Source organism: Microlunatus endophyticus, assembly GCF_014646195.1.
Classification (GTDB): domain Bacteria; phylum Actinomycetota; class Actinomycetes; order Propionibacteriales; family Propionibacteriaceae; genus Microlunatus; species Microlunatus endophyticus.
In genome coordinates this window covers 1-57,325 of record NZ_BMMZ01000008.1, presented here as the reverse complement: position 1 = coordinate 57,325, position 57,325 = coordinate 1, and the positions used below count along the sequence as shown (strand labels likewise).

The following is a 57,325-nucleotide window of genomic DNA, read 5'->3' as shown; positions in this document are numbered from 1 at the left end:
GCCTACCAGTCGGCCAAGTGGGCGGTCGGCGGATTCTCCTCGGTGCTTGCCGCCGAAGTCGCACCGCTCGGCATCAAGGTCACCGTCCTCGAGCCGGGTGGCATGCGCACCGACTGGGCCGGGCCCTCGATGCGGGTGGATGCCATCCGCCCGGAGTATCAACAGACTGTCGGCCAAGCCGCGGCCATGCACAACAGCGCCCAGCTCGCTGCCAACGACACCAACAAGGTCGCCCGGGTCGCCGTCGATCTGATCAAGGAAGACAATCCGCCCCTGCGACTGCTGATAGGTCCGGAGGCGTACGCCTACGCCACCGCGGCGGCGAGGGCCCAGCTCAGTCAGGACGAGCACTGGCGTGAACTCTCCCAGTCAACCGTCGCAGACGACGCGACCCCGGGACAGATCGATCCACTGGGTCGACTCGGACAGTGAGCTCGGACAGTGAGAAATGTCAACCAGGTAAGAGATCTGACGGTTCATCATGGACTTCATGATCAACCAGACAATGATCAACGAGGACTGTGATCAGCGAGGACTGTGATCAACAGCATCCGGCCGGAGTGATCAAGAGCTGGGCAGGGTCTCAGCGGACGGCCCGGACGCGTACCACCTGGGTCGACTCCGCCCTCGGATGCGCCCGGACACTGACCACATCGGCGTACAGCCGACGCTTCGTCAGCAGTTGTCGGGACTGATCGATCTCGTCGGCCGCCGAGCTGCCCTTCAGAGCCAGCAGTTCTCCGGCGGGACGCATCAGCGGCAGACACCAGGTCAACAGCCGGGGGAGTGGCGCGACCGCACGGGCGGTGATCACGTCGTACTGGGCGTCGTGGTCCTCCGCTCGCGCGCGCACCACGGTCACGCGGTCGGTCAGGCCGAGCTCGGTGACTGCCTCGGCGAGGAAGGTGGCCCGTCGCAGGAGCGGCTCCAGGAGCGTGATCTGCAGGTCGGGACGACGGATCGCCAGCGGGATTCCCGGCAGCCCGGCGCCGCTGCCGACATCGACCACCGAGACGCCGTCGGCCACCAGGTCGGCCATGGCCACTGAATTCAGCACGTGCCGATCCCAGATCCGGTCGGCCTCTCGCGGCCCGATCAATCCCCAAGAGGTTCCTCGATCTAGCAATATGTCGACATATTGACTTATTGCCTCGAAGTTGGGGAATACCTCCCGAGCGAGTTCCGCAGTCACGGCGTCGTGCTCACACGCCCGGCAGGATCACGACCCGGCGCTGCGGCTCCTCACCCTCCGACTCACTGGTCAGGCCGGCGCCGGCGACGACGTCGTGGACGATCTTGCGCTCGAACGGATTCATCGGCGCCAGGCGGACCGCCTCGCCGGAGTCCTTGGCCTCTTGGACCGCGTCGGTCGCCAGCTCGGTCAGCGCCTTGCGGCGACGCTCCCGATAGCCGCCAATGTCCAGCATCAGCCGGCTGCGGTTACCGGTCTCGGTGATCACAGCGAGCCGGGTCAGCTCCTGCAGCGCCTCGAGAACCTCGCCGTCCGTGCCGACCAGGACATCGGAGTCGGTCAGCACCGAGACATGGGCCCGGCCGTTCTCGACGAACGTGTCGATGTCACCGTCGAGGTCGGCGATGTCCAGCAGTTCCTCGAGATAGTCAGCGGCGATCTCACCCTCGGTGTCCAACGGGTTGTCCGACTCGTCATCCCCCGCGTCGTCCTCGGAGTCGTCGCCCGCGGAATCAGCGTCGGCACCAGCATCAGCATCGGTGTCAGACTCAGCGCGCTCGCCGCCGGCCGCGACGTCCTCGCCGGTCACGTCGGCCGCGGCTCCTTCGGCCGACTCGCCCTGGCCGCCGTCCCCTCCGTGCTCGAGATCGGTGCGGGTCACTTCGACCGACTCCTCGGCAGAATCCTCGACAACGGTGGTTTCTTGCTGGCCGTCAACCACGGCTTCCTCCTGTCACGGGGCAGGGCGGACCTGCCATCGGGCGCCCGCTCCGCAGGGAGTGTCCGGGCAGCTGAAATCTGGGTCAGTTCTTGCGTTGAGATCGTGGCTGTCGCCGGGGCTGCTGCCGGACCGGCTGTTGGCGTACCGGCGCCTGCCGGACCGGGCCGGACTGGCCGTTGACAGCTCCGTCGGCCGCACCATTGGTGGCCGCTGAGCCATTGGACTGGCGTCCGACAACCGAACCCGAGGTGGCGACGGTCTTGGGCCTGCCGTTGGCGCGCGCATCCTTCTGCGCCGCGACCTCGCGGGGGTCGAGACCCTTGCGCCGCTGGCGCTCCTCCCAGGCCACGTACGCATCGGTGCCGGGGAGCGGATTGTTGCGAATCACGTAGTACTGCTGGCCCATCGTCCACAGCTGCGAGGTCACCCAGTAGAAGAGCACGCCGATCGGGATGTTGACGCCCATGAAGACGAAGATCAGCGGGAAGAGGTACAGCATCATCTTCTGCTGCTGTGCCATCGGGCCTTCCATGGCCTCTTTGGGCATGTTCTTGCGGGTCAGCTGCAGCTGCGTGTAGAACATCGTGGCTGTCATGATCACGATCATCACGGCGGCGACGAGCTGCACGTTGCCCAGCGAGTGCACCGGCCAGAACTTGTCCGCGAGCCGGGCACCGAACACCTCGGACCGGTTCAGCGAGGTCAGCAGACCGGGGTCGCGCTCCAGCCAGTAACCGTGCGCGGTCGGCAGCCCGGTCTTCGGATTGATCTGCGAGGCGCCGATCAACACCCGATAGAGGGCGATGAAGATCGGCGACTGCAGCAGCAGCGGGAGACAGGACGCCATCGGGTTGGCGTTCTCCTCGCGGTAGAGCTTCATCGTCTCCTGGCCGAGGCGCTCCCGGTCATGGCCGTACTTCTTCTGCAGCTCTCGGATCTTCGGCTGGAGCAGCTGCATCTTGCGCGAGGAGTGGATCTGCCGGACGAACAGCGGGATCAGGATGATCCGGATGACCACGGTCAGGCAGATGATCGACAGCGCCCAGTTCCACCCGGACCCGGTGCCCAACAGCGGCGACCAGATGTGGTGGAAGAACACCAGGATGCCCGAGACCGCCCAGTAGAGCGGGGTGAAGATGGTGTTGAAGAAGCTCCCCAGTGCCGACCCGATACTCAACGGGGCCAACAGGGGAAGGAGGGTCTCCATCAGTTCACCATCTCTTTCTCGTGCGCGTGCTGGTGCGCGTGCTGGTGCGCTTGGCCAGGTGCGGCGTCGTGTTCGGGATCGGTGCCCGGCACCGGGTCGTAACCGCCACGCGCCCAGGGGTGGCACCGCAGCAATCGCCGGGTTGCCAGCCAGCTACCTTTGGCCGCGCCATGGGTCTGGACCGCGGTGAGGGCGTACGCCGAACAACTCGGGTAGTAGCGGCAGACATTGCCGTAGAGCGGACTGATGACCAGTCGGTAGGCCTTCAGGAATCCGATCAGCAGGTATTTCATCGCCGTGCGCCTTCCCGGGGCGGGCGAGCAGCCCGGATCGGTCCGTGGGTCAGCATGCGTCCTCCCCGTCCGGGGGTTGCGGAGTCCGGCGTCCGTGGCGCGAGCCTGCCGGTTGGTATCCAGGCTGCCACTGTCGGGCAATTCGAGACCATGCGTAGCCCAGATCGTCCGGCACCCGGTCGGGATCGGTGGCCGCCGCGGGCAGTGCCCGGACGACTACCCGGGCCACCGGCGGCGTACCGTCCAGTCGTTGGGCGACGAGGTGGCGTAGCCGACGCTTCACGCGGTTGCGGACCACCGCCGTACCGACAGCCTTCGACACCAGGAAGCCGACCAGCGGCCCCTGCTGCCCCTCGGGTCCAGCGGTGCCCTCGTCGACGACCGAGTGCAGCACCAGCGTGCGGGTGCCGATCCGGTGGCCGCGTCGTACGGTCTGGGTGAAGTCCGCACCGGACCGCATCCTCACCGACCGCGGCAGCACCGGACATCACCCACTGTCTGATTCGTGATCTCGTCCGGGACGGCGCGACTGGCAGGCGTCAGCCGGCCAGGCGCTCGCGACCCTTGCGCCGGCGGGCGGCCAGGACGGCGCGACCGGCACGGGTGCGCATCCGGTGACGGAAACCATGGGTACGGCTACGGCGCCGGTTGCTCGGCTGGAAAGTGCGCTTGCTCACGGGTTACTCCGACGTTCGGTTGCATCTGTAGGACCGTCGCCCGAGTGCCAGGCGCGGAATCTGGGTCGCGGTCTGCTTCCTCGTCAGGTTCGAGGCGGCAAACTTCTGACCGGTCTACGGTACGCAACGGCACCGTCAGGGTCAAACTGAGGCCCGGGTCGGGCCTTGTCCACGCGACACGCCGGAACAGCCGGAACTTTATCGGCGTTTCTTGCGACTTGGAACCTTCGATTGCTAGGTTCACGGTCTGCCGGTTGTCCTTGCACGTCAGGTCAGAAGCAGGCCCCACAGAGTACGGACCCACCCCTCGTCGCAGATGGGCGGACGTGATTCCGCTGCCCGTGCACAGCCTGTGGACAGATGTGTGGAAACAACTAAAGTGACCGGATGCATCGATCGGTGACGATGGATGCTTCCTCGGATGCTCCGGCATCCGACCTGACCCAAGCCTGACCGTCGCTGCTGGTGGTGTGCCGCACTCTCGCACCTGCAACCGACCCAGGCACCACAGCTACCGGGAAGCCGTAGGCGGAGATCGAGTGACCGAGGAGTCCCAGCATCAGGACGGGGCCGACGACCTGGGCCGACGACCGGACCAACGTCAGGAACAGGCACCTCAGGCCCAGGGCCTTCAACCCGAGGCCCGGGATCTGGCCCACCAGGTGAGCACAGCCTGGAGATGCGTCCGAGAAGAGTTGACTCCCGAGCAACGAATCTGGCTCAACAACAGCAAACCGCTGACGCTGCACGAGCACACCTTGATGGTCGCCGTACCGTCGGAATTCAACCGGGAACGTCTGGAGACCCGGTACCGCGAAGCCATCGAGACGGTGCTGGCCGAATTCTTCGGACAGCCGACCAAGGTGGCGGTGATCGTCGACAAGGCGCTGGCCGAGCAACCGCCGGGGACGACACCGGACCGGGTTCCGGACGTCGGCGTGGACGCTCCGCAGGAGGCGCCCGCCGATCGGCCGCTGGAAGCACCGTTGGACGTGCGGTTGCGTCCCGACGACGACTACGTCGAGCCGGCCTACACCCAGCGCGACTTCCGCAGCAGCGAGTACGGCCCGTCCGTCGACGATCCGCTGAACAGTCCGGTCGAAGGCCTGCTGGACGGAATGCACCGCCCGGACCTGTCCGACCTGACCCCGGCCGCGGGAACCTTCTCCCCGAGCGCGCCGGGCAGCGACCCGTACCGTGACGGAATAGACCGAGAGTCGACCGACCGGAGCCGGCGCGACGACTCGCGGCTCAACCCCAAGTACTCATTCGAGACGTTCGTCATCGGCAGCTCCAACCGATTCGCCCACGCCGCCGCCGTCGCAGTCGCCGAGTCACCGGGCAAGGCGTACAACCCGCTGATGATCTACGGCGACTCCGGGCTGGGCAAGACCCACCTGCTGCACGCTCTCGGCCACTACGTCCGCAACTACTTCAGCCGGGCCCGGGTCCGCTACGTGTCCACCGAAGAGCTGACCAACGACTTCATCAACGCGATCACCGACAACAAGACCCATCAGTTCCGCCGCAAGTACCGCGACGTCGAGGTGCTGCTGGTCGACGACATCCAGTTCCTGGAGGGCAAGGAACAGACCCAGGAAGAGTTCTTCCACACCTTCAACACGCTGCACAACGCCCAGAAGCAGATCGTGATGACCTCCGATCGGCCGCCGAAACTGCTGGACTCGCTGGAAGCCCGGCTGCGCAGCCGGTTCGAGTGGGGGCTGATCACCGACATCCAGCCGCCTGATCTGGAGACCCGGATCGCGATCCTGCGCAAGAAGGCCGCCCAGGAGCGGCTCACCGCCGGGCCGGACGTGCTGGAATTCATCGCCTCCAAGATCCAGACCAACATCCGCGAGCTCGAGGGCGCACTGATCCGGGTGACGGCGTTCGCCAGCCTGAACCGGCAGCAGGTCGACATGGGCCTGGCGGAGGTCGTCCTGAAGGATCTGATTCCGGAGGGCGGCGAGGCGCAGATCACCTCGGGGATGATCATGGGTCAGGTCGCGTCCTATTTCGGTCTGAGCATCGACGACCTGTGCGGCCAGAGCCGTACGCACGTCCTGGTGACTGCGCGCCAGATCGCGATGTACCTGTGCCGTGAGCTGACCGACCTGTCGCTGCCCAAGATCGGCCAGCAGTTCGGCGGCCGCGATCACACCACCGTGATGCACGCCGATCGCAAGATCCGTACCCTGATGGGGGAGCGGCGCAGCGTCTACAACCAGGTCACCGAACTGACGAACCGTATCAAGCAGACTGCCGCAAGAGGCTGAGCTTCTGCCGCTGACCGCGACCTGCGGGCTCGCCCAATGGGATCCTGCCGCAGAAAACCGTTCGCGGGTTCCGGCGCGGATGATCTACCGTCGCCATCATGGTGACGTACTTCATGATCATGGTGCGTCGTGTCCGGGACACGGCAGCGACGGCCGGGATCTCCGGCACAGCAGAGATTCTGGGGATGGCACCGGCTGCGCCGTGAATGGGCGCAGGAACTTGTCATCGACGCGGGAGTACGTCCGGGGCAGCTCGTTGTTGATCTTGGCGCCGGCGACGGTGTGATCACCACCGCCCTGGCCACGGCCGGGGCGCGGGTGCTTGCGGTCGAGCTGCATCCGGGTCGGGTTGATCAACTTCGGCAACGCTTCGCCGCTGTCGAGTCCGTCCGTGTGATCGAGCTCGACCTGCTCGACTTCCGGCTGCCGCAGCGACCGTTCCAGGTCGTCGCGAATCCGCCCTGGTCGCTCGCCAAGTCGATCATCCGGATGCTCACCGAGCCCGGCAGTCGTCTACTGTCCGCCGATCTGATCCTGAGCCGTCGGCTGGTCACCGACGTCGCGCGTCGTGGCGTGCCGGGGCCCGGGCAGGACCGGTTCGGGTGTGAGGTGACCGGACGCATTCCGGCGGCCGCCTTCGAGCCGGCACCCCCGCACCCGGCCGCCGTGCTACGGATCAGCCGACGCTCGCCGCTGCCGGCGACGCGGAGACGTCCGGACCGCCGGTAGAACCAGCCACAGAGGCAGCTATAGGCAGCTGCGCACGCCGTAGGAGACCGGGCACGGGAACGACGCCGGTTTCGGACGCCCACCAAGGCTTGCGGAATCGGCCGAAGACCGCTACGCACAGCTGGGGAGAACGTTGTGGATAACTGTGGACGACACGCGGCCAGGATGTTGACCCGATCGGGACAGAGCCGGGCCACGTGCGCTGCAGGTCCCGAAATCCTCCCCGTGTAGTTCACCGTTCTCCACAGTGGATCCAGCAAGGCCAACTAGCTCGTGACCAGGGGAGATGGCGGTTATCCCCCGGTTCCACAGAAGCTACGACTACTACGAATTCATCTATATTCCAATGACTCGAAATCACCGGGGGTGTGCGCGGTGGACAACGCAGGTTTGCCCTCCAACGATGTAACGGCGAGATAACGACGATTCGCGACTCTTCGTCGTCTGTGGTTTCCTCTCGGGTCTTGTAAGCCTGATTGACCGACCTCCGGCGGTCACGACAACCAAGAAGGCGGCGGCGTAGACGTATGTGGGAGTTCATCAGGAAGCAACCCGGCCAACTCCTGTACAACTCTTACCAACACGCGAGCCTGGTGATCCAGGCCGTCGTGATTGCGACGGTGATCGCCATCGCACTGGCGGTCCTGGTCCTGCGGATTCCGCGGCTGGCCGGCGTGGCCAATGCCATCAGCGCCATCGGGATGACCATCCCGTCGTTCGCCCTGCTCGGTGTGCTGATCCCGCTGATCGGGATCGGCTGGCAGCCGGCGCTCATCGCGGTCTGCTTCTACGCCGTGCTGCCCATCCTGCGCAACGCGATCGTCGGGCTGCAAGGGGTCGAATCCTCCCTGGTCGAGTCAGCCCGCGGGATGGGCATGAGCCAGGCGCGAGTCCTGGCCCGGATCCAGTTGCCGCTCGCTTGGCCGGTCATCCTTGCGGGGATCCGGATCTCCATGCAGATGTCTTTCGGCATCGCGGCGATCTCGGCCTACGTGCTGGGACCGGGGCTCGGTACCTACATCTTCAGCGGACTCAGCAACATCGGCGGAGCCGGCGCCGTCGCCTCCGCCGTCACCGGAACACTCGGCGTCGTGATCATCGCCCTGATCGTCGACGGCCTGCTGGTGCTGCTGTCCCGTGCAACCACCTCGAGAGGGATCCGTGTCTGACACCCTGACCCAGTCCGAGCTGTCCACCGCAGGCGCCGACGGCGTCACCGGAGTCGCCATCGATCTGATCGGCGTCACCAAGAGGTATCCCGGTCAGCGACGGGCGGCCGTCGAGCCGCTCGACCTGCACATCCCTCCGGGGGAGATCGTGATCCTGATCGGCCCGTCCGGCTGCGGCAAGACGACCACTCTCAAGATGATCAACCGGCTGATCGAACCGAGCGCCGGGACGATCATGATCGGCGGCCAGGACGCGACCCGGCGCAACGAGAATCAGCTCCGGCGCGAGATCGGTTACGTCATCCAGGGCGGCAGTCTCTTCCCGCACCTGACGGTGGGCCAGAACATCGCACTGGTGCCCGGTCTGCTGAGCTGGGACAAGAAACGGACCGCCGAGCGCGTGGACGAGTTGCTCGAGCTGGTCGGCCTGGACCCTGCGCGCTACCGGCGCCGGTTCCCGCGCGAGCTATCCGGAGGCCAACAGCAGCGGGTCGGCGTCGCCCGCGGTCTTGCGGCCGACCCGCCGGTGATCTTGATGGACGAGCCCTTCGGGGCCGTCGACCCGATCACCCGGCAACGGCTACAGGACGAGTTGTTGAGCATCCAGGAGGAGTTGCACAAGACGATCGTCTGCGTCACGCACGACATCGACGAGGCGATCAAGCTGGGTGACCGGATCCTGCTGCTGTCCGAGGGCGGCCATGTCGAGCAGTACGACACTCCGGAGAACATCCTCGCCGCCCCGGCCAACGACTTCGTCGCGGACTTCGTCGGCGCCGGTTCGTCGCTGAAGCAGCTGAGCCTGAGCCGGGTCAGCGACGTTGAGCTGAGGAAGCCGACCACCGCGACCGTCGGAGAGCCGGCCGCCGAGGTGCTGGATCGTGCCCAGGCCGCACGCGACGAGGCGGTGATCGTCCTCGACGATCGCCGTCGGCCGCGCGACTGGATCTTCCTGCGGGAACTACGGCACCAGCAGACAGTCGTCGACCCCGGCGATGATCACATCCTCACCGTCGACCGCCGGGCGACGCTCAACGATGCCCTGGACACGATGCTCACCGACAACCATGCCGGTGCGATCGTGACCGGACGCCGCGACGAATACCTCGGCGTGATCGACTTCACCGCGGTCACCGATCACATGATGGCGACGACCAGCCAGGCCCAGGCCGATCGTGATCAACAGCAACAAGATCAACAGCAACAAGATCAACAGCAACAAGATCAACTGGGGCAAGATCAACTGGGGCAAGACCACGAGGCGCCGGACCCGGAGGCTGCCGACTGATGGCTGTCATCGAACAAGCGGCACCGCCGGCCGCCCCGGCGGAACGGACTTCGGTGAAGCGGTCCCGACCGCCGATCGGACTGTTCGGCATCCCGATCTTCGTAGCGATCCTGCTCGCGGTCTGGCTGGTCTGGCGACTGAACGCGGCTATCGACTCGACCGAGATGGTGACCATGAACTGGTCTGCCCTCGGCACCGCCGTCTGGCAGCACCTACAACTGACCGCCGTCGGCACGGTGCTGGTGATGATCATCGCTGTCCCGCTCGGGATCGCGCTGACCCGGCCGGGACTGCGGAGATTCTCCGGTCCGGTGCTCGCCTTCGCCAATGGTGGCCAGGCGGCCCCGTCGATCGGCCTGCTGGTACTGGCTGCGATGTGGCTGGGTTTCGGATTCTGGACCGCGATTCTGGCCCTGGGTGTGTACGCGATCCTGCCGGTGCTGCGCAACACGATCGTCGGACTCGACGGAGTCGACCGGACTCTCGTCGAGGCAGGGCGTGGGATGGGCATGTCAGCCTTCACAGCCCTGGCGCGGATCGAGATCCCGCTGGCCGTGCCGGTGATCCTGGCGGGGATCCGGACCGCCCTGGTGCTGATGGTCGGCACCGCGAGCTTGGCCGTGTTCATCAACGCCGGCGGCCTCGGCATCTACATCACGACCGGGGTGAGCCTGTTCCGCAACGGCGTGCTGCTGACCGGCGCCGTGATGATCTCTTCGATGGCGTTGCTCATCGACTGGGTCGGCCGACTGCTGGAATACGCCGTCCGTCCGAAGGGAATCCGCTGACATGGGGAGGGCTACCACGATCCGAGGGCCGCTGAGCAAGTCGCGACCACTCTTCAAGATCATCGCCGGTGTCGTCGTGACTGCGATCGCGGCATCGCTGGGTGCCTGCGGACTGGGCACCTCCGGCGGCTACATCCCGTCGGCCAAGCTGGCCGGCGAACTGGCCGATGTGCCGCGACTGGACGGAGCCACCATCAGTGTCGGCTCCAAGAACTTCACCGAACAGTTGGTGCTGGCCAAGATGGTCGAGATCCTGTTGCGATCAGCCGGCGCCGATGTCGAGGACTTGACCAACATCCCGGGCAGTGCCAGCGCGCGCCAGGCCCAGCTGGCGGGCCAGGTGGACGTCGAGTGGGAGTACACCGGAACCGCGTGGCTGACCTATATGGGCGAATCCAAGCCGATCCGCGATCCCCATCAGCAGTATGTGGCGGTCCGGGACCGGGATCTCAAGGAGAACAAGCTGGTCTGGACGGACCCGTCGCCGATGAACGACACCTATGGGATGGCGACCACGGCAGCGACGGCCAAGAAGCTCGGGGTGAGCAGTCTGGCCGATCTGAAGAAGCTGCCGGTCAAGGATCGCACCTTCTGTCTGGAGGACGAGTTCGCCAGCCGGAGCGACGGTTTCCAGCCGATGCTGAAGGCGTACGGACTCAAGTACGGCACCGATGTACCGAAGAAGAACGTCAAGATCTTCGACGCCGGCGCGATCTACTCGGCGACGGCCAAGGGCGTCTGCAACTTCGGTGAGGTCTACACCACCGACGGCCGGATCTCGGCGCTGAATCTCTCGGTGCTCTCCGACGACCAGCACTTCTTCCCCACCTACAACGGTTGTGCCGTCTGGCGCGAGGAAGTCGTGCGAAAGTATCCGCAGGTTCGCAGGCTGGTCGATCCGCTGGCCGCCAAGCTGACCGACAAGACCATGACCGATCTCAACTCCCAGGTCGACGTCGACGGCCAGTCGCCGACCCAGGTGGCGCAGGACTGGCTCCGGTCGGAGCACTTCATCAGTTGAGCGGTCCCGTCCTGCCGGGCGGTCCGATCGAGCATCAGGACGTGCCGTCCACATCGGCCCGGCGCAGCCGATGCGCCGGGTCAGTGCTCGCCGGTATGATCGTCGGGCCCGGACTGGGTGTGGCGAGGAGGCAGAGTGAAGATCCGACTTGAGCGTGATGTGCTGGCCGAGGCCGTGCAATGGGCGGCCCGCAGCCTGCCGACCCGGCCGAGCGTGCCGATCCTGGCCGGGCTGCTGGTCACTGCCTCCGAGTCCGGTGTCACCCTGTCCAGCTTCGACTACGAGACCTCGGCGCAGATCAACGTCGCCGCGCAGGTCAGTGACGAAGGCCAGGCGTTGGTCTCGGGCCGGCTGCTGGCCGATATCTCCCGGTCCCTGCCCAACAAGCCGGTTGACCTGGTCTCCGACGAGACCCGAATGGAGATCACCTGCGGCAGCGCGCGGTTCACGCTGCAAGCGCTGCCGGTCGGCGACTATCCGAGCCTGCCCGATATGCCTGAGGCGACCGGCACGGTCCCCAGCGAGGCGTTCGCCCAGGCCGTCGGCCAAGTCGTCGTGGCGGCCGGCCGGGACGAGCTGCTGCCGGTCTTCACCGGCGTGCGGCTGGAGATCGAGGGCGACACGCTGTCGCTGCTGGCCACCGACCGTTACCGGATGGCGCTGAAGGAACTGAACTGGAATCCCGGCAGCCCGCAGATCTCGACTGCGGCGCTGGTCCCGGCCCGGGTGCTGGCCGACACCGCCCGTTCGATGTCCGCCGGCGACGAGATCACCCTCAGCCTGTCCTCGGGCGGTGCCGGCGACGGCATCATCGGTTTCGAGGGCCACGGGGCCGGCGGCGTACGGCAGACCACCACCCGGCTGCTGGACGGCGAATTCCCCAAGGTCCGCCACATCATGAACACCCAGTCCGCCCTGAACGTTCGAGTCAGCACCGCCGAGCTGATCTCGGCCGCCAAGCGGGTTGCGTTGGTCGCCGAACGGAACACGTCGCTGCGGATGCTGATCGGCGACGGCAGCATCACTCTCGAGGCGGCGACGGGTGACCAGGCCCAGGCGTCGGAAGCGATCGAGGCCACCATCGAGCCGGTCGGCGGTGGCGAGCCGGCGCTGGATGCGGCGGGCTTCAACCCGACCTATCTGCTCGATGCGCTCGGCGTGATCGACACCCCGTACGTGAATTTTGCTTTCACCGCACCAGGCAAGCCGTGCCTGCTGACCGGGCTGAACGAGATCGACGGTGACTCGCTCGGCGACTACCGCCACGTCATCATGCTCATGCGTTTGCCGAGTTGAGCTGGGTGCCGCTGCCGCGATCTGGGTGGCGGTCCTGCGTTCGGGGGGACGACCCCCTCGACCCCCGGGCGTGGAGACTCCTCAGTCGGCTGCCGGGGCGATTGCTTCGTACCTCGCAATCGGTTCGCGCTGGGGCGCTCACAAGGGTGCCGCTCCCGAGCCCTTCTCCCGTTGGTCCCGGTCCGCGCCCACGGCCTGGTCGCAAGATCAACGTTTGAGGTTGCGGGTGCGACACGCCGGGATTTAGTGGAGCGGGAGTACCGGAGATCAAAGGTTGAGGTTGCGCGTTCGCGGAATATTCGCCAACGGCGCCCCGCGTTGCTGCGCCTCGTATTTGTAGAGTGTCGCGGGACGTGACGATCTGGAGAGATTGGGGAGCGGAATGCAGCTGGGGATGATCGGTCTGGGCCGGATGGGCGCGAACATCGTCCGCCGACTGATGCGCGACGGCCACGAGTGCGTGGTCTCCGACACCAATCCGGAGTCGGTCAAGGCGCTGGTGGACGAGGGTGCGGTCGGCAGCGACAGCCTGGAGGACTTCGTCGGCAAGCTCAGCAGTCCCAAGGTCGTCTGGGTGATGATCCCGGCCGGCATCACCGGTCGGGTGATCGACCAGCTGGAGCCGCTGCTCTCCGAGGGCGACATCATCATCGACGGCGGCAACTCCAACTACCACGACGATGTCCGTCGGTCCAAGAGCCTGTCGGACAAGGGCATCCATTTCGTCGACGTCGGCACCAGCGGCGGTGTGTACGGGCTGGAGCGCGGCTATTGCCTGATGGTCGGCGGTTCGGACTACGCCTTCCAGACCATCGAGCCGCTCTTGGCGACCATCGCTCCCGGACCGGGGGAGATCGACCGCACCCCGGGCCGCGGCGGCGATCTGGCCCCGGAGGAGAAGGGCTACCTGCACTGCGGACCCTCCGGCGCCGGGCACTTCGTCAAGATGGTGCACAACGGCATCGAGTACGGGATCATGGCCGCCTTCGCCGAGGGCCTGAACATCCTCGACAACGCCGACGCCGGTCTCAAGGAGACCGAGCACTCGGCTGAGGTCGCCCCGTTGGAGGAGCCGGAGTTCTACCAGTTCACCATCGACACCGCCAAGGTCGCCGAGTTGTGGCGCCGCGGTTCGGTGATCTCGTCCTGGCTGCTCGACCTGACCGCCGCCGCCCTACAGGAGAATCCGGAGCTCGGTGGTCTGGCCGGCCGGGTCTCGGACTCCGGCGAAGGCCGCTGGACGGTCAAGGCTGCCGTCGATGTCGGCGTACCCGCTCCGGTGCTGGCCGCCTCGCTCTTCGAGCGGTTCGCCTCCCGTGACAACGACCATTTCGCCAACCAGGTGCTCTCGGCGATGCGCCAGCAGTTCGGCGGCCACCGCGAACTGCCGGCCGGCGATTCCCTCGAGGCCGGCGGCGCGAACGCCGACCGCCCCGCCAAGAAGTAGTGGGCGACAGGACCGTCGTCAGGTGGAGCCGGGGACGGCACGCCGTGAGCGCGTCAGCGCGAACCGGTTGCGAGGTACGAAGCAACCGGTCCGACGGTCGAGTCTGGAGCCGACCACGCCCAGGGGTCGAGGGGGTCGTCCCCCCGCCAAATTAACTAGACTCCACCCATGTTCGTGGACCACCTGCAGCTCGTGGACTTCCGGTCCTACGGCGGGGTGGATGTGCCGCTCGGGCCGGGGGTGACGATCTTCGTCGGCGCCAACGGACAGGGCAAGACGAATCTGGTCGAGGCGGTGGAATACCTGTCCACCTTGGGATCCCACCGGGTCGCCACCGAGGCACCACTGGTCAGAGCCGGCGCCGAACAGGGTTTACTCCGGGCTCGCGTGCAGGCGGGGCTCGATGATCAACGCAGCCTGCAGCTGGAGATCCAGATCACCCCGGGCAAGGCCAACAAGGCCAGGCTGAACCGGTCGCCGCTGCCGCGGGCCCGCGAACTCGTCGGACTGCTGCGTACGGTGGTGTTCTCACCGGAGGACCTGGCGATCGTCAAGGGCGACCCGAGCGAACGCCGCCGTTTCATCGACACCCTGATCATCTCCCGCTGGCCGCGGCTGGCGGGGGTCAAAGCCGACTACGACCGGGTGCTCCGGCAGCGCAACACGCTGCTCAAGTCGCTGGCCGGTCGCAGTGCCGGCGGTCGGCGTACGGAGGTGATCGCGGAGGCCGCCACCACGCTGGACGTCTGGGACTCCCATCTCGCCCAGGCCGGGGCAGCGCTGCTGCGGGCCCGATTGCGTACGCTCTCGGAGCTGCAGCCGCTGGCCGGCAAGGCGTACGTCGAGATCGCCCCGACCAACAACCTGATCGCCGCCGAATACGTCACGTCAATCGAGTACGACGACAGCGAAGGCCTGCCCGAGGAGGACGTGCTCCGCCAGGCGCTGCTGGACAAGCTCACCGAGCGTCGGCCTGACGAACTCCAGCGCGGGATCTCACTGGCAGGCCCGCACCGCGACGACATTCTGTTCACCATCGGTGAGCTGCCGGCCCGCGGCTACGCCAGCCACGGTGAATCGTGGTCGCTGGCCCTGGCTCTGCGGCTGGGCAGCTTCGCGCTGCTGCGTTCCGACGGGATTGAACCGGTCCTGGTGCTCGATGATGTCTTCGCCGAGCTGGATGCGACCCGGCGAGACCGGCTGGCCGGCCAGATCACCGAAGCCGAACAGGTGCTGATCACCGCAGCGGTGGCCGAGGACGTGCCCGAACAACTCGGCGGCCGGCGCTACCGGGTCGCCTCAGGTGAGGTCACCGAGGACGGCGCTGATGGCTGACGCGCAGGATCGGTCCGTCGAGGAGTCCGACAACCGCCGACACGCCGCAGATATTGAGGAATCTGTGACCCCTCGGCGGGAGGAGGAGCACGACCCGACCGGGTTGGGGCTGGCGCGGGCGATCGCGGGTTCGGTGGCCGGCGGCAAGTACCGCCGGCGGCGGTCCAAACAACATCAGCGTCCGGTCGACCCGCAATCGACCGGCGCCCATCCCGACGACCGGGACCCGCAGCTGCTCGGCTCGGCCCTGGACCGGCTGGTCGAGTCCCAGGGCTGGTCCAAGCAGATCAGCGTACGGTTGCTGCTCGGCCGGTGGCCGGTCCTGGTCGGGCCGGTCAATGCCGCGCATAGCACGCCGATCGGCTACCAGGACACCGTGGTCACGGTGCAGGCGGAATCGACGGTCTGGGCGACCTCACTGCGCGCGATGGCGCCGCAACTGGTCGCCAAGCTCAACGAGCTGCTCGGCGACGGCACGGTCACCCGGGTGGAGATCATCGGACCGGACGTCCCGAGCTGGAAGAAGGGACGTCGATCCGTACGCGACGGGCGGGGTCCGCGCGACACCTACGGGTGACCCCGCTCAGGGCTTCTTCCTGGCTCCCGTCGTACGCCGGTCACGGCGGGCCAGCCAGTGCAGCTGAGCAATCCGGGCCGCGCCGAAGATCACCACGATCAGTGCCCCGCCGGCGGCCGAGAACAGCAACAGGACGCCGAGCGGCATATGGCCCTGGGCGCCGAAGTAGCGCACGGTCGTGGTCTCGTTGTTCTGCAGGATGAAGATCAGCAGCAGCACCAAAACGATGATCCCGACCGCGAGTGCGACGAACGCCGCACTGATCCGGGTCTGTTTGCGGACCTCCGGAGCCTTCTTGGCCGGCGTGCCGGGCCTTCCCGTGCTGTCGGTGGGCTTGTCGGGCGCCACCGGTTCGACACCCTGGCCGACGGTCCGACCCTCGGCAGGTTCGAGGTCGGAGCCTGCCGCGCCCGGAGTTTCCTCGGTGGTCGCGGCGTCCTCTGGCTTGTCAGACGTCATGTCTCCTCCGTCCTCCCGAATTGCTTCTACCCAAGTTCAGCAGGGTTGGACCGGTTCTGGCCATCGACGCGCGTGACCGGCGGGGAGTTATCGGCTGGTGTGCGGCGCGGCTGCGCTGTTGGTGCCCAGCTCCATGGTGTCGAAGGTCGGGGCCGGTGGCCGGTTCGTCGTCGGCCGGTCCAGATAGAACAGCGCGGTCGAGGCGATGTCGTCGTGCAGCGGCAGGTAGCGGCCGCCGCTGTGCCAGCCGAGCGCCTGGATCTCGACACTCAGCCGGGTGGCGAAGTGGATCGGGTCCAGGACGTGCCAGCGGTACATGCCGAACCGTTGCTGGGACTCGTACAGGCCGTCTGGTCGCAGGATCTGCGGCAGGCCGAGATAGGGCGTGGAGAATTCGGTGTAGCCCTGGCCCGGGACGTCGAAATTCCAGGCACCGCCGAAGTAGTCCTCGGTGCCGGTGCCGCAGATCGTCGGCCAGCGTCCGTCGGACTGGCGGTCGTCGTCGTCGAGGTAGAACTTGATCTCGCCCTCACCCCACCAGCCGGGGGAGTTGACACCCCAGGCCAGGTACGTGCCGACGTAGTGGCCGGAGCCCTCGATCTCGACCAGCAGGGGATGGTTTTCCCTGTCCGGCAAGGGATTGCTGCGCCGCCACTGGGCGTGTAAGTAGCCCTGGCCCGTGTAATCGCCGCCGACCTCGTAGGTGATCTGGTAGTAGACGGTCGCGTCGGCCGACGACGTGTTCTCCAGCGTCAGCCGGGCGCCGTCGAGGAACGGCATCGGCCAGTAGGAGTTGAAGCCGCCGTTGGGGTTCACGGCGATCGGCTCGGAGTTGACCTGGGCGAACCGGCCCCAGCCGGAGGCGAAGAAGTCCCCGTACGGCACCTCGATGGCCGGCTCGTCGGAGCCGTCCCAGTAGGCGCGCAGGATCAGGGTCCGCCAGTTGGCGTAATGGGTGGTCAGCCAGAGGTGGTTGATCCGACCCGCGCCGTCGATCCGACCGAGTTCGAAGGTCTCACCGCCGCCGATGTTGACGCTCGGGGACACTTTCCAGCCCTGACCGAGATCACGGGCGGGCCGAGCGCCGGTGCCCTCCGTGGCTCGGCCGCCCCCGCCGACCGAGCCGTCGAAATTCTCCGGGCTGATCGATCGGGTCTGCACCTGGCGGAGCGTGGAGAGGCCGGCCAGACCGGTCGACAGGGGTGGGACGGCGGATGAATCGGACATCGTGGTGGTCACCTCAGGACGCTCGGAAAGACTTTCGGAAAGTCGTACGGACAAGCAACGCTGCTCGGCCCGATCCGCAGGTCCGGAGGCCGACAGCGAGAATCTACCGGTGCCGTTCGGCGGACGATCGGGCCGGAGGTGATCGGTCCACCGTTTAGGATCACCAGCGATGACCGCACTGGCCATGCTGTGGACCGACATCCGGATCCTGTTGGTGGACACCACCCGGATCTGGTGGCGGTTGCTGCCCAAGATCCTGACCATCTACGTCCTGGGGTGGTTGGGCTATGAGGTGTGCTTCAAGCTGGCGGAGATCGCCGGCGACCTGACCGCTTGGCTGAGCCTGGTGATCTTCGCGATCGCGTTCGTGAGCCGGTTGGCGGCGCTGGTGCTGATCCTGCGGATGGTCGGCAATGCCCTGGGCGTACGGCACTTGATCCCCAAAGAGGAGCAGGAGGACGACGACCGCGACGCCGGCGTCACCCGCCTACTGGCGCTGACCCTGCTGCCGTTCCTGGGGATCTACACAGCATTCGGGCTGATCCAGGACGCCAGCAGCCAACTGGTGATCGAATCGGACTTCCGCAGCGGTGGAATATGGGGAAACCAGGGGATTCTTGGGCAGATCCGGTTGAACGGTGCTGACGTGCCGGCGAGGCGGTACGTCCTCGTGCTGGCCATCATCGTCGGCACCTACATCCTGCGCCGCGGCCTCGACCTGGTCCACGAACGGACCGGCTTCCGGCCGTTGGGCATCGTCGTCGCCTTCATCGAGGCCTTCTTCGTCCTGGTGACCATCACCTTCGGCTACGACCTGCTGGCCAGGATCCCGTTGTGGTTGAAGGACCGCCAGTTCATGGTCTGGATCTCCGATGTCCGGCATGCGGTCGGCAACCTGATCGCCCTGACCGGTATCAACCCGGACGTGTTCTTCGCCGGAATCGGCTCCTTCATCAGCAACCAGGTCTGGCCGGTGATCACGTCCGGGCTCACCCAGCCGATCTTCTGGCTGGCCATCGCGGCGCTGGTCTACGGCTCCAGCGTGATCTCGGTAGCCGAGCTGTGGCGCCGCGGCCGGCCGCTGGCCAGCCGGGTCCGGCTGGCCCGCCGCGCCCTCGAGCGTGCAGCACGCCAGGAGGCGGCCGGCGGGCAGCAGCACGGTGGAGAACACCACGAGACGACCGGAGCGAGGCTGGTGGCCGAGATCCGGGAGGCGTTCTTCGGCGACATCGACGACAAGTACCTGCCGACACTGCACTCGCTCCGGCTGGTGCTGCGCGCCGGATTCACCTTCCTGGGCGCGTACGTCGTGGTCTACTCCGCCCAGGCCGTTGGAAGCTCGATCTGGAGCTGGGCGCTGAACCAGACCATCGGGGGTCATCCGATGACCTTCTGGATGGTCTTCCTGCCGGCCCAGGACTTCGTCACCTCGTTGCCGTTCGAGCCGTGGCGCCTGTGTCTGTTGGCCGTCGCACTGCGCCGATGCTTGATGATCTTCCGGTTGCGCGCCGAGAGCAGGGGAACCGCGAATCTCGAGGTCGGCGCCGTCGAAGCCGCACGCGAGGTTGCTGCGGCCGATCTGGGATCCCGGGGCACCCCGGTGCCGGAGACGGCGGGTGTCCGATGAGCAGCCCAGGCGTTTCGACCAGCTCAAGCGTTACAAGCAGCCCAGGGGTCGGGGCGCGGCCTCACCGGCTGGCGTCGGTGATCATCGCGCTCGCCTGCGTCGTGGTCGCCGGGATCGGGGTCAATGTCACCCAGAACATCTCCGGTGAAGTCATCCGCACCGGCGACATTCACCAGTCCCTGCGCCTGGACAACGCCATTGTCCGGGTGACCGACGTCCGCACCGGCACGGCGATGGCCGGCCAGACCGACGACGACCGGTACAAGACCGGAGGGATGATCCTGGCCGTGACCCTGCGGGTGGAGGCGCCAGGCACCAAGTACACGGTCGGAGGTGACGACGGCGTCTCGGTGCAGGCTGGCGGGCGGACCTATGCGGCTTTCGGACCGAACACCTCGATCACCGCCGAGGCCGGCTTCGCCAGCACCGGCGACTTGCTCTTCGAGGTCGATCCGAACCACATCGCGGGTGCCTACCTGGAGCTCTATCGCTCCGAATTCATCCACGTGACGCCGCAGAAGGTGCACATCCGGCTCGGCATCACCCAGCAGAATGCGGCGCAGTGGGTGGCCGCGGCGAAGGGCCGTACGCTGCAGGTCGGCTCGGCAAGCTCGGAGCCGCTGGGATGAGTGCATCGACACAACAACGCCCTACGGATCGGGTCGACAAGCTCATCCAGCGCTCGGACCGGCGCCGGTCCTGGCTGATGGCCTCGATGGCCTTCGCCCTCGTGCTGATCTACCTGTTCATCTGGATGACCTACGCGGGCAGCCACACCTACTCACGCTTCCGGCAATTGCCGGCCGGTGACAGCGCGACCGTCAAAGGCGTCACGTTCACGCTGGTCTCGCTGACCCGGACCGGGGTGATCACCGACGGCGACGAGACCCACCAGGCCCAGCCCGGCACCACCTACGTGATCGCGGATCTGCAGATCGTCACCGCCAACAAGGACCCGCTCTGCTCGGTGGAGTTGGTCGCCGACGGCAAGCGTACCTGGGAGTCGAACGCGGAGTTCTTCGATCGGAAGAAGCCGCAGTACTGCGGCGACGACGAGCATCCGGTCACGCCGGGCAAGCCATGGGACTACGAGCAGATCTATCTGATTCCGGCCGCCTTCGCGGACCGCCTCTACGGCATCGGCGTGGAGGATCTCACGTCTCCGGCGCCGACCAAGGTGCTCACCCCAGCGGCCTGATCCGCCGGATCAGTAGTCGTCGGGAGCGATCCGAGTGAGGTGCAGGCGGAGCCGGAACAAGTCGCTGCCACTGGCATCCCAGTAGGAGTCACCAGCTGCGGCCCCGGTCAGATAGCTGTGGGTGCCGTAGGTCACCCGGCGCATCGCGAACACCACCTCGCCGTCCTTGAAGGTCGGCGGGAAGTCGAATTCGACGTCGATCCGCACCGGGGGCAGGCCAGGCGCCACATCCATCGGCCGGTCGAACAGCTGTGGGTCACCGATGATGGCGCTCTCCGCGGTCTGGACCCCGCCGTGGCTGATGCCGTCGGCCAGGAACCAGTCGCTCGAAGGTGACATCGCCTTGTCGCCGTTGTTCCGCACAGTGCCGGTGACGACGACCTTCTGGATCGTCTTGTACTTGCCGTATCCCGTCGCCTGCTGCACGGTGGCGGAGGAGAAGGTCAAGTCGTAGGGACCGTTGGTGAAGGCGTGGCCCCCGGCGATGTCGGTGACGGTGTCGTCGCGCTCGCGGAAGCCGCCGAGGGCGAACACCGCACCGATCAGCACGATCACCGCGAGGATCGGGACCCCGATCGCGAGGACCCGTCGCCGGTTGCGGCCCGGGGTCGGCCCGTCGGGATCCTGGGGTGCAGCCCAGGTCGGGTCGACCGGCGCGTCGTCGAGCCAGACGGACGCGCCTCGCGCTCCGTCGGTCGTACGATCCGGTGCGGTCACGTCGGGGAGTCTAGCGATCGGGTGGCCTACGATGCGGCTCGTGAGCCCGCTCCGCGAATCCGATCCCGCCGCCGACCTTTCGTTGCCCCGGTTCGAGGACGCCGAGGTCGTTGTCCCGGCACCGGGGGAGGGATCCGGAAACTGGGCCGGAGCCCCGAGTGCGGTGCTGCACGACGGCATCTTCTGGCTGGCCTACAGGATGCGGCGGCCGGTCGTCGAGGGCCGCGGAGTCAGCGTGGTCGTCGCCCGCTCGACCGACGGCATACGGTTCTCCGGCGTCTGCGAGGTGGAGCGGGACGCGTACGGGGCCGCATCCTTCGAACGGCCGGCGCTGGTGCCGTTGCCGGACGGCGGCTGGCGGCTCTATCTGAGCTGCGCGACCCCGGATTCCAAGCACTGGTGGATCGAGGCGGTCGACGCGGACCGGATCGAGGGGTTGCCGTCAGGGCGTCGGAGGCTCGTGCTGCCGGGAGACGCAACCGTCGGTGTCAAGGATCCGGTCGTGCTGCGCACCGAACGAGGTTGGCAGCTGTGGTATTGCTGCCACCCGTTGACCGAGGCCGGCCAGGAGGATCGGATGACCACCCGGTACGCGACCAGCGAGGACGGCCTGACCTGGGTCGACCGGGGCGAGGTGCTGGCCGGCACGCCGGGGACCTGGAACGCCCGCGGTGCCCGGATGACAGCGGTGCTGCAACAGGATCCGCTGATCGCGCTCTATGACGGACGCGCCGCATTGGAGCAGAACTGGTTCGAGCAGACCGGCGTGGCCCGGCAGTCTGATGACGGGCTGGCCGCCGTCGGTGACGGACCGGTCGCGACCTCGCCCGAGGGCGACGGCGCATTCCGCTACGTCAGCGTGGTCGACCTGCCGGGCGGCGGTCGGCGCTTCTACTTCGAGGCCGCGCGAGCCGACGGATCGCACGACCTGATGACCAGCCTGGGCTGAGTCCGGAGGCAGCCGGTCGGATCAGCCGGTCGGATCAGCCCTGGGCGACCGGACCGGTGCGCTCGCTGAAGGAACCGCTGCCGATGCTGGACCGCCAGTCCGCATACGAGGTGTTCAGCAGACTCTCCAGCAGCGCGATGTCGTCAGAGAACTCCTGGACCAATTCGGCCCTGATCTCCGGCGCCAACCGCGGCCGCTGGGCGGGCTGACCGTACTGCAGCGCCTTGTGGATCGGACGGGCCGCCTGCCGCCACAACTCGGGGCGGACAAGCGATCCTGCTGCCGACCCGGCGCGGATGGTCCGGCCGAGCACGGTGGCTCGTAGCCCGGGGCGTACGAACGGCCGGGAATTGTCCTGCGGAACGCTGGCGACCACGTCGGTGGCGATCCCGAGGAATTCGCAGACCCGGTTGAGCGTCACCGTCGGCTCCGCCACCAGCTGCTTGTACCGCAGCACCAGGATCCGTTCCAGGCCGACCCGGGCGGACAGGTCCGCGAGTTGCTCGCCGTAGCGCCCGAGCTGCCGGTAGTGCCAGAACGGCGCCCACCCGGCATCGATCCGATGCTTCTCGGAGCGCCAGGCCCTGACAAAATCGGCCTCCGGCTCCAGGCCGTCGACCCACAGGTGCATCCAGTTGGAATAGGCCCGGTCGATCGGGTCGCGGATCACCGCGATGAACTTCGCGGCCGGCAACTCCTCGGCCAGCCGGCGCCGGGCGTGCGGCAGATAGAGGTAGAAGGGTGTGCTCTCCAGCCGCACTGCCTCCGCCGGCGAATCCGCGAAGAGTGCCCGGTAGTCCTCGGCCCGCCAGATCCACTCCTGCTGGCTGTGGGCGTCACCCGGACCTCTGTACGCGGGCGGTGGCGCGTCAGCGCACAGGTAGTACTTGGGCTCCTTGATCGGGGACGCGAAGATCTGCGGATGCCCGGCCAGAGCGCTGTGCAGGGCGCTCGTCCCGGCCTTAGGTGCCCCGATGATGAGCACATCCGGCAGGCATTTCCGAGTATCCATGAAGGGATACTAGGACCAGTGGCTAGCACCCGGGTCGTGATCGGATCAGATCAGAACGCGGCCGCCGCTGGCAGGCGTTCTGTGAACCGATTAGCGCCTGTCGGCAGATCGGCTCTCCAAGCCCCTGGGAGGGTCCGGGTGCGTATGGGTCCACATGTAGGGCCCCACTAGTGGCCCGAAACCGGGCTGGAAGGCCTCTGAGCAGCCGTTCAGCCGCAAGTTCGCCTGTGAACAACCTCCGCTATCGTCCTGGATCGCGGTAGACTGGCCTCTGCGTGTGAGCGCGGTGCGAACCGCGGATGTGCAGCGACGGTGTGACAGGAGAATTGAACCGGTGACCGATACCCCCGACAACAACTTCGGCGAAACCCCTGACAATCAGATTCGTCCGGATGAGCCCCAGGTACCCGATTCTCCCAGCGATCTTTCCGGCGCAGAGCCTGATCCCGCATCTCCCACTTCTCCCGGTCTGCCACCGGTCGGGGACACTTACGACTCCGACTCGATCACCGTCCTCGAGGGTCTCGAGGCGGTCCGCAAGCGGCCGGGTATGTACATCGGCTCGACCGGTGAGCGCGGTCTGCACCATCTGGTCACCGAGATCGTGGACAACGCGGTCGACGAGGCACTGGCCGGCTATTGCGACACGATCCAGGTGACCCTGCTGGCCGACGGCGGTGTTCGGGTCGTCGACAACGGCCGCGGTATCCCGGTCAAGGAGCATCCGACCGAGAAGATCCCGGCGGTGACGGTGATCCTGACCGTGCTGCATGCCGGCGGCAAGTTCGGTGGCGGCGGTTACAAGGTCTCGGGCGGTCTGCACGGCGTTGGCGCCTCGGTGGTGAATGCGCTGTCGAAGCGCTATGAGGTGGACATCAAGCGCGACGGCTACCGGTGGACCCAGGCCTTCGAGATGGGTGTGCCGACCGGACCGCTGGAGCGGCACGAAGAGACCTCCGAGACCGGCACCACGACCACCTTCTGGGCCAGCGACGAGATCTTCGAGACGACGGTCTATTCGTACGAGACGTTGGCCACCCGGCTGCGGGAGATGGCCTTCCTCAACAAGGGCTTGTCGATCTCGATCAAGGACGAGCGGGAGGACCGGCCGGACGAGGACGGCAGCCACCACGAGGACACCTTCAAGTACGACGAGGGTCTGAAGGATTACGTCAAGTACCTGACAGGTACCAAGACGGCGATCTCGCCCGTGATCGACATCGAGTCGGAGCGGGAGACCATCGGCCTGGAGTTGGCGATGCAGTGGAACAGCTCCTTCGCCGAGTCCGTCCACACCTTCGCCAATACGATCAACACGCACGAGGGCGGCACCCACGAGGAGGGTCTGCGCGCGGCGCTGACCTACACCGTCAACAAGTGGGGCGAGCAGTGGGGCATGATCAAGAAGCGCGAGGATCGGTTGTCCGGCGACGACATCCGTGAAGGCCTCACCGCGATCATCTCGATCAAGCTCACCGACCCCCAGTTCGAGGGCCAGACCAAGACCAAACTGGGCAACACCGAGGCGAAATCCTTTGTGCAGCAGGCTGTCAATGACAAGTTGAGCGACTGGTTCGAGGAGAATCCGACCGAGGGCAAGGACATCATCCGCAAGGGCATCGCCGCGTCGGTGGCCAGGATCGCCGCTCGCAAGGCGCGTGACGCTGCCCGTGATCGCAAGGGCCTCCTGGGTCGCTCGGGGCTGCCGGGCAAGTTGTCCGACTGCTCGTCGACGAATCCGACCGAGTGCGAGGTCTTCATCGTCGAGGGCGACTCGGCCGGTGGTTCGGCCAAGGGCGGCCGGGATCCGCGGATCCAGGCGATCCTGCCGATCCGCGGCAAGATCCTCAACGTCGAGAAGGCGCGGATCGACAAGATCATGCAGAACAACGAGGTCCAGGCGATCATCTCCGCTCTGGGCACCGGCGTGCACGACGACTTCGACATCGAGAAGCTGCGCTACCACAAGATCGTGATGATGGCCGACGCGGATGTCGACGGTGCCCACATCCGCACCTTGTTGCTGACGCTGATGTTCCGCTTCATGCGGCCGTTGATCGAGGCCGGCCACGTGTTCCTGGCGCAGCCGCCGTTGTACCGACTGAAGTGGACCAATTCGGCCCACGAACTCGCCTACAGCGACGCCGAGCGTGATGCCCTGCTGCGGGCGGGATCCGAAGCAGGCAAGAAGTTGCCGCGGGAAGCGCCGATCCAGCGCTACAAGGGCCTGGGTGAGATGGACGCCGGAGATCTGTGGGACACCACCATGGATCCGGAGAAGCGGATCCTGTTGCAGGTGACGTTGGACGATGCGGCCCGCGCCGACGAGATGTTCTCGATCCTGATGGGCGAGGACGTCGAGCAGCGCCGGACGTTCATCCAGCGCAACGCCAAGGACGTACGTTTTCTCGATATCTGATCTTGGTCAAGACGAGCGTGACCAAGATCAGTGATCTTGTGGAAGTGATGGCAGAACTATGACTGAAGTTACCCCGCCGCGGGACGAGCGGCTCGAGCCTGTTGATCTTCAGGACGAGATCCAGAAGTCCTATCTCGATTACGCGATGAGCGTGATCGTCGGGCGCGCGTTGCCCGACGTCACCGATGGTCTGAAGCCGGTGCACCGCCGCATCCTCTATGGGATGTACGACGGCGGCTACCGGCCGGACCGCGGGTGGAACAAGTGCGCCCGCGTGGTCGGCGAGGTGATGGGCCAGTACCACCCGCACGGCGACAGCGCGATCTACGACACCCTCGTTCGGCTGGCGCAGCCGTGGGTGATGCGCTACCGGCTGGTGGACGGCCAGGGCAACTTCGGCTCGCAGGGCAACGACCCGGCTGCGGCGATGCGCTACACCGAGTGCAAGATGGCGCCGCTGGCGATGGAGATGGTCCGCGACATCGACGAGGACACCGTCGACTTCAAGGCCAACTACGACGGCAAGACCCAGGAGCCGGTGGTTCTGCCGGCGCGGTTCCCCAACCTGCTGGTCAACGGCTCGACCGGTATCGCGGTCGGCATGGCGACCAACATCCCGACCCACAACCTGCGCGAGGTCTCCGAGGCCGTGCAGTGGGCGCTGCAGCACCCCGAGGCGACCGAGGAAGAGCTGCTCGAGGCGGCCATCGAACGGGTCAAGGGCCCGGACTTCCCCAACGGCGCACTGATCGTCGGCCGCAAGGGCATCGAGGACGCGTACCGGACCGGTCGCGGCTCGGTGATCATGCGCGCTGTGGTCGAGATCGAAGAGGACGCCAAGACCGGCCGCAACCAGCTGGTGGTGACCGAGCTGCCGTACATGGTCAACCCGGACAACCTCAGCCTCAAGATCGCCGAGCTGGTCAACACCGGCAAGCTGAACGGGATCGCCGACATCCGCGACGACTCGTCGGCGCGGACCGGACAGCGACTGGTGATCGTGCTCAAGCGTGACGCCCAGCCGCGGGTGGTGCTCAACAACCTCTACAAGCACACCCAGCTGCAGGACAGCTTCGGCTGCAACATGCTGGCGCTGGTCGACGACGTGCCGCGGACGCTACGGCTGGACCAGTTCATCTCCTACTGGGTCACGCACCAGATCACCGTGATCCGGCGGCGTACCGAATATCGGCTGGCCGAGACCGAGAAGCGGGCGCACCTGTTCCGCGGCTACGTCAAGGCGCTGGACGCGCTGGACGAAGTGATCGCGCTGATCCGCCGCAGCCCGACCACCGACGAGGCCCGGCAGGGCCTGATGGAGCTGCTGGAGGTCGACGAGGTCCAGGCCACCGCGATCCTGGACATGCAGCTGCGCCGGCTGGCGGCGATGGAGCGCCAGCGGATCGTGGACACGCTGGCTGATTTCGAGCGCCAGATCGCCGACTACCAGGACATCCTGGCCAAGCCCGAGCGGCAGCGGCAGATTGTCTCCACCGAGCTGGCCGAGATCGTCGATAAGTACGGCGACGAGCGGCGTACCGAGATCATCGCCGCCGACGGCGACATGTCGGCCGAGGACTTCATCCCCGACCGGGACGTGGTCGTCACCATCACCCGCGGCGGCTACGCCAAGCGGACCAACACCGACGCGTACCGGGTGCAGCGTCGCGGCGGCAAGGGCGTCCGCGGTGCGACGCTGCGCGCCGACGACGAGGTCGTGCACCTCTTCGCGACCAGCAACCACCAGTGGATCCTGTTCTTCACCAACAAGGGCCGGGTCTACCGGGCCAAGGTGTGGCAGCTGCCCGAGGCGAACCGGGACGCGCGCGGCAGTCACGTCGCCGGACTGCTGTCGTTCCTGCCGGACGAGCAGATCGCGCAGGTGCTGACGCTGCGGTCGTACGAGGATGCGCCCTATCTGCTGCTGGCGACGAAGAAGGGCCTGGTCAAGAAGACCGAGCTGTCGCTGTACGACTCTCCGCGGCAGGCCGGCATCATCGCGGTGAACTTCCGCGACGACGACGACGAGCTGATCGGCGCCCAGCTGTGCAGTGCCGAGGACGATGTGCTGCTGATCTCCCGGAAGGGTCAGGCGATCCGGTTCCCGGCCGACGACGCACAACTGCGGCCGATGGGCCGGGCGACCTCCGGCGTGACCGGGATGAAATTCCGGGACGGCGACGAGTTGCTGAGCCTGACCCGGATCAGCGCCGATCTCGAAGAGGACAGCTGGTTCGTCTTCACCGTGACCGACGGCGGTTTCGGCAAGCGGACGGCCGTCTCGGAGTATCGGCGCCAGGGTCGTGGCGGCCTGGGCATCAAGGCTATGCGGCTGAACGATTCCCGCGGCCAGCTGGTCGGCGGTCTGGTGGTCCGGGAGAACGACGAGGTCATCGCGATCAAGGCCAGCGGACAGATCACCCGCAGCGCTGTTGCTGAAGTCGCGGTGAAAGGCCGGGACACCATGGGTGTGAAGTTCGTTGGAGTTAACAATGGGGACTCGGTCGCGGTGATCGCCTTGAATCCGGAGGCGGCTCCCGAGTTGGATGACGCTGAAGCTGATACCGATGCCGGCGCGGATTCGCTCGCCGATGGCGATTCTGCGAAGGTTGAGGGCGAGTCCGCTCCGGTCAGCGAATCGGAGCAGGCAGAATCGGAGTCGGTGGCCTCGGATTCAGGCGCAACCGACGACGAGTCGGATGCCGAGATCGCCGATGAGACGGACGACGAACCGGAGGAATGACCGTGAGTGAACGCAGCAGGGGACCCGAGGGGTCTTCCGGGGCGGCGCCCACAGACCGGGGCAATGCCGCCGGGTCGGACGACTTCTACGCGGCTGCGGCCGCCTCGGTTGCTGCCCGCAGCGGATCGAACGGGTCGAACGGCCGCAGCGGCACGAACGGCGGCGCGACCGCGCCGGCACCCGATCGGGACAAGCTGACGCCACAGGCCAGGCCCGCTCAGCGGCCGAACCAACCGGTTCCCAACCAGCCGGTGGCCCGATCCGGCGGCAATCCTGTGCCGTCGAAGCCGTCGGAGGATGGGTCCGACGACGAGCCGACCACGGGGATCAGTGGGATCGCCAGCTCAGTGCTGAACGCCGTACGGCCCAAGCCCAAGGCGGAGAAGCCCGAGGACACGGAGAAGCTCGCCGAGCGGACCAGCTCAGCGGCTCCGGCTGCCGAGGCCGTACGCACCCCGGTGCTGCCGTCAACTCCGCCGGTGGCGGCGAACCCCGCGGTGACGGTGACCGCGGTCAAGGACAAGCCCAAGGCCGGCGCGGCCCGCGGGACCCGCAAGGCACGTCTGCGGCTGTCCCGGCTCGATCCGTGGTCGGTGATGAAGACGTCCTTCATGTTCTCCATCGCGGCCGGCATCGTCTTCGTGGTCGCCGTCTTCGCGGTCTGGACCGTGATCGGTTCGTCGGGCCTCTTCAGTTCGATCGACTCGATCGTCGGCAGCGTGCTGCAGAGCCCGGGCGACACCACCCCGTTCCGGGTCGAGGACTACGTCAACACCCAGAAGGTGATGGGGGTGACCGCGTTCCTGGCTTGTATCGACGTGGTGATCTTCACCGCTCTGGCGACCCTGGCCTCATTCCTCTACAACCTCGCGGCCACCATGCTCGGCGGTCTCGAGGTCACCCTCGCCGAGGACTGATCCCCGCTCCGTCGTCCGTGTGCGTTTTCCGACCGGTGTCGGCGTCGATGCGCTGAATCGCCGACTTCCGGTGCGTTTTCCGACCGTGGCGGGGAGCCGTACTTGGTCCGGGGGTGCGGACGTATTCTTGTGTCCATTTGGCGCCACGTGGCGTCGTATGAAGGCGGTGCCGACCTCTGCGGCGTACGTTTCTCACCGCGCGGAGTCATACGGCCGGGGCGGCTTGGGTCGGCGGCATCCGATTTGAGTCTGCTGGCTCCGATGGGATACCGTTTCGCTTCGGCGTGAGACGCGGTACGCGGCTCCACCGGGATCGCGGGCCTATAGCTCAGTCGGTTAGAGCGTTGCCCTGATAAGGCAAAGGTCACTGGTTCAAGTCCAGTTAGGCCCACCCATCTGACTAGGGGAAACACCATCCGCGGCCGTTGGTCGGACGGCACCTGAGATACAAACTGATACACACCGGCCACGCGTTTCAACACTGTTTGGGCGGTTCGCGAAACAGTTGATCCATCACCGTCGCGCCTGATTCGATGACCGGCCTGAGCTGGTGTCGGTAGACGAGTTCGGTCACGGCCGTCCCGCTGTGACCGACCAACCGGGAGATCTCCTCGAGCGGGACGCCGGCGTCCGACAGAATCGACACGAACGAGTGCCGCATCTCGCGCGGCGTCCAGTCGTCCGGGTTGATGCCGGGCACGAGGCCCAGGGCTCGACGGAAGTCGCGCCTGACGCTTGCTGCGTCCAACTCCCCGCCGATATCGGTGGTGAAGACCAGATCGGTGTCGTGCCATTGATCGCCGGCGGCCAATCGTTGTCGATCCTGCTGTGCTCGGTGACGTCGGAGCACGCCGACGCAACGCACCGGGAGAGCCAGGGTCCTTCTCGACCTGCGCGTCTTCGTGTCCCCGGTCGACCGCACCGAGCGCCACACTTCGAGGTGGGAAGGCACTACCCGGTTGCCAACACGAGACTCGTCAAGGTGGACGTTGGACCACTGGAGCGCCCGCAGCTCCTCGGTACGCCCGCCGGTCAGCAGTGAAACGACGATATAGGCGTGGAGCGGATCGTCGACGGTCAGCGTCAGCACCTGATCGACGATCTCAGGCGTTAGTGATTTCGACGGTCGGCCGCCGCGTCCTGGCGGCACTTTGACTAGTTCGACGACATTGCGCTGCACCAGGTCCCGCGCCATCGCGCGCCGGACGGAACGGTTCAGGCAGGCGTGGACCCTGCGCAGGGGTTCACTACTCAAGACCTCCGCACGGCTGGCGATCCATCGATCAACTTCACCTGCGGTGAGGTCCTTGAGCTTCCGCTTGCCGAGAAGCGGTGTGATGTGCCGGGAGGCCAGGCTGCGGTACTTGTTCGCCGTCGACGGCCCCACGTCGCCCAACCCGTAGTCCAACCAATCCTTGACGGCATCACCAACGGTGTACGCCTTGGTGGCCTGGATTGCCGTTCCTGCGTCCCGCGCCTGGATCAGCTCACGCAGCTTCGCCTTCGCTTCGGTCCTCGTACGGGCCGAGGCTCTTCGAGCGATCCGACGGCCGCTGCCGTCGTATCCGACCGTCACCGAGACGATCCAGCGTTTGCGCGCCTCGTTCCAGAACAGGGAGCCGGCGCCCTGCTCGCGCTTGGTCATCGCAGACTTCCCAGCGACTCGACGTACTCGTCGAGAGCATGCACGGGGACGAGACGACGGCGGCCCTGCTTGACAGTGCGCAGCCGACCGGAGCGGATCAGTTCGTAGATCACCGAGCGGCTCAGTCGTAGGGCTTCCGCGGCCTCCCCGACGGTGTACAAGACCGGCACGACAGTGTGCTGGACCATGATCAACCTCCCTTCGTCGGTTCGGGCGGATCGAGCCGAATGTCCACATTCGGTAGCGGCACGATTGCGTGGGCACGCTCCCAGAGGTCGATGACGAGGGCAGAGTCTGTATTTGCCGAGTTCCGAATCGCGCCGTCGTCCCACCAGGCCGACTGCGGATCGTCGTCGACGACTACCCGCGGTGGCAGCGGCAGACCTAGGTCGGTGGCGGCTGATTTGACGGCGGTGACGAATCGCTCGGCGTACAACGCGTAGCCGTCTGTGTACCGCCTGTTCAATCCGGTGAGCGCCGCGTCGTGTGCCTCCGCCATTTGATCTTGGTCGGCGCAGTCGCTGAAGCTGGCGTCGAGCTTGTCCTCCGCTTCGTCGAGGCCGGCCAGGCCTGGATGAAGATCAGGGTTCTCGATCAGCTCCGCGACATTCAGTGAGAACGTGACGGGCTCGGTCATCAGCGTCCACCACTGATCCGGGTTCTCGCCCATCGCACCAAGCAGAGTTCGTGTAGACACGAGGCTTCCCACGATCCGGAGCGTCGGGCAAGAAGGCACTCTGGACCGCCGACGTTCGCAGCGGCTGCGGCGAGGGACCTTGTCACAATGGACGCAACATCAGGCATGCGATGGTCACGCAGTGATTCGCGAGCGATCGCGGTCAACAGTCGCGTGAAGTCCACGACCGTGGCGTCGTCTACCCTCTTCGTGATCATGGTTCGGTTCCGTTCACGGTGTGCAGCCGGGTCGCCGGACGCCGACCGCTGATCAGATGATCAACGTCGAGGCGCATAAGTTCGATGTCACGAACCTCGCGATAGGTACGCTCCATGCCGGCCCACAGGTGCTCGCGATCGTCCCGGCTCAGTCCGCCCCGCCACTCGGCGCGATCATCGCTCGCCAGCGCCGCGGCGAGGCACTCTCCGACAGCTGGACAGCGCTGGCACATGTCGGCGGTGGCTTCGGGCTCTGCTGCACAGGCAGCCGAGTCGGTCCATTCCAGGACTCGCCACTCGGCGGTCACGCCGAGACGACGGACCACGAGTGATCGGTACTCGAAGACAACGAGGTCGACGAGCCGGTCTCGGCTGACCGATGGGCTGTTGATGCGGTTGTGGTTCATTGGTGCTCCCTGGCCTGGTGCTGATGCTCCAAACGTGTGCGTGATAGTGCGCTCGGATACAAGGTTGGTGAGGATCTGTGGACAACGGCACCGCATCCGGCGGACATCTGAAGACATCTACTCTGGATCAGATGGCGTCTGAGACTGGTAACCTGAGTTAATGGTCAACCGTCGGCTCCGCGGCGCGATGCTGAACGCCGAGATCACGGCCGCGCGCCTAGCGCAGCTGGCTGAAGTCGACGTGAAGACCGTGCAGCGCTGGCTGACAGAGGACCGGATGCCGTACCCGATCACGCGTCACCGCGTCGCTCGGGCGCTGGGCCATGAGGAGACGTATCTATGGCCGGCGCTGCTGGCCGACGGTCTTGGTGGTGAGACGGAGGGGGTCGGCGGCATCTGGCCGACCCGCACCGCGATCTCGTCGGAGACCTGGCACTCGCTGTTTGGTCAAGCGAAACGGCAGATCGACATCCTGATCTACGCTGGAGCGTTCCTCATCGAGACCCTGGATCTCGCGGACGTGCTTCGATTCAAGGCGGGACAGGGGGCAGCGATCCGCGTGCTGGTTGGTGATCCGGATAGTGCTGCCCTCAATGCCAGGGCCGAGGAGCTTGAGCTGGCCTGGCTTCCGGAGCGGTGTCGTACGACGGCGACTTACCTCGTGCGCGACGTCGGGGCGGCCGCACACGTCCGCTCCCATGGGACGACGTTGTATGCTAGCCAATTCCGATTCGACGACACCCTATTGATCAACACCCACGTTCACGGCGTGTGGGCAGCCCAGTCTCCGGTGTTCCGACTTGAATGCAATGAAAGCCCCGTCTTTCAGTTCTATGCCAATACATTCGACCGTGTTTGGGCGCTCGCCGGGCCCGTGCTCAGAAGTGACTCCGGGCATCGCTCGTAATCGGTCAGTCCGGGACGCCAATGTTGGAGCCCACGCAGTCCGCGGCGGACCCAGCGGGGCGACATGGCAGCGGCGAGCCCGCTCGCAGCGCGTTGACTGACGGGCTTCTAAGTGAAGAACCGCCGTCAGTTCCGAGCGTGCGTCATGGGATGGCATGGTCGCGACTAGGCAAGCATAGGACAGGTGTCCGGATCCCACTGCTGACTGGCGGTGATTGGTGGACTCGACCCATGCTTTCGTGACTGGAGCGCGATGGAACGAAATGACGAGGCCTTCGATCAGATCCACGGTCCGACGAGACCGTAGCCGCCCGAGATAGCACAGACCACGAAGCTATCCACGCCGACCAGCTTCCGCCTCGGCGATGCATTGAATCGCATCGGCTAGGTGTTCCCGTAGCGTGTGGCTAGTAAAGACCCGGAGTTTTCCGCAGACCTCGGCTTGCTGCAATCCGCGAATAAAACTGGTCTGCGGAGGTGGAGGAGCAACCCCATGCGCCTTGAGCCCCATGATGAACTGATACGTCTCCGCACGAAGCAATTGAATGTTCGGCAGGTAGCCCTCTCCATTGCAGCTGGGGCATGTCAGACGGTTGCGCCTGCCGTCGTCAAGTAGTCCGAAGCAGGTGGTGCAACGCATTAAATCGCCGAGTGCATCCTTCAAGATCACGTCCGGAAGATACTTCGGCGAGAATGGGATTTGGTCGTCGCAGGTGCCGTCGGCATTCTCGAGCACTAGGAGTCGGTAGCTGCGATCTTCCTCGACCGCTACAATCCATCCGTGGGATCCCCCTTCCCACTCTGGCAGTAGACAGTAAGTTCGCGCGGGAAGATCAGCGCGTTCCCAATCCCCGCGCCGGCCGGACAACATCGTGTCGTTGGGGGTGAGATATCCAAAGACCGTTTGCCACATATCGTGAGTTCCGCCCTGGCCTGTGCGATTAGTCATGATGGGCTTGCGGAAGTCCTCGGCGATGCGGGCTGGGTCAGTCGACAGAGCCTCGATACCGACAAGCAGAGAGGGTATGTCCGGGTCTGCGGCACCGCGCGCTTGCTGAAGCCATGAGGCGGCGGCCCGCCTCCATCCCTCATATGTTCGAGAAGCGATGCCTACACCGTTTGTCCGAACAGTCACCGCGCGTTCTAGCAACGAGCGTGCCGTCGTCAACACGGCGACGGATTCAGCCAAGAACTCTGCTGAAGGTGAGTTATTCGGTCGCGCGAGCAACTCCTCAAGCTCTTTCCGGAACTTCGGATCGGCATCTTGCAACATCCGAGATTCACTCTCCGCTTCACGCCGAGCTTGCAGTTCGGGCCGCCGATAATCCTCGGAGAGCGCGCGTCGCCAACGCGCAATTAGGACGCTAAGCAGCACGTCTGGCCGTTCGTGTGGCATGAGCCAGTCATGAATGATGTCGTAGGGTGCGAAGGCCAGATCGAATTCCATTAGCCCCCTTCCATCTTTCGCGCGGTGCTTGAGGAAGTGCGCTTCCAGTGCCGGCAGGAAAGCCCTGGCGACGGCAGGCATGTACCTTTCATGACCCCAGCTAATGACGTTGAAGAGAGGATATGCGCCCGAGTCCCACTTCTCCACGTCAACCCATCGGCGCTGAGTCTGCGCTGCGGTAGCACCTAATTGCTCGGCGACTGCTGAAAGCAGCAGCATGCTACTTATGCGGCTGGCCATTGTGTGTCGATAAGAGCCTTGAATCACAAAGTCAGCGCGCACACGCCGTTGCAACGCTTCTGTCAACTTCGTCATCAACCAAAGCGTTCGGTGTTGCGCGGCGTCATCAATCCAGCGCAGATAACCGCGAAAAATTCGGCGACTGCTCTCGGCGTAAACATGGCCACCAGCTTGTGCGGCCTCCAGGAGCTGAAGTGGAACGTCAATGAGCAAACTAAGTCGAGCTCTGATCTCGCGGTCGTCCGGGGCGGCACTGTGTTCCTCGACCATTCGCTGATACAGCAACTCGGCGCTGTCGAACGGCAACTCGATCGGCATGTCGTCCGCGAGGAGAACCTCATGTGACGGCTCGGTGAGAAGCTCGCAAGCTGCCTCAAAGATAGGTCTGGCCCGTTCCAGTTCGGGCACCTTCTCGACCAGCAGCACTGCGAGCTGCTGCACGTCGTGAAACAAGTGCTGGAGCTGTTCAGCCACCTGTACGGACAATTGCACGTATGGATAGTCAAGATCGTCACGTGGCGCTAACATCGATGACTCTTGAAAGCATGCACGTACGCGCCCAACTGATATCGATGTAGCGAGTCTGGCCGCCTGAGCTGTCAGGTCGATATTGTCCTCACCGGCGCGTAGGCACAGCCGTTGCAGCGCATTCCACGCTTCCTGGCTTACCGACTGGTTCGCACACAACTCGCTCCGGTGGAGGACCAGCCAATCCGCGAACTGAAACAAGCGACGCTCGGCGCCGTCGTCAACTTGGCCCACAACGCTGGCAACGATCCGAGCCGCGTCGCCATCCTGACCCGCACGGAGCGCCTCGAGGAGCACGCGCTGGAGACACGCCTGGACCTGGTCACGAACGTCGCCGGGACCGGTGGTGCTTCGGATCGACAGGAGACTCGCATGGGCAGCGGCGATGCGTTTGCCATGACCACGCCGGGAGTGTTTACGGCTGGCGCTGCGGACGGCAGCTTGAGCGAGCTCCAACGGCATTCCTGCTCGTGCGGCCCGCACGGCGCGGATTGGAGTGGCGATGATAAAGCCGAGGGAACCAATCGTAACTATCGCCGCACCACCTACGTTCGGTCGCAGACTCCAGAGGAGCGGGAGAATCACGCCTATCAACGTGTACACGAGTAGGAATGTAGTGTCTCTTCGGCGAAGGCGAATATTGGGAATATCGAACCTGGCGGCGAACTGCACGGTGACGATCCCAAGCCCGAGAATGAACGCGACGATCGTTGCGTTTACTTGGGCTAACGTCAATAGAAGAGAGGCTGCTCGGTTCAGAACTGCGCCGTCGTTCCACCAACCGTCGGGCGGCCACCAGTCGTGCATGGTGCAGACACTAATCGGCACTCCGGCTCCCCGGGGACTGTTGTGCAGGTTGAGTCGCTGGCTTGGCGGCAACGACGGTGGGACTGGTCTAGACGAACGCTCCGGCGCGGCGGCAATTGGGTGACTCCCAAGTGACGGCGCGGCTCAGGACTCCGCTATTGCGGCCGTGCTGGGCGACTGCGGGATGACGCCAAGAGGCAGGTTTTGCGCGACGGTGCAACCTGATCGGCTCGGTCGGCCACGATGCCCTCCACACCACCGCAGCAGCTGCTCCGACCACAGCTGTGCCTTGTCCAGATCATCGGTCTCCATCCGACCACCAGCACCGCCGCATGAGCAGCAATCAGATCCTCCAGCAGGCGACGACGCTCCTCCAACGCCGGCCTGATCAGGTCGGTGCGCTCGTCACGGGCAGGTCGAAGACGATCAGATGGCACGGCTCCACCCACGCCGACTGTGGCCGTAGCGTGAAGTCGGGCCGCGTGTATCCGGGGGCGTCCTCCGGAAACTGCGCGCTCTTCGGCGCTATCGAGGCCTTCAGGACACACCTCTTGCAGATCCTCTGAATGGTAACTACAGTTATCACCTGTGATGACCATCCACGTGCTTCACGCCGGGGATGGCTACCTGTATTTGATCCGATCGGTGGCCATCCACGACAGTCCCGCCGTGCCAGGACGGTCACTCTCCAGCTACTACGCGGCTTCCGGCCAGCCACCCGGTACGTGGTCGGGAACGCTGTCAGAGATCCTCGACGTTCGCGGAATGGTAACTGAAGAACAGATGCAGGCTCTGTTCGGGCAGGGTCTGCATCCGAACGCCAGCACGATCCGGAAGGCATTGATCCGCCGAGGGGTGAGCCCGGATGCGGTGGACAGGGCTGTTCGGCTGGGCCGGCGGTTTCCTGTGTACGGCCGCTCGCCGGACCGAGATCAGCGAATCGCGCGTGCCTTCCGCAACCGCGAACGGGAGTTGAGCAGACGGCTGACTGACGAAGAGAAGGTCGAGATTCGTCAGCGGCTTCTCGTTGAGGAGTTCGTTGAGCGGGAGGGCAGGAATCCGGTCGATCCTCTAGAGTTGGATACCGCTGCCCGAGCTTCGACCAAGGCGGCGGTGGCGGGTTATGACTTTGTCTTCACGCCGGTGAAGTCGGTTGCGGTGTTGTGGGGCTTGGGGTCGGTAGCGACACGTCGACAGATCCATGAGGCTCATCAGACGGCGGTTGCCGATGCGATCGACTGGCTGGAACGCAATGCCGCCTATACCCGTGCCGGGACTGAGGGGCAGGCGCAGATCGATACGTCCGGGGTGATCGCGGCGGTGTTCGATCATTGGGACTCTCGTGCCGGCGACCCGGACTTGCACACGCATGTGGCGATTTCGAACAAGGTGCAAGGCCTGGACGGTAAGTGGAGATCCTTGGATGGGCGGGCGTTGTTCGCCGCCGCCGTGTCTCTCTCGGAGCGCTACAACACCCGGATAGAGGACGAGTTGCGAGCCCGCCTTCAGGTGTCGTTTGCTGAGCGGTCCGGACGAGATGAGAGTCATCGTGCCGTCCGAGAGATCGTTGGAGTTCCCGCACCTTTGATCACGCGCTTTTCGAAACGGCGGCACGATATTGAGGGCAGCTATCGGGAGCTGCTTGCCGGCTATCGCAACGAACATGGCCATGAGCCGTCCGATTCGGCGCGACTGAAGTTGTACCAGCAGGCGACCCTGTCGGATCGTCCCGATAAGCAACTCGGCCGCTCCTTGGAGCAGATGGTCGACACCTGGAGGAGTGAGGCCGAGACCGTCCTGGACGTCTCCAGCGTTGAAACCTATATCGAGCGACAGGTTCAAGGGCGGGAATTCCATGCCCGGCAATTCCAAATCGAGTCGCTGGCCGACGAGGTCGTGCGGGTGTTGTCCTCGTCGAGATCGACGTGGAATGTCCATCACGTTCGCGCCGAGGCACAGCGGCAATCGCGCCCGATCCGGACCGCGGACCGGGATGAGTTGGTGGAGCGGATCGTCGCAGCCGCCACTCATCCGGCGCGGTCCATCCGGATCGAGACGCCACGCACGCTGGCCGAACCGCCAGAGTTGCGAAGGGCCGACGGCGAGTCTGTTTTCACCGAGCGCGGGTCGGCGCGATTCACCACCACACAGCTTCTGGATGCCGAGGAGCGGATCGTCACCGCCGCCCGCCAGCGATGCCCAGTTGTCGCTGACCGTGAACACGTCGCCGACGCGATCTCCGCAAGCGCGTCCGGGAAGCGGGCCTTGAATGGCGGGCAGGAACGGATGGTTCGGGCGTTCTGTCTTTCTGGAAGGGTCGTGCAACTGGGGCTGGCGCCGGCGGGTGCGGGCAAGACGACCGCGATGGAGGCGGTTGTGGCCGCTTGGGGGAGTTCCGGCCGGCAGGTTGTCCCGCTGGCGCCGTCGGCTGCGGCGGCGGAGGTGTTGTCGTCGGAGCTGGGTGTGAGTGCGGATACGGTCGCGAAGTTTGATCATGATCAGCCGGAGATCGTGGCTGGCACGTTGATCTTGATTGACGAGGCAGGCCTGTCCGGGACATTGACTTTGGATCGCATCGTGGCCCGCGCGCAGGCTGCCGGTGCGGTCGTACGGCTGATCGGTGATGATCAGCAGCTGGGTGCGATCGAGGCCGGCGGTGTGATCCGGCAGATCGCGCACGAAGTCGGCGCCGTCCGCATGGAGCAAGTGGTCCGCTTCGCCGACCCCGCCGAAGCACGGGCCACCCTGCAGATCCGCAACGGCCATCCGGCGGCCGCCGACTTCTATCTGACACGGAATCGCGTCGTGGCCGGCACCGACGAAGCGATACCTGAGGCGGCGTACGAAGCCTGGTTGGCCGACGTCCGCGTCGGCCGCCACAGTGCACTGCTCGCATCGTCGTCGACGGAGGTGTCGGCACTCAACGCTCGTGCTCGCGGTGATCGAGTTGTCGCCGGTCTGGTCACGGTTGAGGGCACTCGGCTGCACGACGGGAATGTTGCCGGGGCCGGTGATTGGATCGCGACCCGGCGCAATGAGCGTTTGCTGGCAGTTCACGCGGGTCGGGACTGGGTGAAGAACGGCGACTCGTGGGCGGTCGAGCAGGTCCACGAGGACGGCGCGCTCACGGTGGTCCACCGCGGCCATCGTGGCCGGGTCACGTTGCCGCCGGAGTACGTACGTTCCCAGGTCGAGCTCGACTACGCCCGTACGATCCGACGGTCCCAAGGTCTGACGGTTGATCGTGCGCACCTTGTGATCGATCCGCGAATGAAGCGTGAAGACTTGTATGTCGGTCTGAGCCGGGCTCGGCAGTCAACCCACCTGTACGTGGCAGTGATGACCGATCCGGGCCCGGACCACCACCCGGACGTCGCCGGCAGCGCCGCAGACGTGCTGAAAACGATCATTGCCCGGACAGGGATTGAGCTGTCGGCAGGCGAGACGATCCGCGAGGCGATCGCCAGTGTCGATGATCTTCACCGGATGGCCGTGGAGTACGAGCACGCCCTCGACGTACAGACTGGAGACCGCTACCGGATTGCTGCCGAGCACGTCCATCCCGGCCTGAGCGCCGATCTCGCGTGGCCCAACGTCGTACGGCGACTGCACCGGGCCGAGGCAGCTGGCCGGACAGTGGAAGAGGTGCTCGACGCGGCCGAGCACCTGTCCGGATGGGCAGATTCCCGGTGCGACACCGAAGTGATGGCGCATCGGCTCGACCGGCTCCTCCACAGCACAGATCCTCTGCGGATCGAACCAGAAGTTCCCGAGTGGCTTGCAGCCGCGCCGCCCCGCAGGCTGCCGTCGCCCTGGGACGCGTACCTGCCCGAACGATACGCAGAGATGGCCGGGCGCATCAGCCAGCTCGCCACAGAAGCCGTGCGCGAAGCGCGGCCGTGGCTGGGAGAGATCGGACACGGCACAGCGCGCACCGAGGCCGTACGGCAGGTCGCCGCCTACCGGGCGGTCTACGACGTCGCGACCGACGACCCGCTCGGCCCTCGGCCACAACCGCGGACCCGCCAGGACCACGCCTGGTCCGCAGCCCATCGCGCGATCCGCAGCAGCCACACCACCGCCAAAGCTAGCGGTGCGCACCGACTCCTCGTCCAGCTCGAATCCGTGCCAACCGCTCACGACGACCGACCAGCAGCCGACAGTCGCGGGCCAGCGCGAAGCCTATGAACAAGTGCCTATGAACAAGGGAGATCAGATGCCGAACACCACACACACCAGCGACCAGCCGATCACCAGCACGCCGGACCTGCCGTTGGTCATCGAGTTGCTTCAGAACCAGCTCGACGATCTCACCGCGACGGTCCGAGCCCAGCAAGCGGAGCTCACCCGCCAGGCGACACGGATCGCCGACCTGGAAAGGACGTAGCAGCGTCATGGCTGCGACCAAGGCCGAGGTGGGACAGACACCCGCCCGGCTCACCCTCGAACAGCTGCATGATCAACTCCGTTCCGCGGTTGGCGCGATCGAGACACGAGAGCAGTGGCGAGCCTGGCTGGACTTCGCCGTCAGGCTGCACCGCTACAGCTTCGACAACCTCATGTTGATCATGGCCCAACGGCCGGACGCGACAGCGGTGGCCAGCTACACGACCTGGAAGTCGGTCGACCGGCACGTCCAACGGGGCGAACGATCCATCAAGGTTCTGGCTCCGGTCACCCGCCGTACTGAGGTCACCGACGATCACGGCCAACCAGTACGGGATGCGAGCGGAAATCAGCTGTTCCGCAGAACGGTCGTCGGCTACCGGCCCGTCTCGGTGTTCGACATCAAGCAGACCAGCGGTCCGCCCGTTCCGACGCCGGTCCGTCCGACCCTGCTCGAAGGACAGGCACCCGGGGGGCTGTGGGAGGCGCTGGGACGCGAGGTCGCCGAGAGGGGATATCGGCTGCTCCGCGCGGGCAGTGATCAACTCGGTGACGCCAATGGCATCACGATGCCGACCCGTCGTGAGGTCTGGGTTCGCGACGACGTCGACGGCCTGCAGGCCGTCAAGACGCTCGCCCAGGAGCTGGCCCACATCCTCCTGCACACCGGTGAAGATCTCGATTCGGACCCGTGTCGCGGAATCAAGGAAGTCGAGGCCGAATCCGTTGCCTACCTGACGCTGGCCGCACACGGAGTTGCCACAGACAGCTATTCCTTCCTGTACGTCGCGAACTGGGCCTTCGGACTTGCCGACGCCGAACACGTCCCGATGGCCGACATCGTTGCCCGCACAGGCCGGCGGGTTTTGGGTGCTGCGCACACGATCATCGAGGCGACCGGATCGACGGAGATCCCGAACGCCGCCGATATCGCCCTCGCGACTCGAGCCAGCCTCGCCGCCGAGAAGACAGAGACGCTCCGCGAAGAGACAGAAGTCCGTGCCGAGCCTCCCGTCGAACGGGCGGTCCTGGTCGGTGTCGTCGCCGACAGCCAGGACTTCTTCCGTTCCCGAGTGCGCGACTCGTGGGTGCCCGAATACCTGGACGGCCGGAAGCTGGCGAGCGCCATTGATTCCCACGGGATCGGGTACGCGCCCGCCGGCTGGACCGTCCTTACTGATCATCTGCGATCCCTCGGCTACAGCGACGACCACATCCAGGCCGCAGGGATGGCGACCAGAGCGCGGACCGGGAATCTGATCGACCGCTTCCGCGACCGTCTGACCATCCCTCTCCGAGACGCGGCCGGTGACCTCGTCGGGTTCACAGCCCGATCGGCACCCGACGCAGACGGCAGGACCCCGAAGTACCTCAACTCACCGGCATCGCCGATCTTCACCAAGAGTGAGATCGTCTACGGGTTGTCCGGCCTGCGGGACGTGATCCGGGCCGGCTACGCACCGGTGGTCTGCGAGGGAGCTCTCGACGCGATCGGGATCGACGTCGCATCAGCCGCAAACTATGTCGGCTTTCACGGGCTCGCGACGTGCGGCACCGCATTCACCGACGCCCACGCTCGACAGATCGCTGCGGCGGAACCGACGAACATCTGCCTCGCCTACGACGGCGACGACGCCGGCCGCCAAGCAGCAGAACACGCCTGGACCAAGATCACCCAAGCCGGCATGCACAGCATCACGACCGCTGAACTGCCAGCGGGCGCCGACCCGGCATCGCTGAACGCCGACAATGCAAGCGACCTCGTCGAGCGGCTGCTGGCAGCAAGAGACGGCGCGCTTGTCGTCGTGGATCGGCGAATCGTCGCCGCTCACATCGTCGACGACCTGCCACGGCAGTACGGCCTCTTCCACGACATCGTCGAATGGGCCGCCCAACTGCCCGCCGAGCGACGAGTCGATGTCGCTATCCACGCGGCCCGACGACTCGGCATCCACCCCGACGACGCAGCAGCCGAACTCACCCAGAACCACCCCGGATTCATGGCCGACTCACTCGAAGCAATCGCCAGCCACTGTGACTCGGTCTCGTCGATACTCGACGGGCGGACCAAGACGTACGACGAGCACCAGCCCGCCCCGCCAGAACGCATCCAACCGCCAGCCATCGCACGTTAGGACGCGACCATGGCAGAACCAACATCCGACGAGCCCAAAGGCTCGGGCTTCCGGATACCCCCGTGGGATCCTGAGGCGGTGCTCCGGCGGCGGGCGGCCAGCGCCCGTGCGGATCGCGACACGGCACTTCGTGATCTGCAACGCCAACTCACCGATGCCGAGATCCCCACCCGGTTCGGCATCGCCATTGATCAGATTCAGGGATGACCGATGGATCAACTCGTCGCCCAGACCATCACCCGCGCAACCCGCGAAGAGGCACAACGCCAGGCGGCCGATGACCTCGACACCCTTCGCCGCCAAGCAGTCGAGGCAGGGCGCGAACGATCCCGTACGGTCTTCAAGATCAGCATGATCGATGACGACTCCGGAACGATCAGTTACAACCGCGCCGGCAGATTGCTGCGTGACTGGTACCTCCACGTCTACATAAACACGCTGCGCTCGAGTTTGAGCCAGCCCAGTGAAGTGATCGATCTTTCGGATCGGAAGGAAACTGCGTCCCTGCTTGAAGAACTGCGACCCAACGCTGCCGGGGCACAAGCGGCCCTCGCGGTCCGCAGCGCCGAGATGATCGCAGTCAGTGACGCCGCCCGCGCGGTAGCGAGCATTGCAGAGCGACTTCATCACGCTGGCGCCGTCCGAGCGATCCACCACGCACCCGAAGACCGCTTTGACGGCGACGAGCTGCGCGTCCACGTCATCCGCCACTGGTACGAACACTGCTACGACGATCTCGTCGACCGAGCCGTTCGAGCTCGTCACCCGCTCGAAGTAGATGTCCGCGCCGACGACGATCAAATCGTCCTCGCCCTGACAGCACACGAAATCCGTCAGATCATCAGCTCCGATGGTTTGTCGCTGGCCGCTCTGGAACTTCGCACGCGCGAGTTGCAGCAGGTCGATGGCGACACGCAGGCCATTCCATCGCCAACTGCTGTCTACGCCAGGCTTGCACATCGCCTCAGCGAAGCATGGAACAACATGGACGAGACTGCACGCGCCGAATGGCTCGATACGTCGGACCAACCCGTGGATCGGACCAACTCAGACTGGTCGGCGCTTGATGGAGGTTTGCAACGGGAGTTAACAGGGCGCTATGTCCAAATGCAACGCCACGACCTGCACCAACCGGACCTCAGCGCTCCACTGAGCGGACTGGGTGTGGAGGAGATGGCCCGGCGACTGTTCAACCACTCGGAAGTCCTGGCTCCGCGCGCGATCACACGACTGGGGTCCGAACCTGATCTTGACCGGATTCTCCCGCTGGCTCACGAGCCGGACAACGATCGACGGCCGATGCGGCGGGAGTCCTGACCCATATAGGCAGGCGGTCTGAAGTTGTACGCGGCCGGCTGGGGGTGTTGCAGATGAGGCACCTGACCTGGCGCTCTCACCGGGCGGGTCATCCGGGCACCCTGGAGATTACGCCCTGGACGCACCTGACATGGCTGCCCGGTGATGGGACGATCACCGGGCGCGAACGTCTTGCGGACAGCCGGAGTCCTGCGAATGAACCGAGCGGGCGAGTAGTTGGCCGTTGTCGCCGTAGGTTTGCGGTCATGGCTGAAGTTCAGGATTTTGATGAGATCAATGTGCAACGGATCAATCTGCGTGAGCCGGATGGTCGGTTGCGCTACGTCTTGGCCAATAGCGCCCGACTTCCGGGAGCGATCATCCGGGGTGAAGAGTTCCGTCCACACCGTTCCGAAGCCGGGATGATCTTCTACAGCGATGAGGAGACCGAGAACGGCGGTCTTGTCTTCGCCGGGAAGGAGGGTGAGTCTGGAGGTGCACTGTCCTTCGATGCCTACGAGCAAGATCAGGTGGTGCAGGTCATCGGACACACCACCGGATCATCGATGACTGCCGGTTTGGTGGTCAACGAGGTTCCCGACACTCCGATGGCTGAGCAGATCCGTATGGTTGAGGAGCTGCGTCAGCGATCTGACGGTGATCAGGTGCTTGATCAGATGCAGTCTGATGGCGCTTTCGGGCGTCGCCGGATGTTCGCCGGTGTCAAGGATGGTGATGCGGTGGTGGATCTGCGGGACGGTGAGGGGCGGTCTCGGCTGCGACTGAAGGTCACTGCGGGGGGCGCCGCATCTATCGAGTTCCTCGACGAGGATGGAGAGGTCTTGACGCGCCTGGCACCCTCTGACTGAGGAACGAAGCCGGGTAGATCAAACGATGCCGTTCGACCTCCAAAGTTCGGCGGGTGCCCGGTCATCGATCCGTCCCCTGCGGGGTGACTACTAGGGTCGAGCTGTGCTTGTTGCTGTCTTCTCTGACGTGCATGGCAACACCGTCGCGTTGCGAGCGGTGGTTGCGGCGGCTCAATTAGCGGCTGTTGACGCGTTCTGGGTAGTTGGCGATCTGGTGGCCAACGGTCCGCAGCCGGCCGAGGCTTTGGGGTTGTTGCGGTCGCTGCCGCACCTGACGGCGGTACGAGGCAACACGGACCGGTACGTGTTGAAGGGTGATCTTCGCGGCATGATCCCTGCGATTGATCAGCCGAGCACACCTCAGGAGGTCGCCGCGCTGGTGGACGCGTCAGCGGCGCACGCCTTGGACTCGCGGCTGCATCTCCGTCGCCGGCCACCGTGACTGGTTGGCCGACCCCCCGCTGGAGTCGCGGTATTGGCTTCCCCACGGCACGCGAGTGCTGCTGGTCCACGCCTCGCCGGGACGAGATGATGGTCCGGGCCTGACGGTCGAGGCATCCGATGCGCAGCTCGCGGAGCGGGGTTTTGCCGAGTGCGATGCCGACCTGGTGCTCACTGGCCACACCCATGTCCCGGCTGACCGCACTCTTGCTGGGGTCAGGTTGATCAATGTCGGCAGTGTGAGTCTGCCCACCAAGCCTCGAGGTGCAACCTGGACAATGGTCGACGCGGACGAGACTGGCTACCGGATTGAGCACATGGAAGCTGCCTACGACCTTGCAGAGGTGCTTGCTGCGTTGGAGGCCACTCACCATCCGACAGCAGCATGGCTAGAGCACAAGCTTGGCCGCGACGGTTCCGGTTGACAGTCAAGCCCGGTCAAGGATCCCTTGTGACACAGGGGCCGGCGTCAGTCCTGACGTTTCCACGGGAGGGCCCTCTCTGTAGAGGATCGGCTTGCGGTGAAGATGCCTGGTCGTGACTTTGGCGTCCGGCAGCGGAAGGTCTTGCGGGCAGTTGCGGGCAGTTAGTTGCCGAGGTCGTGGACCATATAGGAGTCGGCCGGACGATAGCCACAGCGCCGGTACAGCGGGATGGCCTTGTCGGTCGGGTTCAGCAGCAACTTGGAGAATCCCAGGCTAAGTGCGTCCTGCTCGATGGTTCGAAGAAGTCGGCCGCCGATGCCGGTGCCGCGATGCTCTGGCTGGACGTAGAGCAAGCTGACATAGCCCCAGCCGCCGGAATCATAGGTGGGCATCGGCATCCGGAAGTGGGTGAACATGTGGAGCAGGCCGACAAGCGCCACGCCGGTATCGGCAACCTGCCAGCGGCTGACTGCGGCGGTGTTGCGGTACCACTCACTGAAGCGGTCACCGAACTGCAAATCCGAAGCTGCCGAGAGTCCCTTCTGCTCCTCGGCGTGACTACATCGGAGCGCCGCTAGCACCGGCAGGTCAGAACTTTGGAGGATGCGGATCCGGAGTTGGTTCATGGTGTCTGCTCGATGGGTGGGGTGCCGAAGTCACCTCGGAGTGTCTTGGCCAGGAGCAGCGATAGTGGGATGAGCAGGAGGGCGCCCATGATCACCAGGAGCGCGAGTCGGGTGCCGAGCCAGGTGCCGAGTAGTCCGGCGAGGGTGCTGCCAACCGCGGAGGCACCAAGGACGATGAGGCGGATGACGGAGAAGGCTCGGCCGAGGAGTTCGGGCGGACAGATGGTCTGAGTGAGGCTGAGCGATAACACGTTGTAGGCGGCGACGCCGGCCCCGACCATTGCCCCGCCGGCGATGTAGAGCAGGACGCCCCACCCGGGCTGGGTCAGCGGGATAAGCAGGCCGAACGGGAGGGTGACCGCGGTGCAGAGCCGTAGGAGTCGGCCGTTGCCCAGTCGGTCTGCTGCCCTTGGGGTGAGGAGGCCACCGATGACGCCGCCGATCCCACCGCCCGCGAAGACCCAGCCGATGGCGCTGGCGGGGAGGCCGACGGTGCGGGCCAGGAAGACGGTGGAGAGGGCGTAGTAGGCGCTGAGTCCGCCGCCTGCGCCGACCAGGAAGATCGCCATAGTACGGAGCACGGGTCTTCCTAGCACCTGGGCGATTCCTTCGGTGATCTGGTGTGGCAGGCTGTCGATGGTCTTCTCCGGGCGGGGTTCGTCCTGGCGTATCGCTGTCAGCGCGACAGCGGAAAGAGCGAACCCGATCGCGTTCACGATGACCGCCAACGGGGCGCCGACGAGTTGGATGAGTAGCCCGGCGAAGCCTTTGCCGCCGAGGTCGGTGGCTGTGGTGGTGGTTTGTAGTTTGCCATTGGACGCGACGAGTCGGTCGGAGCTGACGAGTGTGGGCAGGAAGGCGTGCCAGGCCGGCTCGTAGAAACTCTGCAGGAGCGCCAGCGCGACCTCGACCGCGTAGAGGATCCACAGGTGCAGGACACCGGCTATCGCGGCGATCGGAATCGTGGCTACGATGAGCGCCCGGACCAGGTTGCTGCCGATCATCGCTCGCCGGTGTCGTGATCGGTCGGCCAGTGCCCCGGCTGGAAGGGCGACGAGGACAAAGGTGATCTGGCCCAACGCAGACAGCAGGCCTATTTGCAGAACCGAGGCGTGCAACCTTGTGACCGCGACCAACGGCACCGCCAATCCAGAGACGGTTGCCGTCAACGTAGTCAGCGTCTCACTCGTCCAGAACAGCCGAAAGTTCCGAACTGCGACGCTGGAATCCGTCGCATCTGGTTGAGATGCCATCGCGAGATCTCCGTATCGCCGAACGCCGTTGTTCGAGCAACACAATCGGTCGGTGATGGAGCCGTCAACCGTCTGCTACACAAAGTAGAGTCCACTCGACTCAATTTGGGCGGAGCGGGAATGCAACGCCGCCCCCTGAAGAGTCTCGATAGAGGATCCCAGGCGGTCGATGGTGTTCAGTCGAGGCGCCAGGGTGCATCGACGGAGACGGCACGGCCTTCTGTGACCCAGAAGACTCCGATGTGGAGGCGCCGAAGGGACGCGTCGACTCTCTCGATTCGGGACCGGTGGGCCTGGTCGTCGGGCAGGGCCATTGCTGCCCGGGTCGATTGCGATTGCGACACCCAGGTCATCGCACGCAGCACCGCCACTGCGACGTGGGTATGTACCTGGCCGCTGGTAAACGTCTTTCCGAATCGAGCGCTGTGCCCACGCGAGCTGCCGGACCCTTTCGCTTCGACTCTCAACACTTCGTTGCCTTTGGTGGCGACAATGTCGTCACCGTGTTCTGTGGCGTGAGCGATCGATTCAATGGTCCAGCCGTGCTCCGTGATGAACTCGGCCACTGCGTCGACGGCGTCGTCTTCAAGGAGCATGTCCGGAAGCTATCAGCGGCCGTCCCGAACTGGCAGCAGCGACGGTGACGTTGACTTCCGAAGGGGGAGCTGGCCCGACATCGCCCGGTCGTGGATCCTCAGCGGTCCAGCTTGACGACGCCCAGGACGGCGTCGGCCGCATGGTGGGGGTCGGCGAACCGGAAGCCGTCGCGTTTGCGGTCGGAGCGTCCCTCGTATTGGTGCAGCACGGCACGGAGTTGGCTGGCGTCGTAAACCGTCACGATGTCGAGCCGTGTCGGGTGTCCGCGGACCTCGATGGAGCCGTGATAGAAGCCCCAGCTGAGGTTGGCGAAGAGATTCATCCGCGGCGTGACGGTTCTTCGGAAGCCGAACAAGTCGATGTGCTTTCCGCTGATGTTGGCGTAGCGGTCTCCGGTGCGGTTGGGATCGTATCGATCAGTTCCCGTCGTCAGGATGATGTTGATCAGGTCGTCGACAGTGTGGTTGGGATGATCGTCGACGCTGAGTCCCCGGGCAACGATCTTCCTCCCCGCGAAGTGCTCGCGGATGGCATCGTCGACCAGCTGGCCGATCTCGGCGTGATCAGGCTCGTTGGCGACGACGCCGTACTGAGGCAGTGGAACGGTCACGACCACCATGCAGTGAGGATATTGGACGTGCTCATCGATCCCCAGCGGACACCGCCGGCGCGCTCATGAGGTGGCCCGGAGGGTTTGCCGGCACGGGCTGCTTTGCGCGGCTGTGGCCGTCGTCGGCTGCCGAACCGCTTGCGGGCAGGGCTTACTGACCGAATTACCTTGCCTGACGGGCGATGTGCTGGACAGACTCATCGGGTGCAGCCGTTCGAGACATCACGCCTGAACCTGCGCGATCCGCGGATGACAGATCGCCAGCCGTTAACCGAAATGTGGACCGACGCCGCGGTGGCTCAGTTCATGGCCGACTACGGTCCGCGAGATCCGGCCAGTGTACAGGAGTGGCTCACGCAGATCGTCCGAGCCGCTGATGACCGTCGGCAGAGCAGTCCAAGCTCGGTGCAGTTGACGTTGGCTCGCAAGGAGGACGGCGTTGTTGTCGGCTGGCTTGGACTCGGCGCGAGCAGCCGAGGTGTGGCTGATTGGGATTTCGGGTACGCCGTGCATCCGGGGCATCGTGGGAACGGCTACGCCGCCGAGGCGTTGGCCGGAGCGGTCGACGGCTGCCGGCGCCGATTCGGGATCGAAAGCTTCTGGGGCGAGTGTCACCAGACCAACGCTGCCTCCGCACGGGTCATGACGACTGCGGGCTTCTCTGAGATCGCGCCTAGTGACGACGGTAACCGGCGGTTCGTATTTAGAGCGTCCAGAGCTCTCACTTCTGCGTAGATGTCTTCTGGTTCGGTCGCCGACTTGCCGAGATGCCCGGCGCACGATCGGCTTGCGGTGACGATGCGTGGTCGTGATCTTGGTGTCCGGAGCGGAACCGCTTGCGGGCAGGATGGACTCCACAAAGTCGCGTGTGTTCGGCCATGTGCTGATCTCGAATCCGATTACCTGGGCCGGGTGGGTGCCAGGTGATGATATGCGACGTGGGTCTACGCCGGGTCTGGGCGATCACCAGACCAGCGGCTGCGTTCGGGTGGGCCCCAGTCATCCAGGTAGCGCTGCCAGACGTCGCGACGAGCGTCGCCACTTAGCCAGCGGATCTGGAACCCTTCGATTCGCCCGGTGTCCAACTCCTCCGGGGTGGGCCATGCGTAGTCCGGATATCGGCCTGGCGCTTCTAGAACAGCCTTGAGCTGCTCGGTGGGTTGCCATACCGGCCTGAGGCCTCGACGACCCACGAACTGGTCGATGTCGGCAAGGTAGATGACGACGTAGCCGACGTCGTGACCATCGTCGTCGATAATGGCTCCGACCCTGTCCTGGTCCCGGTAGGTGTCGTATGCCGGGTCATCGAGTGGATGAGGATCAAGATAGATCGACCAGGGCACGAACCCGGAACCTTTCCTGACGAGGGGCTTTCCGAGATCACCATAAGCAATTCAGGCCTGACCGACGGCACAAGCGGGAGATCTGGTCGGCCATCAGCGGTGGCAGCCCCGAGTCCCAGGATCGAGCCTGGTCAGGAATCCGTTGCGGACATGCCCCTGTGGCGGCCGGCTAGTCGACGGCGGGATCGTCTGGCTCGTCTAGCTGGCATGTTGTTGGATCGAAGGCTGGGAGGTAGTCGGCGATGGGGGTCGTTCGTGCCTCGCGGGTGAGCCCGGCAATCGACCACAGCCCAGTCTGATCACGTTCCAGCCTGAGCCAATAGGAGGGTGGAAAGGTGATGATGCCGTCGGGGTGAATGATCGGTGTGGGTCGCTGGGGGAGCCTGACCAGGTAGGGGTAGAACGCGATCGGGGGATCGGGCTGGGCGGAGGACGCGTCCATGACCGGGGTGAACGTGCACGACCGCAGTCGTTGCGCGACCTCGGTGTAGTCCCATCGGTCGGCGTCAACTGTCAGGTCGTTGAGCCGCTGCCGGGATTCAGTTTGGTGTTCTGGGTCGCTGAGGATCGCGGCGGTCCAGAGCAGTGCGGTGCCTAGGGCTGTTGTTCGATTTGGTTCGGTCGACAACGCCACCTGTTGGAGCACGGCGAAGTCGTCGGTTATGAAGGCAGCACGTGTCCCTGGTGTGATACTCACGGTCGTGACACTAGACGGCTTGAGGGCCGGCCCGGTCGAGGATCCCCAGCGGACACCGCTGACACGCTCAACCGGGTGCCCTGTGACGGTGCCCGGACGGCCTGCCCGCCAGAGTCCGCTTGCGGGCTGCGTACGCGGTGTCCGTCGGCGAACCCCTATCGGTCGAACCGACTGGGGTCGAGGTCTTGGGTGCCGGAGTCGATAGTCCAGGCGGCGGCGTGCGGCATCAGGGCCTCGATCGTGGTGGCGCGCACGCCTTGAGCAGTTGGAAGAAGCACACGGATGCCCGTGTGGTAGTCGAAGAGAATCTGTCGGTCGCGGCCGCATGGGCCAATAACGCCGCGACCATGATTGCCGACTGCGACGATTGCGCGGATTTGACGTGCACCGTTGGCCCGCGCGGTCCCAAGGGCGACCAGTTCGGCACAGGGTCCGCCCGTGAAGTGAGCCAGATTGACACCTACGTAGATCCAGCCCTCGGAATCACGGACTGCGGCCCCCATGGTGTGCACCCCGGCACCGTCGACGTGTGCCGTGTCGGTATTGGCGTCAATCACCGCACGGGCAGCCTGGATCAGTTCCTGATCGGCGTCGGTTAGCGCGTGCAGTGTCGTGTCCACGAAGGCAACGGTATCGACTTCGAGTCGCGGCCCGGTCAGCGATCCGCTAGAGGCCAAGGATTTCGTCGATCTGCTCATGCAACAGCGCGATCATCTGCTCGATGAAGCCGCGAAGTAGCTCGCGCTCGTCTGGCGCATAGGAATGGACGAGTCGTTGAAAGGCAATGTCGATCGGTGCGTAGAGGACAGTAATGCGCTCCAGCGCCGGACCGGGAACGAGAGAGACCAGGACGCGGCGCCGGTCTGTCGGGTCCACCTCGCGGGTGACGAGGCCGCGATCGCGCAGCCGGGTGATGAGGCCGGTGACCGACCCCGACGTGAGTCCGGTGTGGCGGACGATCGCGCCGGCGGTCTGCGGGCCGTCCCGCCCCAGAAGGTCGATGCATTGGAGCTCTACGACAGACAATCCCACAGCGGCGCCGACGGTGTGGTGGTACATAACCGTCGCCAAGCTCGTCTCTCTCCCGAGGTTCTCGAACTCGCGCGAGGTCGTCCGTGTCATGCTCGCATCGTATTCGCGTATTATCTTGGTAGCCAAGATAAACGGAGGGGCTGCCATGACGATGCGTATCGATCACGTCTACATCGAGGTGCCGGACCCTGAAGCCATGCAGGCTGCGCTCGCCGACCTTCTCGGCCTCGCCCTCGCGTGGCCTGTCAAGGACTACGGCGCGTTTCGGAGCGGCGGCCTTGCGCTGGGCCCGTTCAACCTTGAGCTCGTCCGATTCGCCGGCACCGATCCGCGGCCCGCCGAGCATCGGCTCGACGGTATCGCTCTGTCGGCGGCATCGCTCCATGACGCGGCGGCGGACCTCGCGTCGGTCGGTCGCGCCATGGGCGCGCCCCAGCCGTTCAGGGCTCAGGGATCCATGCTGTGGACGAACGCCGACGTGCCGGCGCTCCTGCCGCCGCCGACTCCAACGTTCGTCTGCATCTACGAGCCAGAGCTCAGCCGGGCGCTGGCTCGCGCAGCTGCGGCGCCTGCCCCCGCGGCGGATGTGGAAATCATCCTTCCTGCTGGCGAGCAAGCCTGTGCCTGGAGCCGTCTCAGGCTGCCGTGGACCGCTGGCACTGCGGTTGCGAGCCGTGTGCGCATCGTCGTCGATGACCCGGACACTGATCGGGCACAGCGATACCTCCGCGAGTTGCATCTGCCGATCCGGCTCGTTCGGACCCTTCACGACGGCCTCACCGCCGAACAGATGACTCCTAACACGGGTCCGGAAAGCCCTTGTCGGCGAGGCTGGTGACGTGATCACTCTCATCGAAGACCTGCTCGGCGCGACGATCCTTACCTTGGTGCTCGTCCAGCAGTTGCGCGTCCGCCGACTGCGCCACATCCCGTATGTCGGGTCGTTCCTGACCGTGATCGGAACCACGGCGTTCGTGATCCTCGTAGTCAAGCACGTCGTGACGGTCGATGAAGCCCTGTTGATGGTGTGCAGTCTCGCCGTCACCGTGGGGCTTGCGGTGATCCGGGGTGGCATCACTCGGCTGAGGCGCGATATCGACGGGACGATTCTCCGGCAGGGTGGCCTGCTCACGGTCGTCCTCTGGCTCGTCGCGATCGGGCAGCACATCGCCGTCGGTCTCCTGCTACCGGCCGGCGTCGGCCTCGCAACGCTGTCGCTGTTCTTCGGCGCCTCGCTCGTGACACAGGTCCTGGCACTCGATGTCCGCGCCCGGAATCTCCCGGACCGAGTCCGTGTCGGCTCATCGGCCCCGGCTGCGGGGAGCATCGTCCAGTGACAGTCGGCCGAAATGCCTCAAGACCGCACCGTCACAAGGGGAACCCGGCCGTCCGATCGACTTCGGTCTCCGGTGGTAGGCGGGCTGGTCAGTGTCCTGGCCGGATCTCTGACTGACTTTCTTCGACCAGTCCGCACTGGCCGCCGCTCGAGGCACGCCTGATCAGAACTCTCGAAACTCAGTGCCCGGTCGTCGATCGGCATGCGGAGCCGGCTTGCGTGGCACGATCAGGTGCGTGGATTCGGCCGTGTTGTTGACCTTTGACGAGTTGCGCGTGGTCGTTGATCCGTTTCGCAGGGAATCGCTCCTTCCTGGTGGTGGGGGATTGAGTCTTGCGGAGGTGATTCCGCCGCATATGACTGTTGCCTCACCTGCCTGTCCGGAGCCGGTCAGTGAGCTTGCCGGAGGCAGACTCCGGGAGGCTGTGGAGGGGCTGCACCAATTCAGTCTCCGGTTCTCAGAGGTCGGGACGTTTCGCCAGGGCACGGTCTTCATCGCCCCCGACCGCAGCGCCGATCTTGATCGGTTGCTGGCGAGAGTTGGTGAGGGGTTCGCCGAGTTCGGTGGTGTGCGGCGGGACCATGTTTGGCACCTCAGCGTGGCCCGGCGAGGTGGCGCGCAGTTGGCGGCGCGGTTCCGTGCGTCGTTCGAGCCAGTGATCGTCACCGTGGCCAGTGTCTCCATCTGGACGCAGGAGGTTGCGGGTTCGCCATGGTCGTTGCGCCACGCCGTCCGACTGGCTGACCCGGCCCGGTGAAGGAGCCTCTACGGACACTCGATCCAGGCTCGCCGCGGTGCCCGCTGAGGTTGCCCGATGGTCGGCCCGCCGCCGCGCCCTTGGCGGGCGGCCGACAGCGATTTCCGCTGTCGAACGGCTATCGGGCGGTTGGAAGCCTCAGATGCTGGCCGTCGCGTGCGGGCCGGGCTATCGTGCCGTTTGAGCGCGGCATTACCCGCTGTTGTCGGTCCGTCATGGAGCACTGGCGCGCTACGTCCGTAGTGACCGACCAGTGGAGTGCTCATGTTTGATCGCCATCGTCTTGAACAGATCCTCAACGCCGATTACGGCTACTACTCCGGCCCAGAGCCGTTGTGTGAAGTTGACGATCGGTTTCAGCCCGCCACGGCCGATTTCATCCGGTCCACGCTTCACCCGGAGCTGGCGATGCTTGATGTCGGGTGCGGTTCCGGGGCCACGATCCTTTCGCATGCGGATCGACTCGGCTCGGCTGTCGGTATCGACACCGACGCCGACCATGTCCGGCTCGCGCGACGCGCGCTGTCGGCGTCCGGACATACCAACGTCAGGTTCGAGCAGCTGGGCTTCGAACAAGCCACGGGTCCGGATTGGGATGACCGATTCGATCTGGTCATCTGCGAGCGCGGACCGATCGGGTACAGCGCCGAGAGCGTCAGGGTGGCGATTCGGCTACTGAAGCCGGAAGGTGCGTTGCTGGTCGAGATGATCGGTGACCTGCACCATCAGGAGGTCGCAGCGGCTTGGGGGACTCGGCGCCGCCAACCGGTGAACGCCTTGGACACCGTTACGGTCGCGTTCGACCGGTGCGACCTGGACATCCGCGTCGCAGCGAACTTGATCACCCGCCGGTTCTACCCGGACGTGTATGAATGGCTGAAGTTCCAGTGCTCGATCTGGGCCTGGTCCGGCAGACCGTTGCCGGAGCCGGATGATCCAGGACTGCAACGGTTCGTCGACCGATCCGCTGACAACACGGGCCGGGTCGTGACAACCCACCACGTCGTGGTGGTCGGCGGGGTGAAGCGATGCAGCAAGTAGCGGTCGCGCTGAGCCCAGCTGGTACACGGGTTGGCCGACCGGCAAGACAGCGGCCGCTCCTGGTCCTGGTGGATGGTTCGAATCTCCTGTGGCGTGCCGCGTACGGGTTCCCTGCGCGGGTGACCACACGCGACGGCCGTGATGTGACCGGTTTGTTCGGCTTCTTCGCCCTGCTGCGCAAGGCGCTGCACGAGCTCAGTAAACCCGTCGAGTGCATCGTCGTGTTCGACAGCGAGGCCGGATGGACGGGCCGCCGACAGGAAGACCCCACCTACAAGCAGCACCGGGAGAGCACGGACTTCTCACCGATCACCGCCCTGGCCGATATCCAGCGCGGGCTAACCGAGTTGGGGATCGTTTGGCAAGAATCCGGCGGCTGGGAGGCCGACGACGTCATCGCCACTTACGCGGTCCGGGCCCGGACGCGCAACGTGTTGATCATGTCAACCGACAAAGACTTCTATCAGCTGTTGGATCGGCCGCGGATCGCCCAATTGAACACCGCGCGGTCAGCCGAGCGCAGAATCATCACGGGCCTGGAGGTTCGCCAACGATTCGGCATCGCACCGGAGCAGTGGTGTGACTACCGCGCCCTGGTCGGCGACCCCAGTGACGGCATCCCCGGTGTGCATGGCATCGGCCCGATCCGCGCCCGTCGGTTGCTGGCCGGCGGCCTCAACCTCGACGGCCTTCTATCGTCGGGTCGACTCACCGGCACCCATGGCCGCCGCCTCATGGACAACTTCGACGCTGTCCGCGATTGGCGGCAACTCATCAGGTTGCGCACCGGCATCCTCACCGCAGCGACAACGACCGGCAGACCGACACTACGACTACCACTCGCGGCAGTGACGCTCGAAAAGCTAGGAGTCTGGTAACTCGACGCAACCCTGCCACCGATCGCCCGATAGCCGCCCGGTCAACGGGTCTCGCCGCGAGATCACCGGGCACGATGTTGATCCGGAGCACGGCCCGGTCATCCATCGCCCGGGAACTGCCCGGCAGCGGGAGCTACCCGCCTGATCACCGGGCACCCGACTCCGCCGAGGGACCGGCCCGGATCCGGATCCCTTGTGAAACAGGGGCCGGCGTCAGTCACGACGTTTCCACGGGAGGGCCCTCTCTGTAGAGGAACGATCACCGGGCACGGGACCTCGACTGGGCAGGGAACCACTATCGGACAGTCCTGGTCCGGGCAGTGGAGAGGGCCTGCTTGAGGCGGAGCAGGTATTCGGCCGGATGTGAGGGGTCCTGTAGATCCGGCATGTCGAACAGGTAGCGGCACTCGTCCGGGCTGATGTGTCGGCTGAACACAACGGGGTCGTCGATCAGGCCGTTCAGCATAGGTGTACCGAGTCCGAAGAGGTCGATGACTTTGGGGTCGCCGGTTTCGGACAGAAGTATGTGGCGATCGCCGATGTCCACACCTACCCACCAGCGTTTGTGATGCTTGCCCCACTGGTCCATCGCCTCGACCTCGCGACGGAGCATCCGTAGCTGGTCGTCAGCTTCGTCGGGACGTTCCCAGCGGTGTTCGAAGTTGGCGATTGCTGCTGGGTCGGCTGGTTCAGGTGTTCCATGACGGTCAGATGTCCACCGCCTTCCAGCTTGCTGGCGAGGTGGATGTCTGACAGATACGGGTTGCCTTGACATCGAGAGCACAGTTCGACGAAGAACCGGTAGCCGGGATCGAAAGGGGCTAGTCGGGCGACCAGTTGGCGGCTGGGTGATTCGTAGGCGTATGCCCAGTCTCCCTGCGCGAAGCGGGACCAGCCGAGGGCGTGCAGAAGATCCTGGGCTTCATGATGACTGCAGTCTTCCCAGTTGGGGGCTAGGAGCGGGCGAACTTCGCTTGACTGCACCCAACGGAGCTTGCCACCCCCGTTTTTTGGCCGCACTCCGATTTCTATCTGTGGCTCCTCGCGGTGGTCTCGCAGGCATCCGGTCGGGGTGCCCGGTCAAGACTCCGCTATCGAGACAGAATTTGATCACGGTCTGGCTGGCACGAGCCTGTCTCGAAAACGGAATCGCCTCCGGGCATGGAAGGGGCTTCCGGCGGCGGAGGAGCGAGCGCTGCGGAGGAGCGGGCATTGGCCGGCTGCGCAGGGAGCACGGCCCGTGTGCCGCGGGATGGGCTTGACGCGGAGGCTGGCCAGAGAGAATAGTGACTACTGTGGTAGTCACTGTTGGGGCGGAGGTTTTTGCGGGCCTCCGGTCGGTGGGTTTGACCGACAATGAGTCGCGGGTTTTTGTGGCGTTGCTGTCTGGTTCGGGCCGGTGGGGCTTTGAGGGGATGACGGGCTATGAGGTGGCGAAGCG

58 protein-coding genes and 1 tRNA gene (1 of these 59 cut by a window edge) are annotated in these 57,325 nt (G+C 65.4%); 35 read left to right on the top strand and 24 right to left on the bottom strand.

Going from position 1 to position 57,325, the window contains the following annotated elements:
• On the top strand, positions 1–432 hold the end of the coding sequence (locus tag IEY07_RS15735) for an SDR family NAD(P)-dependent oxidoreductase (protein WP_188896350.1). Its footprint begins 438 nt before the window's first position; the window shows 432 of its 870 coding nt (coding positions 439–870); its start codon lies off the left edge, out of view; its stop codon occupies positions 430–432.
• A gap of 151 nt (positions 433–583) precedes the next feature.
• On the opposite strand, the gene rsmG is transcribed toward IEY07_RS15735, so the two are convergent.
• From rsmG to rpmH, 6 genes are all read right to left on the bottom strand, one after another.
• Positions 584–1,192: a 16S rRNA (guanine(527)-N(7))-methyltransferase RsmG gene (gene rsmG / locus IEY07_RS15730; protein WP_188896349.1), complete on the bottom strand. Its 609-nt coding sequence runs from the start codon at positions 1,190–1,192 to the stop codon at positions 584–586.
• A 10-nt stretch (positions 1,193–1,202) separates the two neighbouring features.
• Complete coding sequence (locus IEY07_RS15725; protein ID WP_229670188.1) at positions 1,203–1,781, bottom strand: Jag family protein; 579 nt, start codon at positions 1,779–1,781, stop codon at positions 1,203–1,205.
• A 214-nt stretch (positions 1,782–1,995) separates the two neighbouring features.
• Entirely contained in the window at positions 1,996–3,120 is a 1,125-nt protein-coding gene (gene yidC / locus IEY07_RS15720; RefSeq protein ID WP_188896348.1) for a membrane protein insertase YidC, read from the bottom strand.
• On the bottom strand, positions 3,120–3,413 hold the full coding sequence (gene yidD / locus IEY07_RS15715) for a membrane protein insertion efficiency factor YidD (RefSeq protein ID WP_188896347.1): 294 nt from the start codon (positions 3,411–3,413) through the stop codon (positions 3,120–3,122). The genes yidC and yidD overlap by 1 nt, the downstream gene beginning before the upstream one ends.
• Positions 3,414–3,462: 49 nt before the next feature.
• Entirely contained in the window at positions 3,463–3,894 is a 432-nt protein-coding gene (gene rnpA / locus IEY07_RS15710) for a ribonuclease P protein component (protein WP_188896346.1), read from the bottom strand.
• 58 nt (positions 3,895–3,952) lie between these two features.
• Positions 3,953–4,090 carry a 50S ribosomal protein L34 gene (rpmH, locus tag IEY07_RS15705; protein WP_188896345.1) on the bottom strand — a complete coding sequence of 46 codons (138 nt, stop codon included), beginning with the start codon at positions 4,088–4,090 and terminating at the stop codon, positions 3,953–3,955.
• A gap of 761 nt (positions 4,091–4,851) precedes the next feature.
• Here rpmH and dnaA point away from each other — a divergent pair.
• From dnaA to IEY07_RS15655, 10 genes are all read left to right on the top strand, one after another.
• Positions 4,852–6,369 (top strand): chromosomal replication initiator protein DnaA, encoded by a 1,518-nt coding sequence (gene dnaA / locus IEY07_RS15700; RefSeq protein WP_444543325.1) that lies wholly within the window; start codon positions 4,852–4,854, stop codon positions 6,367–6,369.
• A 129-nt stretch (positions 6,370–6,498) separates the two neighbouring features.
• Positions 6,499–7,098 carry an rRNA adenine N-6-methyltransferase family protein gene (locus IEY07_RS15695; RefSeq protein ID WP_188896344.1) on the top strand — a complete coding sequence of 200 codons (600 nt, stop codon included), beginning with the start codon at positions 6,499–6,501 and terminating at the stop codon, positions 7,096–7,098.
• Between the two features lie 527 nt (positions 7,099–7,625).
• The gene (locus tag IEY07_RS15690) at positions 7,626–8,267 is read left to right on the top strand and encodes an ABC transporter permease (RefSeq protein ID WP_188896343.1); all 642 of its coding nucleotides are present in this window, start codon (positions 7,626–7,628) and stop codon (positions 8,265–8,267) included.
• On the top strand, positions 8,260–9,555 hold the full coding sequence (locus IEY07_RS15685; protein WP_188896342.1) for an ABC transporter ATP-binding protein: 1,296 nt from the start codon (positions 8,260–8,262) through the stop codon (positions 9,553–9,555). Before IEY07_RS15690 ends, IEY07_RS15685 begins: the two co-directional genes overlap by 8 nt.
• Positions 9,555–10,343, top strand: a complete 789-nt coding sequence (locus tag IEY07_RS15680) for an ABC transporter permease (protein WP_188896341.1) — start codon at positions 9,555–9,557, stop codon at positions 10,341–10,343. The genes IEY07_RS15685 and IEY07_RS15680 overlap by 1 nt, the downstream gene beginning before the upstream one ends.
• Position 10,344: 1 nt before the next feature.
• Positions 10,345–11,364, top strand: a complete 1,020-nt coding sequence (locus IEY07_RS15675) for a glycine betaine ABC transporter substrate-binding protein (RefSeq protein WP_188896340.1) — start codon at positions 10,345–10,347, stop codon at positions 11,362–11,364.
• Positions 11,365–11,499: 135 nt separating this feature from the next.
• Positions 11,500–12,660 (top strand): DNA polymerase III subunit beta, encoded by a 1,161-nt coding sequence (dnaN, locus tag IEY07_RS15670; protein ID WP_188896339.1) that lies wholly within the window; start codon positions 11,500–11,502, stop codon positions 12,658–12,660.
• 382 nt (positions 12,661–13,042) lie between these two features.
• Entirely contained in the window at positions 13,043–14,107 is a 1,065-nt protein-coding gene (gnd, locus tag IEY07_RS15665; RefSeq protein WP_188896338.1) for a phosphogluconate dehydrogenase (NAD(+)-dependent, decarboxylating), read from the top strand.
• Between the two features lie 168 nt (positions 14,108–14,275).
• On the top strand, positions 14,276–15,442 hold the full coding sequence (gene recF / locus IEY07_RS15660; protein WP_188896337.1) for a DNA replication/repair protein RecF: 1,167 nt from the start codon (positions 14,276–14,278) through the stop codon (positions 15,440–15,442).
• Positions 15,435–16,019: a DciA family protein gene (locus IEY07_RS15655; RefSeq protein ID WP_188896336.1), complete on the top strand. Its 585-nt coding sequence runs from the start codon at positions 15,435–15,437 to the stop codon at positions 16,017–16,019. Before recF ends, IEY07_RS15655 begins: the two co-directional genes overlap by 8 nt.
• 6 nt (positions 16,020–16,025) lie before the next feature.
• Here the strand turns inward: IEY07_RS15655 and IEY07_RS15650 are convergent, their stop codons facing one another.
• Together IEY07_RS15650 and IEY07_RS15645 are read right to left on the bottom strand one after the other, a co-directional pair.
• Positions 16,026–16,478, bottom strand: coding sequence for a LapA family protein (locus IEY07_RS15650; protein ID WP_188896335.1), 453 nt, complete (start codon positions 16,476–16,478; stop codon positions 16,026–16,028).
• Between the two features lie 87 nt (positions 16,479–16,565).
• Positions 16,566–17,705: a glycoside hydrolase family 172 protein gene (locus tag IEY07_RS15645; protein ID WP_188896334.1), complete on the bottom strand. Its 1,140-nt coding sequence runs from the start codon at positions 17,703–17,705 to the stop codon at positions 16,566–16,568.
• A 169-nt stretch (positions 17,706–17,874) separates the two neighbouring features.
• Between IEY07_RS15645 and IEY07_RS15640 the strand changes: the two genes are divergently transcribed.
• From IEY07_RS15640 to IEY07_RS15630, 3 genes are all read left to right on the top strand, one after another.
• A complete protein-coding gene (locus IEY07_RS15640) occupies positions 17,875–19,332 on the top strand; it encodes a hypothetical protein (RefSeq protein WP_188896333.1) in 1,458 nt (485 codons plus the stop codon).
• A gap of 77 nt (positions 19,333–19,409) precedes the next feature.
• The gene (locus tag IEY07_RS15635; RefSeq protein ID WP_188896332.1) at positions 19,410–19,961 is read left to right on the top strand and encodes a hypothetical protein; all 552 of its coding nucleotides are present in this window, start codon (positions 19,410–19,412) and stop codon (positions 19,959–19,961) included.
• The gene (locus IEY07_RS15630; protein WP_188896331.1) at positions 19,958–20,530 is read left to right on the top strand and encodes a hypothetical protein; all 573 of its coding nucleotides are present in this window, start codon (positions 19,958–19,960) and stop codon (positions 20,528–20,530) included. Before IEY07_RS15635 ends, IEY07_RS15630 begins: the two co-directional genes overlap by 4 nt.
• 9 nt (positions 20,531–20,539) lie before the next feature.
• Here IEY07_RS15630 and IEY07_RS15625 read toward each other — a convergent pair whose 3' ends face one another.
• Positions 20,540–21,247, bottom strand: coding sequence for a hypothetical protein (locus tag IEY07_RS15625; RefSeq protein WP_188896330.1), 708 nt, complete (start codon positions 21,245–21,247; stop codon positions 20,540–20,542).
• 40 nt (positions 21,248–21,287) lie between these two features.
• On the opposite strand from IEY07_RS15625, the gene IEY07_RS15620 reads away from it, so the two are divergent.
• Positions 21,288–22,196, top strand: coding sequence for a glycoside hydrolase family protein (locus IEY07_RS15620; RefSeq protein WP_229670166.1), 909 nt, complete (start codon positions 21,288–21,290; stop codon positions 22,194–22,196).
• A 34-nt stretch (positions 22,197–22,230) separates the two neighbouring features.
• Here IEY07_RS15620 and IEY07_RS15615 read toward each other — a convergent pair whose 3' ends face one another.
• Entirely contained in the window at positions 22,231–23,208 is a 978-nt protein-coding gene (locus IEY07_RS15615) for a sulfotransferase family protein (RefSeq protein ID WP_188896328.1), read from the bottom strand.
• 382 nt (positions 23,209–23,590) lie between these two features.
• Here IEY07_RS15615 and gyrB point away from each other — a divergent pair, with 382 nt between their 5' ends.
• The 4 genes from gyrB to IEY07_RS15595 all read left to right on the top strand — a co-directional run bounded on the left by gyrB (position 23,591) and on the right by IEY07_RS15595 (position 29,678).
• Positions 23,591–25,627: a DNA topoisomerase (ATP-hydrolyzing) subunit B gene (gene gyrB / locus IEY07_RS15610; protein ID WP_373288869.1), complete on the top strand. Its 2,037-nt coding sequence runs from the start codon at positions 23,591–23,593 to the stop codon at positions 25,625–25,627.
• A gap of 58 nt (positions 25,628–25,685) precedes the next feature.
• A complete protein-coding gene (gene gyrA / locus IEY07_RS15605) occupies positions 25,686–28,370 on the top strand; it encodes a DNA gyrase subunit A (protein ID WP_188896327.1) in 2,685 nt (894 codons plus the stop codon).
• A gap of 2 nt (positions 28,371–28,372) precedes the next feature.
• Entirely contained in the window at positions 28,373–29,287 is a 915-nt protein-coding gene (locus tag IEY07_RS15600; protein ID WP_229670165.1) for a DUF3566 domain-containing protein, read from the top strand.
• Positions 29,288–29,604: 317 nt separating this feature from the next.
• Positions 29,605–29,678, top strand: a tRNA-Ile gene (locus IEY07_RS15595).
• Positions 29,679–29,762: 84 nt separating this feature from the next.
• On the opposite strand, the gene IEY07_RS15590 is transcribed toward IEY07_RS15595, so the two are convergent.
• The 4 genes from IEY07_RS15590 to IEY07_RS24240 form a co-directional block, all read right to left on the bottom strand.
• A complete protein-coding gene (locus IEY07_RS15590; RefSeq protein WP_188896325.1) occupies positions 29,763–30,932 on the bottom strand; it encodes a site-specific integrase in 1,170 nt (389 codons plus the stop codon).
• Positions 30,929–31,120 carry a helix-turn-helix domain-containing protein gene (locus IEY07_RS15585; RefSeq protein WP_188896324.1) on the bottom strand — a complete coding sequence of 64 codons (192 nt, stop codon included), beginning with the start codon at positions 31,118–31,120 and terminating at the stop codon, positions 30,929–30,931. Before IEY07_RS15585 ends, IEY07_RS15590 begins: the two co-directional genes overlap by 4 nt.
• Positions 31,121–31,122: 2 nt before the next feature.
• The gene (locus IEY07_RS15580; protein WP_188896323.1) at positions 31,123–31,602 is read right to left on the bottom strand and encodes a hypothetical protein; all 480 of its coding nucleotides are present in this window, start codon (positions 31,600–31,602) and stop codon (positions 31,123–31,125) included.
• A gap of 220 nt (positions 31,603–31,822) precedes the next feature.
• Positions 31,823–32,233, bottom strand: a complete 411-nt coding sequence (locus IEY07_RS24240; RefSeq protein ID WP_229670164.1) for a WhiB family transcriptional regulator — start codon at positions 32,231–32,233, stop codon at positions 31,823–31,825.
• A 160-nt stretch (positions 32,234–32,393) separates the two neighbouring features.
• Here IEY07_RS24240 and IEY07_RS15570 point away from each other — a divergent pair, with 160 nt between their 5' ends.
• Positions 32,394–33,140 carry a helix-turn-helix domain-containing protein gene (locus tag IEY07_RS15570; RefSeq protein ID WP_188896322.1) on the top strand — a complete coding sequence of 249 codons (747 nt, stop codon included), beginning with the start codon at positions 32,394–32,396 and terminating at the stop codon, positions 33,138–33,140.
• Positions 33,141–33,473: 333 nt separating this feature from the next.
• On the opposite strand, the gene IEY07_RS15565 is transcribed toward IEY07_RS15570, so the two are convergent.
• On the bottom strand, positions 33,474–36,161 hold the full coding sequence (locus IEY07_RS15565) for a hypothetical protein (RefSeq protein ID WP_188896321.1): 2,688 nt from the start codon (positions 36,159–36,161) through the stop codon (positions 33,474–33,476).
• A gap of 332 nt (positions 36,162–36,493) precedes the next feature.
• On the opposite strand from IEY07_RS15565, the gene IEY07_RS15560 reads away from it, so the two are divergent.
• From IEY07_RS15560 to IEY07_RS15520, 9 genes are all read left to right on the top strand, one after another.
• Positions 36,494–36,727 (top strand): hypothetical protein, encoded by a 234-nt coding sequence (locus tag IEY07_RS15560; RefSeq protein ID WP_188896320.1) that lies wholly within the window; start codon positions 36,494–36,496, stop codon positions 36,725–36,727.
• A gap of 25 nt (positions 36,728–36,752) precedes the next feature.
• Positions 36,753–40,349 (top strand): MobF family relaxase, encoded by a 3,597-nt coding sequence (mobF, locus tag IEY07_RS24805; RefSeq protein ID WP_373288862.1) that lies wholly within the window; start codon positions 36,753–36,755, stop codon positions 40,347–40,349.
• Positions 40,350–40,377: 28 nt separating this feature from the next.
• Positions 40,378–40,548, top strand: a complete 171-nt coding sequence (locus tag IEY07_RS15550; protein WP_188896318.1) for a hypothetical protein — start codon at positions 40,378–40,380, stop codon at positions 40,546–40,548.
• Positions 40,549–40,555: 7 nt separating this feature from the next.
• Positions 40,556–42,682 carry a toprim domain-containing protein gene (locus tag IEY07_RS15545; RefSeq protein WP_188896317.1) on the top strand — a complete coding sequence of 709 codons (2,127 nt, stop codon included), beginning with the start codon at positions 40,556–40,558 and terminating at the stop codon, positions 42,680–42,682.
• Positions 42,683–42,691: 9 nt separating this feature from the next.
• Positions 42,692–42,889, top strand: coding sequence for a hypothetical protein (locus IEY07_RS15540; protein WP_188896316.1), 198 nt, complete (start codon positions 42,692–42,694; stop codon positions 42,887–42,889).
• Between the two features lie 3 nt (positions 42,890–42,892).
• Complete coding sequence (locus tag IEY07_RS15535; RefSeq protein WP_188896315.1) at positions 42,893–43,999, top strand: hypothetical protein; 1,107 nt, start codon at positions 42,893–42,895, stop codon at positions 43,997–43,999.
• Positions 44,000–44,244: 245 nt separating this feature from the next.
• Positions 44,245–44,847, top strand: a complete 603-nt coding sequence (locus tag IEY07_RS15530; RefSeq protein ID WP_188896314.1) for a hypothetical protein — start codon at positions 44,245–44,247, stop codon at positions 44,845–44,847.
• Positions 44,848–44,950: 103 nt separating this feature from the next.
• Positions 44,951–45,289 (top strand): metallophosphoesterase, encoded by a 339-nt coding sequence (locus IEY07_RS15525; RefSeq protein WP_188896313.1) that lies wholly within the window; start codon positions 44,951–44,953, stop codon positions 45,287–45,289.
• Between the two features lie 55 nt (positions 45,290–45,344).
• On the top strand, positions 45,345–45,713 hold the full coding sequence (locus tag IEY07_RS15520; protein WP_188896312.1) for a metallophosphoesterase family protein: 369 nt from the start codon (positions 45,345–45,347) through the stop codon (positions 45,711–45,713).
• A 161-nt stretch (positions 45,714–45,874) separates the two neighbouring features.
• Here IEY07_RS15520 and IEY07_RS15515 read toward each other — a convergent pair whose 3' ends face one another.
• The 4 genes from IEY07_RS15515 to IEY07_RS15500 form a co-directional block, all read right to left on the bottom strand.
• Positions 45,875–46,339, bottom strand: coding sequence for a GNAT family N-acetyltransferase (locus IEY07_RS15515; RefSeq protein ID WP_229670161.1), 465 nt, complete (start codon positions 46,337–46,339; stop codon positions 45,875–45,877).
• Positions 46,336–47,592: an MFS transporter gene (locus tag IEY07_RS15510; protein ID WP_188896310.1), complete on the bottom strand. Its 1,257-nt coding sequence runs from the start codon at positions 47,590–47,592 to the stop codon at positions 46,336–46,338. Before IEY07_RS15510 ends, IEY07_RS15515 begins: the two co-directional genes overlap by 4 nt.
• 176 nt (positions 47,593–47,768) lie before the next feature.
• Entirely contained in the window at positions 47,769–48,188 is a 420-nt protein-coding gene (locus IEY07_RS15505) for a hypothetical protein (RefSeq protein ID WP_188896309.1), read from the bottom strand.
• A 98-nt stretch (positions 48,189–48,286) separates the two neighbouring features.
• The gene (locus tag IEY07_RS15500) at positions 48,287–48,808 is read right to left on the bottom strand and encodes a hypothetical protein (RefSeq protein ID WP_188896308.1); all 522 of its coding nucleotides are present in this window, start codon (positions 48,806–48,808) and stop codon (positions 48,287–48,289) included.
• Between the two features lie 195 nt (positions 48,809–49,003).
• On the opposite strand from IEY07_RS15500, the gene IEY07_RS15495 reads away from it, so the two are divergent.
• Positions 49,004–49,534, top strand: coding sequence for a GNAT family N-acetyltransferase (locus IEY07_RS15495; RefSeq protein ID WP_188896307.1), 531 nt, complete (start codon positions 49,004–49,006; stop codon positions 49,532–49,534).
• A gap of 209 nt (positions 49,535–49,743) precedes the next feature.
• On the opposite strand, the gene IEY07_RS15490 is transcribed toward IEY07_RS15495, so the two are convergent.
• From IEY07_RS15490 to IEY07_RS15475, 4 genes are all read right to left on the bottom strand, one after another.
• Positions 49,744–50,142: a hypothetical protein gene (locus IEY07_RS15490; protein WP_188896306.1), complete on the bottom strand. Its 399-nt coding sequence runs from the start codon at positions 50,140–50,142 to the stop codon at positions 49,744–49,746.
• 169 nt (positions 50,143–50,311) lie between these two features.
• Complete coding sequence (locus tag IEY07_RS15485; RefSeq protein WP_188896305.1) at positions 50,312–50,839, bottom strand: hypothetical protein; 528 nt, start codon at positions 50,837–50,839, stop codon at positions 50,312–50,314.
• A gap of 155 nt (positions 50,840–50,994) precedes the next feature.
• Positions 50,995–51,459, bottom strand: a complete 465-nt coding sequence (locus IEY07_RS15480; RefSeq protein ID WP_188896304.1) for a cytidine deaminase family protein — start codon at positions 51,457–51,459, stop codon at positions 50,995–50,997.
• Positions 51,460–51,505: 46 nt separating this feature from the next.
• Positions 51,506–51,961, bottom strand: coding sequence for a MarR family winged helix-turn-helix transcriptional regulator (locus IEY07_RS15475; protein ID WP_188896303.1), 456 nt, complete (start codon positions 51,959–51,961; stop codon positions 51,506–51,508).
• Positions 51,962–52,016: 55 nt separating this feature from the next.
• Here IEY07_RS15475 and IEY07_RS15470 point away from each other — a divergent pair, with 55 nt between their 5' ends.
• The 5 genes from IEY07_RS15470 to IEY07_RS15450 all read left to right on the top strand — a co-directional run bounded on the left by IEY07_RS15470 (position 52,017) and on the right by IEY07_RS15450 (position 55,884).
• Positions 52,017–52,709 carry a hypothetical protein gene (locus IEY07_RS15470; RefSeq protein WP_188896302.1) on the top strand — a complete coding sequence of 231 codons (693 nt, stop codon included), beginning with the start codon at positions 52,017–52,019 and terminating at the stop codon, positions 52,707–52,709.
• 1 nt (position 52,710) lies between these two features.
• Positions 52,711–53,208 carry a hypothetical protein gene (locus tag IEY07_RS15465; RefSeq protein WP_188896301.1) on the top strand — a complete coding sequence of 166 codons (498 nt, stop codon included), beginning with the start codon at positions 52,711–52,713 and terminating at the stop codon, positions 53,206–53,208.
• Positions 53,209–53,443: 235 nt separating this feature from the next.
• On the top strand, positions 53,444–53,965 hold the full coding sequence (locus tag IEY07_RS15460; RefSeq protein WP_188896300.1) for a 2'-5' RNA ligase family protein: 522 nt from the start codon (positions 53,444–53,446) through the stop codon (positions 53,963–53,965).
• 264 nt (positions 53,966–54,229) lie between these two features.
• Positions 54,230–55,006, top strand: coding sequence for a class I SAM-dependent methyltransferase (locus tag IEY07_RS15455; protein WP_188896299.1), 777 nt, complete (start codon positions 54,230–54,232; stop codon positions 55,004–55,006).
• Positions 55,007–55,074: 68 nt separating this feature from the next.
• Positions 55,075–55,884, top strand: coding sequence for a 5'-3' exonuclease (locus IEY07_RS15450; protein ID WP_268239228.1), 810 nt, complete (start codon positions 55,075–55,077; stop codon positions 55,882–55,884).
• A 295-nt stretch (positions 55,885–56,179) separates the two neighbouring features.
• On the opposite strand, the gene IEY07_RS15445 is transcribed toward IEY07_RS15450, so the two are convergent.
• Complete coding sequence (locus tag IEY07_RS15445) at positions 56,180–56,497, bottom strand: hypothetical protein (protein ID WP_188896297.1); 318 nt, start codon at positions 56,495–56,497, stop codon at positions 56,180–56,182.
• Positions 56,498–57,325 lie beyond the last annotated feature (828 nt).

Coding starts and splice junctions, on each gene's coding strand:
- yidC (WP_188896348.1), bottom strand. CDS start 3,120: ATGGAGACCCTCCTTCCCCTGTTGGCCCCGTTGAGTATCGGGTCGGCA.
- yidD (WP_188896347.1), bottom strand. CDS start 3,413: ATGAAATACCTGCTGATCGGATTCCTGAAGGCCTACCGACTGGTCATC.
- dnaA (WP_444543325.1), top strand. CDS start 4,852: ATGGTCGCCGTACCGTCGGAATTCAACCGGGAACGTCTGGAGACCCGG.
- IEY07_RS15690 (WP_188896343.1), top strand. CDS start 7,626: ATGTGGGAGTTCATCAGGAAGCAACCCGGCCAACTCCTGTACAACTCT.
- IEY07_RS15680 (WP_188896341.1), top strand. CDS start 9,555: ATGGCTGTCATCGAACAAGCGGCACCGCCGGCCGCCCCGGCGGAACGG.
- IEY07_RS15675 (WP_188896340.1), top strand. CDS start 10,345: ATGGGGAGGGCTACCACGATCCGAGGGCCGCTGAGCAAGTCGCGACCA.
- gnd (WP_188896338.1), top strand. CDS start 13,043: ATGCAGCTGGGGATGATCGGTCTGGGCCGGATGGGCGCGAACATCGTC.
- recF (WP_188896337.1), top strand. CDS start 14,276: ATGTTCGTGGACCACCTGCAGCTCGTGGACTTCCGGTCCTACGGCGGG.
- IEY07_RS15655 (WP_188896336.1), top strand. CDS start 15,435: ATGGCTGACGCGCAGGATCGGTCCGTCGAGGAGTCCGACAACCGCCGA.
- IEY07_RS15650 (WP_188896335.1), bottom strand. CDS start 16,478: ATGACGTCTGACAAGCCAGAGGACGCCGCGACCACCGAGGAAACTCCG.
- IEY07_RS15645 (WP_188896334.1), bottom strand. CDS start 17,705: ATGTCCGATTCATCCGCCGTCCCACCCCTGTCGACCGGTCTGGCCGGC.
- IEY07_RS15640 (WP_188896333.1), top strand. CDS start 17,875: ATGACCGCACTGGCCATGCTGTGGACCGACATCCGGATCCTGTTGGTG.
- IEY07_RS15630 (WP_188896331.1), top strand. CDS start 19,958: ATGAGTGCATCGACACAACAACGCCCTACGGATCGGGTCGACAAGCTC.
- IEY07_RS15615 (WP_188896328.1), bottom strand. CDS start 23,208: ATGGATACTCGGAAATGCCTGCCGGATGTGCTCATCATCGGGGCACCT.
- gyrA (WP_188896327.1), top strand. CDS start 25,686: ATGACTGAAGTTACCCCGCCGCGGGACGAGCGGCTCGAGCCTGTTGAT.
- IEY07_RS15590 (WP_188896325.1), bottom strand. CDS start 30,932: ATGACCAAGCGCGAGCAGGGCGCCGGCTCCCTGTTCTGGAACGAGGCG.
- IEY07_RS15585 (WP_188896324.1), bottom strand. CDS start 31,120: ATGGTCCAGCACACTGTCGTGCCGGTCTTGTACACCGTCGGGGAGGCC.
- IEY07_RS15580 (WP_188896323.1), bottom strand. CDS start 31,602: ATGGGCGAGAACCCGGATCAGTGGTGGACGCTGATGACCGAGCCCGTC.
- IEY07_RS24240 (WP_229670164.1), bottom strand. CDS start 32,233: ATGAACCACAACCGCATCAACAGCCCATCGGTCAGCCGAGACCGGCTC.
- IEY07_RS15570 (WP_188896322.1), top strand. CDS start 32,394: ATGGTCAACCGTCGGCTCCGCGGCGCGATGCTGAACGCCGAGATCACG.
- IEY07_RS15565 (WP_188896321.1), bottom strand. CDS start 36,161: ATGCACGACTGGTGGCCGCCCGACGGTTGGTGGAACGACGGCGCAGTT.
- IEY07_RS15560 (WP_188896320.1), top strand. CDS start 36,494: ATGAGCAGCAATCAGATCCTCCAGCAGGCGACGACGCTCCTCCAACGC.
- mobF (WP_373288862.1), top strand. CDS start 36,753: ATGACCATCCACGTGCTTCACGCCGGGGATGGCTACCTGTATTTGATC.
- IEY07_RS15550 (WP_188896318.1), top strand. CDS start 40,378: ATGCCGAACACCACACACACCAGCGACCAGCCGATCACCAGCACGCCG.
- IEY07_RS15545 (WP_188896317.1), top strand. CDS start 40,556: ATGGCTGCGACCAAGGCCGAGGTGGGACAGACACCCGCCCGGCTCACC.
- IEY07_RS15540 (WP_188896316.1), top strand. CDS start 42,692: ATGGCAGAACCAACATCCGACGAGCCCAAAGGCTCGGGCTTCCGGATA.
- IEY07_RS15535 (WP_188896315.1), top strand. CDS start 42,893: ATGGATCAACTCGTCGCCCAGACCATCACCCGCGCAACCCGCGAAGAG.
- IEY07_RS15530 (WP_188896314.1), top strand. CDS start 44,245: ATGGCTGAAGTTCAGGATTTTGATGAGATCAATGTGCAACGGATCAAT.
- IEY07_RS15515 (WP_229670161.1), bottom strand. CDS start 46,339: ATGAACCAACTCCGGATCCGCATCCTCCAAAGTTCTGACCTGCCGGTG.
- IEY07_RS15510 (WP_188896310.1), bottom strand. CDS start 47,592: ATGGCATCTCAACCAGATGCGACGGATTCCAGCGTCGCAGTTCGGAAC.
- IEY07_RS15505 (WP_188896309.1), bottom strand. CDS start 48,188: ATGCTCCTTGAAGACGACGCCGTCGACGCAGTGGCCGAGTTCATCACG.
- IEY07_RS15500 (WP_188896308.1), bottom strand. CDS start 48,808: ATGGTGGTCGTGACCGTTCCACTGCCTCAGTACGGCGTCGTCGCCAAC.
- IEY07_RS15475 (WP_188896303.1), bottom strand. CDS start 51,961: ATGACACGGACGACCTCGCGCGAGTTCGAGAACCTCGGGAGAGAGACG.
- IEY07_RS15470 (WP_188896302.1), top strand. CDS start 52,017: ATGACGATGCGTATCGATCACGTCTACATCGAGGTGCCGGACCCTGAA.
- IEY07_RS15455 (WP_188896299.1), top strand. CDS start 54,230: ATGTTTGATCGCCATCGTCTTGAACAGATCCTCAACGCCGATTACGGC.
- IEY07_RS15445 (WP_188896297.1), bottom strand. CDS start 56,497: ATGCTCCGTCGCGAGGTCGAGGCGATGGACCAGTGGGGCAAGCATCAC.